This is a genomic window from Klebsiella sp. JN_Kp121 (genome assembly GCF_040062145.1).
Classification (GTDB): Bacteria; Pseudomonadota; Gammaproteobacteria; order Enterobacterales; family Enterobacteriaceae; genus Klebsiella; species Klebsiella aerogenes.
Window position 1 is genome coordinate 282,936 of sequence record NZ_JBEAHX010000002.1, and the last position, 57,671, is coordinate 340,606.

Annotated in this window: 53 protein-coding genes (2 of these 53 cut by a window edge); 36 read left to right on the forward strand and 17 right to left on the reverse strand. The window is 55.9% G+C overall.

Features of this window, described 5'->3' with window-relative positions; all coding sequences use genetic code 11:
- The 3 genes from sdaA to pabB all read right to left on the reverse strand — a co-directional run.
- Positions 1-953, reverse strand: partial view of an L-serine ammonia-lyase gene (gene sdaA / locus ABLU86_RS04015; protein WP_015705929.1) — the 5' portion only. 412 nt of this gene lie to the left of the window's left edge; 953 of the gene's 1,365 nt are visible here — the first part of the coding sequence; it begins with the start codon at positions 951-953; its stop codon lies off the left edge, out of view.
- A 163-nt stretch (positions 954-1,116) separates the two neighbouring features.
- The gene (locus ABLU86_RS04020; protein ID WP_045387499.1) at positions 1,117-1,695 is read right to left on the reverse strand and encodes a CoA pyrophosphatase; all 579 of its coding nucleotides are present in this window, start codon (positions 1,693-1,695) and stop codon (positions 1,117-1,119) included.
- A 3-nt stretch (positions 1,696-1,698) separates the two neighbouring features.
- Positions 1,699-3,054: an aminodeoxychorismate synthase component 1 gene (gene pabB / locus ABLU86_RS04025; RefSeq protein ID WP_086557469.1), complete on the reverse strand. Its 1,356-nt coding sequence runs from the start codon at positions 3,052-3,054 to the stop codon at positions 1,699-1,701.
- Between the two features lie 85 nt (positions 3,055-3,139).
- On the opposite strand from pabB, the gene ABLU86_RS04030 reads away from it, so the two are divergent.
- On the forward strand, positions 3,140-3,325 hold the full coding sequence (locus ABLU86_RS04030; RefSeq protein ID WP_015366046.1) for a YoaH family protein: 186 nt from the start codon (positions 3,140-3,142) through the stop codon (positions 3,323-3,325).
- Here ABLU86_RS04030 and ABLU86_RS04035 read toward each other — a convergent pair whose 3' ends face one another.
- Positions 3,326-3,670 (reverse strand): RidA family protein, encoded by a 345-nt coding sequence (locus tag ABLU86_RS04035; protein WP_015366047.1) that lies wholly within the window; start codon positions 3,668-3,670, stop codon positions 3,326-3,328.
- A 131-nt stretch (positions 3,671-3,801) separates the two neighbouring features.
- Here ABLU86_RS04035 and ABLU86_RS04040 point away from each other — a divergent pair, with 131 nt between their 5' ends.
- From ABLU86_RS04040 to rnd, 5 genes are all read left to right on the forward strand, one after another.
- Positions 3,802-5,712: an ATP-dependent DNA helicase gene (locus tag ABLU86_RS04040; protein WP_015705926.1), complete on the forward strand. Its 1,911-nt coding sequence runs from the start codon at positions 3,802-3,804 to the stop codon at positions 5,710-5,712.
- A 145-nt stretch (positions 5,713-5,857) separates the two neighbouring features.
- Positions 5,858-6,553, forward strand: a complete 696-nt coding sequence (tsaB, locus tag ABLU86_RS04045; protein ID WP_015705925.1) for a tRNA (adenosine(37)-N6)-threonylcarbamoyltransferase complex dimerization subunit type 1 TsaB — start codon at positions 5,858-5,860, stop codon at positions 6,551-6,553.
- Positions 6,554-6,591: 38 nt separating this feature from the next.
- Positions 6,592-7,173: a Slp family lipoprotein gene (locus tag ABLU86_RS04050; RefSeq protein WP_032714806.1), complete on the forward strand. Its 582-nt coding sequence runs from the start codon at positions 6,592-6,594 to the stop codon at positions 7,171-7,173.
- Between the two features lie 208 nt (positions 7,174-7,381).
- Positions 7,382-9,067, forward strand: a complete 1,686-nt coding sequence (gene fadD / locus ABLU86_RS04055; protein WP_015705923.1) for a long-chain-fatty-acid--CoA ligase FadD — start codon at positions 7,382-7,384, stop codon at positions 9,065-9,067.
- Between the two features lie 81 nt (positions 9,068-9,148).
- Positions 9,149-10,264: a ribonuclease D gene (gene rnd / locus ABLU86_RS04060; protein ID WP_162184108.1), complete on the forward strand. Its 1,116-nt coding sequence runs from the start codon at positions 9,149-9,151 to the stop codon at positions 10,262-10,264.
- Between the two features lie 96 nt (positions 10,265-10,360).
- Here rnd and minE read toward each other — a convergent pair whose 3' ends face one another.
- The 3 genes from minE to minC are packed head-to-tail and all read right to left on the reverse strand — an operon-like array spanning position 10,361 to position 12,171.
- Positions 10,361-10,630, reverse strand: a complete 270-nt coding sequence (minE, locus tag ABLU86_RS04065; protein WP_015366053.1) for a cell division topological specificity factor MinE — start codon at positions 10,628-10,630, stop codon at positions 10,361-10,363.
- 3 nt (positions 10,631-10,633) lie between these two features.
- Positions 10,634-11,446 (reverse strand): septum site-determining protein MinD, encoded by an 813-nt coding sequence (gene minD / locus ABLU86_RS04070; RefSeq protein ID WP_015366054.1) that lies wholly within the window; start codon positions 11,444-11,446, stop codon positions 10,634-10,636.
- A gap of 23 nt (positions 11,447-11,469) precedes the next feature.
- A complete protein-coding gene (gene minC, locus ABLU86_RS04075; protein WP_015366055.1) occupies positions 11,470-12,171 on the reverse strand; it encodes a septum site-determining protein MinC in 702 nt (233 codons plus the stop codon).
- A gap of 126 nt (positions 12,172-12,297) precedes the next feature.
- Here minC and ABLU86_RS04080 point away from each other — a divergent pair, with 126 nt between their 5' ends.
- The 3 genes from ABLU86_RS04080 to ABLU86_RS04090 all read left to right on the forward strand — a co-directional run bounded on the left by ABLU86_RS04080 (position 12,298) and on the right by ABLU86_RS04090 (position 13,796).
- The gene (locus ABLU86_RS04080) at positions 12,298-12,579 is read left to right on the forward strand and encodes a YcgL domain-containing protein (protein ID WP_026612271.1); all 282 of its coding nucleotides are present in this window, start codon (positions 12,298-12,300) and stop codon (positions 12,577-12,579) included.
- 17 nt (positions 12,580-12,596) lie between these two features.
- On the forward strand, positions 12,597-13,256 hold the full coding sequence (locus ABLU86_RS04085) for a fumarylacetoacetate hydrolase family protein (protein WP_047058132.1): 660 nt from the start codon (positions 12,597-12,599) through the stop codon (positions 13,254-13,256).
- A gap of 93 nt (positions 13,257-13,349) precedes the next feature.
- Positions 13,350-13,796 carry a YcgN family cysteine cluster protein gene (locus ABLU86_RS04090; RefSeq protein ID WP_047058133.1) on the forward strand — a complete coding sequence of 149 codons (447 nt, stop codon included), beginning with the start codon at positions 13,350-13,352 and terminating at the stop codon, positions 13,794-13,796.
- Between the two features lie 521 nt (positions 13,797-14,317).
- Here ABLU86_RS04090 and ABLU86_RS04095 read toward each other — a convergent pair.
- From ABLU86_RS04095 to nhaB, 3 genes are all read right to left on the reverse strand, one after another.
- Positions 14,318-14,662 carry a DUF1971 domain-containing protein gene (locus tag ABLU86_RS04095; protein ID WP_348795943.1) on the reverse strand — a complete coding sequence of 115 codons (345 nt, stop codon included), beginning with the start codon at positions 14,660-14,662 and terminating at the stop codon, positions 14,318-14,320.
- A gap of 118 nt (positions 14,663-14,780) precedes the next feature.
- On the reverse strand, positions 14,781-15,311 hold the full coding sequence (dsbB, locus tag ABLU86_RS04100) for a disulfide bond formation protein DsbB (protein WP_015705844.1): 531 nt from the start codon (positions 15,309-15,311) through the stop codon (positions 14,781-14,783).
- A 132-nt stretch (positions 15,312-15,443) separates the two neighbouring features.
- On the reverse strand, positions 15,444-16,994 hold the full coding sequence (gene nhaB, locus ABLU86_RS04105) for a sodium/proton antiporter NhaB (protein WP_015366063.1): 1,551 nt from the start codon (positions 16,992-16,994) through the stop codon (positions 15,444-15,446).
- A 235-nt stretch (positions 16,995-17,229) separates the two neighbouring features.
- Here nhaB and fadR point away from each other — a divergent pair, with 235 nt between their 5' ends.
- On the forward strand, positions 17,230-17,949 hold the full coding sequence (gene fadR / locus ABLU86_RS04110; protein ID WP_015366064.1) for a fatty acid metabolism transcriptional regulator FadR: 720 nt from the start codon (positions 17,230-17,232) through the stop codon (positions 17,947-17,949).
- A 52-nt stretch (positions 17,950-18,001) separates the two neighbouring features.
- Here fadR and ABLU86_RS04115 read toward each other — a convergent pair whose 3' ends face one another.
- Positions 18,002-19,534: a SpoVR family protein gene (locus tag ABLU86_RS04115; protein ID WP_015705842.1), complete on the reverse strand. Its 1,533-nt coding sequence runs from the start codon at positions 19,532-19,534 to the stop codon at positions 18,002-18,004.
- Positions 19,535-19,855: 321 nt separating this feature from the next.
- Here ABLU86_RS04115 and ABLU86_RS04120 point away from each other — a divergent pair, with 321 nt between their 5' ends.
- Positions 19,856-21,154, forward strand: coding sequence for a D-amino acid dehydrogenase (locus tag ABLU86_RS04120; RefSeq protein ID WP_015705841.1), 1,299 nt, complete (start codon positions 19,856-19,858; stop codon positions 21,152-21,154).
- Positions 21,155-21,163: 9 nt separating this feature from the next.
- Complete coding sequence (gene dadX / locus ABLU86_RS04125) at positions 21,164-22,234, forward strand: catabolic alanine racemase DadX (protein ID WP_032705940.1); 1,071 nt, start codon at positions 21,164-21,166, stop codon at positions 22,232-22,234.
- A 16-nt stretch (positions 22,235-22,250) separates the two neighbouring features.
- Here the strand turns inward: dadX and ABLU86_RS04130 are convergent, their stop codons facing one another.
- Together ABLU86_RS04130 and ldcA are read right to left on the reverse strand one after the other, a co-directional pair.
- Positions 22,251-23,984 (reverse strand): potassium/proton antiporter, encoded by a 1,734-nt coding sequence (locus ABLU86_RS04130; RefSeq protein WP_015366069.1) that lies wholly within the window; start codon positions 23,982-23,984, stop codon positions 22,251-22,253.
- A gap of 90 nt (positions 23,985-24,074) precedes the next feature.
- Positions 24,075-24,989 carry a muramoyltetrapeptide carboxypeptidase gene (gene ldcA / locus ABLU86_RS04135; protein ID WP_047058136.1) on the reverse strand — a complete coding sequence of 305 codons (915 nt, stop codon included), beginning with the start codon at positions 24,987-24,989 and terminating at the stop codon, positions 24,075-24,077.
- A gap of 95 nt (positions 24,990-25,084) precedes the next feature.
- Here ldcA and emtA point away from each other — a divergent pair, with 95 nt between their 5' ends.
- On the forward strand, positions 25,085-25,696 hold the full coding sequence (emtA, locus tag ABLU86_RS04140) for a membrane-bound lytic murein transglycosylase EmtA (protein WP_015366071.1): 612 nt from the start codon (positions 25,085-25,087) through the stop codon (positions 25,694-25,696).
- A gap of 46 nt (positions 25,697-25,742) precedes the next feature.
- Here emtA and ABLU86_RS04145 read toward each other — a convergent pair whose 3' ends face one another.
- From ABLU86_RS04145 to ABLU86_RS04155, 3 genes are all read right to left on the reverse strand, one after another.
- The gene (locus tag ABLU86_RS04145) at positions 25,743-27,863 is read right to left on the reverse strand and encodes a TonB-dependent siderophore receptor (protein ID WP_045360620.1); all 2,121 of its coding nucleotides are present in this window, start codon (positions 27,861-27,863) and stop codon (positions 25,743-25,745) included.
- Between the two features lie 222 nt (positions 27,864-28,085).
- Positions 28,086-29,819 carry an alpha,alpha-trehalase gene (locus ABLU86_RS04150; RefSeq protein WP_045360622.1) on the reverse strand — a complete coding sequence of 578 codons (1,734 nt, stop codon included), beginning with the start codon at positions 29,817-29,819 and terminating at the stop codon, positions 28,086-28,088.
- Positions 29,820-29,942: 123 nt separating this feature from the next.
- Positions 29,943-30,713 carry a helix-turn-helix transcriptional regulator gene (locus tag ABLU86_RS04155; RefSeq protein WP_045360624.1) on the reverse strand — a complete coding sequence of 257 codons (771 nt, stop codon included), beginning with the start codon at positions 30,711-30,713 and terminating at the stop codon, positions 29,943-29,945.
- Between the two features lie 91 nt (positions 30,714-30,804).
- On the opposite strand from ABLU86_RS04155, the gene ABLU86_RS04160 reads away from it, so the two are divergent.
- The 7 genes from ABLU86_RS04160 to tdcG all read left to right on the forward strand — a co-directional run bounded on the left by ABLU86_RS04160 (position 30,805) and on the right by tdcG (position 40,925).
- Positions 30,805-31,941 (forward strand): MFS transporter, encoded by a 1,137-nt coding sequence (locus tag ABLU86_RS04160; RefSeq protein ID WP_032714795.1) that lies wholly within the window; start codon positions 30,805-30,807, stop codon positions 31,939-31,941.
- A gap of 592 nt (positions 31,942-32,533) precedes the next feature.
- Entirely contained in the window at positions 32,534-33,472 is a 939-nt protein-coding gene (gene tdcA / locus ABLU86_RS04165; protein ID WP_045360627.1) for a transcriptional regulator TdcA, read from the forward strand.
- 94 nt (positions 33,473-33,566) lie between these two features.
- On the forward strand, positions 33,567-34,556 hold the full coding sequence (gene tdcB / locus ABLU86_RS04170; protein ID WP_015366079.1) for a bifunctional threonine ammonia-lyase/L-serine ammonia-lyase TdcB: 990 nt from the start codon (positions 33,567-33,569) through the stop codon (positions 34,554-34,556).
- Positions 34,557-34,577: 21 nt separating this feature from the next.
- The gene (gene tdcC, locus ABLU86_RS04175; RefSeq protein WP_020078491.1) at positions 34,578-35,909 is read left to right on the forward strand and encodes a threonine/serine transporter TdcC; all 1,332 of its coding nucleotides are present in this window, start codon (positions 34,578-34,580) and stop codon (positions 35,907-35,909) included.
- Positions 35,910-35,937: 28 nt separating this feature from the next.
- Positions 35,938-37,146, forward strand: a complete 1,209-nt coding sequence (gene tdcD / locus ABLU86_RS04180) for a propionate kinase (protein WP_042893449.1) — start codon at positions 35,938-35,940, stop codon at positions 37,144-37,146.
- A 33-nt stretch (positions 37,147-37,179) separates the two neighbouring features.
- The gene (pflB, locus tag ABLU86_RS04185) at positions 37,180-39,474 is read left to right on the forward strand and encodes a formate C-acetyltransferase (protein WP_015705832.1); all 2,295 of its coding nucleotides are present in this window, start codon (positions 37,180-37,182) and stop codon (positions 39,472-39,474) included.
- Between the two features lie 86 nt (positions 39,475-39,560).
- Positions 39,561-40,925, forward strand: coding sequence for an L-serine ammonia-lyase (gene tdcG, locus ABLU86_RS04190; RefSeq protein WP_045360631.1), 1,365 nt, complete (start codon positions 39,561-39,563; stop codon positions 40,923-40,925).
- 4 nt (positions 40,926-40,929) lie between these two features.
- On the opposite strand, the gene ABLU86_RS04195 is transcribed toward tdcG, so the two are convergent.
- Positions 40,930-41,616, reverse strand: coding sequence for an RluA family pseudouridine synthase (locus ABLU86_RS04195; protein WP_032714788.1), 687 nt, complete (start codon positions 41,614-41,616; stop codon positions 40,930-40,932).
- A gap of 191 nt (positions 41,617-41,807) precedes the next feature.
- Here ABLU86_RS04195 and ABLU86_RS04200 point away from each other — a divergent pair, with 191 nt between their 5' ends.
- The 16 genes from ABLU86_RS04200 to ABLU86_RS04275 form a co-directional block, all read left to right on the forward strand.
- Positions 41,808-42,596 carry an ABC transporter ATP-binding protein gene (locus tag ABLU86_RS04200; RefSeq protein ID WP_045360633.1) on the forward strand — a complete coding sequence of 263 codons (789 nt, stop codon included), beginning with the start codon at positions 41,808-41,810 and terminating at the stop codon, positions 42,594-42,596.
- Positions 42,597-42,611: 15 nt separating this feature from the next.
- Positions 42,612-43,568, forward strand: a complete 957-nt coding sequence (locus ABLU86_RS04205; RefSeq protein ID WP_042893456.1) for an ABC transporter substrate-binding protein — start codon at positions 42,612-42,614, stop codon at positions 43,566-43,568.
- Between the two features lie 8 nt (positions 43,569-43,576).
- Positions 43,577-44,572, forward strand: a complete 996-nt coding sequence (locus ABLU86_RS04210; RefSeq protein WP_074160572.1) for an iron ABC transporter permease — start codon at positions 43,577-43,579, stop codon at positions 44,570-44,572.
- A gap of 478 nt (positions 44,573-45,050) precedes the next feature.
- Positions 45,051-45,329 (forward strand): hypothetical protein, encoded by a 279-nt coding sequence (locus ABLU86_RS04215; protein ID WP_045360639.1) that lies wholly within the window; start codon positions 45,051-45,053, stop codon positions 45,327-45,329.
- Positions 45,330-45,344: 15 nt separating this feature from the next.
- A complete protein-coding gene (gene tssK / locus ABLU86_RS04220; RefSeq protein ID WP_348795944.1) occupies positions 45,345-46,688 on the forward strand; it encodes a type VI secretion system baseplate subunit TssK in 1,344 nt (447 codons plus the stop codon).
- Positions 46,685-47,350, forward strand: a complete 666-nt coding sequence (gene tssL / locus ABLU86_RS04225) for a type VI secretion system protein TssL, short form (protein WP_063402437.1) — start codon at positions 46,685-46,687, stop codon at positions 47,348-47,350. The genes tssK and tssL overlap by 4 nt, the downstream gene beginning before the upstream one ends.
- Positions 47,347-49,029, forward strand: a complete 1,683-nt coding sequence (locus ABLU86_RS04230) for an OmpA family protein (protein ID WP_348795945.1) — start codon at positions 47,347-47,349, stop codon at positions 49,027-49,029. Before tssL ends, ABLU86_RS04230 begins: the two co-directional genes overlap by 4 nt.
- Positions 49,030-49,229: 200 nt before the next feature.
- Entirely contained in the window at positions 49,230-51,608 is a 2,379-nt protein-coding gene (gene vgrG, locus ABLU86_RS04235; RefSeq protein ID WP_348795946.1) for a type VI secretion system tip protein VgrG, read from the forward strand.
- A gap of 39 nt (positions 51,609-51,647) precedes the next feature.
- The gene (locus tag ABLU86_RS04240; protein ID WP_348795947.1) at positions 51,648-51,905 is read left to right on the forward strand and encodes a PAAR domain-containing protein; all 258 of its coding nucleotides are present in this window, start codon (positions 51,648-51,650) and stop codon (positions 51,903-51,905) included.
- Positions 51,902-53,062 (forward strand): hypothetical protein, encoded by a 1,161-nt coding sequence (locus ABLU86_RS04245; protein ID WP_348795948.1) that lies wholly within the window; start codon positions 51,902-51,904, stop codon positions 53,060-53,062. Before ABLU86_RS04240 ends, ABLU86_RS04245 begins: the two co-directional genes overlap by 4 nt.
- 2 nt (positions 53,063-53,064) lie before the next feature.
- The gene (locus ABLU86_RS04250; protein ID WP_348795949.1) at positions 53,065-53,823 is read left to right on the forward strand and encodes a DUF4123 domain-containing protein; all 759 of its coding nucleotides are present in this window, start codon (positions 53,065-53,067) and stop codon (positions 53,821-53,823) included.
- Between the two features lie 56 nt (positions 53,824-53,879).
- Positions 53,880-54,449, forward strand: coding sequence for a DUF3304 domain-containing protein (locus ABLU86_RS04255; protein ID WP_348795950.1), 570 nt, complete (start codon positions 53,880-53,882; stop codon positions 54,447-54,449).
- 212 nt (positions 54,450-54,661) lie between these two features.
- A complete protein-coding gene (locus ABLU86_RS04260) occupies positions 54,662-55,231 on the forward strand; it encodes a DUF3304 domain-containing protein (RefSeq protein WP_032711892.1) in 570 nt (189 codons plus the stop codon).
- Positions 55,204-55,554 (forward strand): hypothetical protein, encoded by a 351-nt coding sequence (locus tag ABLU86_RS04265; protein ID WP_226933593.1) that lies wholly within the window; start codon positions 55,204-55,206, stop codon positions 55,552-55,554. Before ABLU86_RS04260 ends, ABLU86_RS04265 begins: the two co-directional genes overlap by 28 nt.
- A 178-nt stretch (positions 55,555-55,732) precedes the next feature.
- Positions 55,733-56,323 (forward strand): DUF3304 domain-containing protein, encoded by a 591-nt coding sequence (locus ABLU86_RS04270; protein ID WP_032711891.1) that lies wholly within the window; start codon positions 55,733-55,735, stop codon positions 56,321-56,323.
- A protein-coding gene (locus ABLU86_RS04275; RefSeq protein ID WP_348795951.1) for a DUF2235 domain-containing protein crosses the window boundary here: on the forward strand, positions 56,296-57,671 show its 5' portion. 295 nt of this gene lie beyond the right edge of the window; only the first 1,376 of its 1,671 coding nucleotides appear in the window; its start codon is at positions 56,296-56,298; its stop codon lies off the right edge, out of view. The genes ABLU86_RS04270 and ABLU86_RS04275 overlap by 28 nt, the downstream gene beginning before the upstream one ends.

Here is a 57,671-nt window from a genome sequence, read left to right on the forward strand (position 1 = left end):
GCCATAAAGTAGCGAATATAGATATCCGGGCTGACGGACTCGATAAAGTGATCGTAGTAGGCGAGCACTGCCGGAACGATACCACAGGCGCCGTTGGTCGGCGCGGTAACAACGCGGCCGCCGGCGGCGTTCTCTTCGTTGACCGCCAGCGCGAACATGTTCACCCAGTCGACAACATTCATCGGGTCGTTAGACAGCTTATCGCTGGCGACCAGCAGACGACGCAGCGCTGAAGCGCGACGCGGCACGCGCAGCGGCCCCGGCAGCACACCTTCGGTGTTCATGCCGCGATCGATACAGGCGCGCATGGTTTGCCAGACGTTTTCAAAATAGGCCTCGATCTCTTGCTTGCTGTGCAGCGCCAGTTCGTTTTGCATCACCATGCCGGAGAGCGACAGACCGGTTTCTTTGCAGTAGCCCAGCATTTCCTGTGCCGATTTAAACGGATACGGAACCTGCAGTTCGCTCGCGTCTTCTTTGCCGAAATGCTCTTCGTCGACGATAAAACCGCCGCCGATTGAATAGTAAGTCTTGCTGTAGATTTCTTTCTCGCCGGCCCACGCATGGATAGTCATGCCGTTTTCGTGCAGCGGCAGGTTGTCGCTACGAAAACGCATGCCGTCATCCGCCGGGAAGTCGACTTCGTGTTGCCCGTTTGCCAGCAGCAGACGGCCGCGGGTTTCTACGTCGCGGATAAATGCCGGGATCGCGTCAATATCGACCGTCGCAGGCAGATTGCCCGCCAGTCCCATGATAATGGCGATGTCCGTGTGGTGGCCTTTGCCGGTTAATGAAAGCGACCCATAGACGTCAACGGCGACGCGCGTCACTTCATTAAGCAATCCCTTTTCGACCAGGTCATCGACGAACTGTTTACCGGCCTTCATCGGCCCTACAGTATGGGAAGATGAGGGACCAATCCCCACCTTGAACATGTCGAATATACTAATCACGATAACACTCCTGACAGGGTTACCGCGGTTGCGGTAACGATGTAATAACTGCGCATAGTGTAAGAGGGAACCGGGTTGTCAGCTTAACTATTCACATGAATTAAACTAATGGATAACCTTGGTTTTACTAATAGTGAGAGCGGCTTCTCATTACTTATTATAGCTAAGGGCGAGTGCCGATTTGCAGCGCCAGCTCGCGAATAATGCCGGCGGTCATTCCCCAGACAAAATAATGTTGGTACCACGATAGCCAGACGCGATGTGAATTACCGCGCCGATGGATGTCCAGCGGGTGGTAACGACCCAGGCGCAGCGCCTCTTCCAGCGGCATTTCAAACACCGCAGACACCTCGTCCTGACTGGCATGATAGTGCAGGTCCGGGGGGATTATGCCAACAACCGGCGTTACCTGAAAGCCGGTGACGCTGTCGACAGGCGGCAGCACGCCGATCACTTCAACGGCTTCCGGCGGGATCGCCACTTCTTCCTGCGCCTCGCGCAGCGCGGCGGCAATCAATGTAGCGTCGGTGTTATCTACTGCGCCGCCGGGGAAGGCGACCTGGCCCGCGTGCTTGCGCAGCAGCGGCGAACGCTGGGTCAGCAACAGTCCCGGCTGCGGCCGACGGACGATCGGCACCAGTACCGCCGCCTGGCGCTGGTTCAGCGCCTGCGGCGAGGGCTGCGGGCGCAGCAGTTGAAAACGGGATAGAAAGTCGTCCAGATCGAGGGCGTTAGCCGCCATGTTCTAGCTCTCCAGTTGATGCAGGATACGGTTAACTTTATCAAAAGTTTCCTGATATTCCGCGGCTTCTTCGCTGTCCGCCACGATACCGCCGCCCGCTGAGCAGTACAGTTGGCCCTGCCAGGCGGTGATCGTACGAATAGTAATGCTGGTATCCATATTGCCGCACAGGCTGAGATAACCAATGCTGCCGCACCATGCGTTGCGTCGCTGCGGTTCCAGTTCATCGATAATCTCCATGGCGCGAACTTTCGGCGCTCCGGTAATGGAGCCGCCAGGGAAGGCCGCGCGCAGCAGATCGCTGGCATCAAGCGTAGCAGGCAATCGTGCGGTGATGGTGCTCACCAGGTGATGCACCGCCGGGAACGGTTCGACCACAAACAGTTCCGGTACGCGAACGCTGCCCGGCACGGCGACGCGGCCGATATCATTGCGCATCAGATCGACAATCATTAAATTTTCGGCGCGGTCTTTCGGCGAGTGGGCAAGCGTTGCCGCCTGGCGAGCGTCTTCCTGCGGGGAATCGAGTCGCGGCAGCGTGCCTTTAATGGGGCGCGTCTGGATGTCACCCTGATGCAGTTGAATAAAACGCTCCGGAGACAGGCTTAAAATCGCCCCTTCCGGCAGGCGAATGAAGGCGCTGAACGGCGCGCGGTTGGCGGCATTAAGCTTACGAAATGCCTGCCATTCATCGCCGCGGTAGCGGGCCTGAAAACGCTGCGCCAGGTTGACCTGATAACAGTCGCCGCTGCGCAGGTACGCCTGTACCTGGCGGAATTTTTCGCCGTACTGCTGGCGGCTCATATTCGATTGCCAGCAGGAGGTCAGGGAGAAAGCTTCAGCCGGCTGGCGCGTTTGCGATTCCAGCCACTGCAGGCGCCGTTGCGGATCGTCATAGCTCAGCAGCGACACCTGCTGGCGTTGATGATCGACGATCAGCGCCCAGTCATAAATGCCTACCGCCATCTCCGGCAGGGCAATATCAGCCTGCGCTTGCGTCGGAAGACGTTCAAAGCGGCGGCCAAGATCGTAGCCGAATAGCCCCAGCGCGCCGCCGAGAAACGGCAGGTTATCATCGGCCTGCGGCGTTAACTGACAGCGATCCAACTGCTGTTGCAGTAGCTGCAGCGGATCGTCCTGCGAGACAAATTTGCCTTCATCGTCGTTGACCCAGGTTTGCTCGCCGCGGGTAACCAACGTCGCGCGCGGTTCGGCGACGATAATATCGAAACGGCTATACGGATGGTCGGCGAAGCCGGAGTGCAGCAGCATCGCCCACGGCGTGGCGCTTAACGGCGCGAAATAGCGTTCGGCGGCATCCGGGCGCCAGGGCAGGGTGATAATAGCGGGGGACAACATTAACCTCGATCCTAATGTGCCGCCCACTGGCGAAATGGCGGACGGCGTGAAATAATTACGCCCCACAATGTAGCAGGAGTGAGTGATGTTTGCAGGTTTACCTTCGCTGAGCCATGAGCAACAGCAAAAAGCGGTCGAACGTATTCAGGAATTGATGGCGCAGGGAATGAGCAGCGGCCAGGCAATCGCCCTGGTGGCCGATGAACTGCGCGCCACGCACACCGGCGACCGGATCGTAGCGCGCTTCGAAGATGACGACGAAGACGAGTAATTACGCCGCGGCGATGATTTTAATCTCAACTTTATACTGCGGCTTCATCAGGGTCGCCTGTACGGTGCAGCGCACCGGCGCGTGACCGGCGACTACCCAGGCGTCCCAGGCTTTATTCATCGCCGCAAAATCATCTTTATTGGCGAGGAAAATGGTGGCATCAAGAATACGTGACTTATTGCTGCCCTGTTTTTCCAGCACCGCGTCAATTTGCGCCAGGGTGTTGGCAGTCTGCTCAAACGCGTCGGCGTCGAGATTTTCCGGCACCCCAGTGTAGTAGATGGTCTGGTTGTGAATTACCACATCAGACCAGCGGGCTTCGGCATCAATACGCGTAATTGTCATTTATCTTTCCTCTTTGTTCTATCCATTTGGCTGCGGCAAGACTGCCACAATGTTCCGCCCGCGTCACTACCCGGGCTGGCGAAACGCCGTCCTCCCTGACATAATCACTGTCCAAATAACCAGGGGGCAACGTGATCGACGATTTTGCAGCAGACGGCCAGCTGGCCATGGCGATACCGGGATTTAAGCCGCGCGAACCGCAGCGCCAGATGGCGATAGCGGTGAGTGAAGCCATTGACGCCTCCCGGCCGCTGGTGGTGGAAGCAGGGACTGGCACCGGTAAAACCTACGCCTATCTGGCGCCCGCGCTGCGCGCGAAGAAAAAGGTGATCATCTCCACGGGTTCGAAAGCGCTGCAGGATCAGCTCTACAGCCGCGACCTGCCGACCGTCGCTAAAGCACTTAAATTCACCGGCAAACTGGCGCTGTTAAAGGGGCGCTCAAACTACCTGTGCCTTGAACGCCTTGAACAGCAGGCGCTGGCGGGCGGCGATCTGCCGGTACAAACGTTAAGTGACGTAATTCTTCTGCGCTCCTGGTCTAATCAGACGCAGGATGGCGATATCAGCACCTGCGCCAGCGTCGCCGAAGATTCTCAGGCCTGGCCGCTGGTGACCAGCACTAACGATAACTGTCTCGGCAGCGACTGCCCGTTATATAAAGATTGCTTTGTAGTGAAAGCGCGTAAGAAGGCGATGGATGCTGACGTGGTGGTGGTCAACCATCACCTGTTCCTGGCCGATATGGTGGTGAAAGAGAGCGGCTTTGCCGAACTGATCCCCGAAGCGGAAGTGATGATCTTCGATGAAGCCCATCAGCTGCCGGATATCGCCAGCCAGTATTTTGGCCAGTCGCTCTCCAGCCGCCAGCTACTGGATTTGGCCAAAGACATCACCATTGCCTACCGTACCGAACTAAAAGATACCCAACAGCTGCAAAAATGCGCCGATCGTCTGGCGCAAAGCGCGCAGGATTTCCGTCTGCAGTTGGGCGATCCGGGCTATCGCGGCAATCTTCGCGAACTGCTGGCGGATAGCCACATTCAGCGCGCGCTGCTGCTGCTCGATGACGCGCTTGAACTGTGTTATGACGTCGCCAAACTCTCGCTTGGCCGCTCGGCGCTGCTCGACGCCGCCTTTGAGCGTGCGACGCTCTACCGTGGCCGCCTGAAGCGGCTTAAAGAGATTAATCAGCCGGGCTATAGCTACTGGTATGAATGCACCTCGCGGCATTTTACCCTCGCCCTGACGCCGTTGACCGTCGCGGAGAAGTTTAAAGAGGTGATGGCGCAAAAGTCAGGAAGCTGGATCTTTACCTCGGCGACGCTGTCGGTTAATGACGATCTCCACCACTTTACCGCCCGCCTCGGCATCGATGACGCGCAGACGCTGTTGCTGCCAAGCCCGTTTGATTATCAACATCAGGCGCTGCTCTGCGTACCGCGCAATTTACCGCTGCCGAACCAGCCCGGCGCGGCGCGCCATCTGGCGGCAATGCTGAAACCGCTGATCGAAGCTAACGACGGCCGCTGCTTTATGCTGTGTACCTCGCACGCCATGATGCGCGACCTGGCGGAGCAGTTCCGCGCTACCATGACGCTGCCGGTACTGCTGCAAGGGGAGACCAGTAAAGGTCAACTGCTGCAGCAGTTTGTTAGTGCCGGCAATGCGTTATTAGTGGCGACCAGCAGCTTCTGGGAAGGGGTCGACGTGCGCGGCGACGCGCTGTCGCTGGTTATTATCGATAAGCTGCCCTTTACCTCACCGGACGATCCGCTGCTCAAAGCGCGAATGGAAGACTGTCGACTGCGCGGCGGCGACCCGTTCGATGAAGTGCAGTTGCCGGATGCCGTCATTACCCTCAAACAGGGCGTCGGGCGCCTGATCCGCGATATTGACGATCGCGGCGTTCTGGTTATCTGTGACAACCGGCTGGTGATGCGCCCTTACGGCGCCGTGTTCCTGGCCAGCCTGCCACCCGCGCCGCGTACCCGCGATATCCGCCGGGCAGTGCGCTTTCTCGCTGTACCGCCGGCAAGGTAATCCGTCGCAAAATGTGGTAAGCTGCGCGCCATTTTGTAAATCAGCTATCCCCAATGGATTTCGGGCGGTGCGGCGGCGGTGAGTCCGTCAGTCGATGAATTTACCGCCCTAAAGCCTGGAATATGTAACGAGAGCGTGACCACCCATGCGAATTTTGGCTATCGATACCGCCACGGAGGCGTGCTCCGCGGCGCTGTGGAATGATGGCGCCCAGAGCGCCCATTTTGAAATTTGTCCTCGCGAACACACCCAACGTATCCTGCCTCTGGTGCAGGAGGTCCTCACTGAAAGCGGCACTACGCTGAATGAACTGGACGCGCTGGCCTTTGGCCGCGGTCCGGGCAGCTTTACCGGCGTACGTATTGGTATCGGTATTGCGCAAGGACTGGCGCTGGGCGCTGAGTTGCCAATGATCGGCGTCTCTACGCTGGCGACGATGGCCCAGGGCGCGTGGCGCAAAACCGGCGCTACTCGTGTGCTGGCGGCCATTGACGCGCGTATGGGCGAGGTCTACTGGGCCGAGTATCAGCGCGACGAAGATGGCGTCTGGCACGGTGAAGAAACAGAAGCGGTCCTCAAACCGGCTGCGGTTGCCGACCGCCTGGCGCGGCTTTCCGGCGAATGGGCTACCGTCGGCACCGGCTGGCAGGCGTGGCCGGATCTGGCGAAAGAGAGCGGGCTGACCTTGAGCAGCGGCGAGGTCGAACTGCCGGCGGCAGAAGATATGCTGCCGCTGGCCATTCAGCTGCTGGCGGCGGGAAAAACCGTGGCCGTTGAGCATGCGGAACCCGTTTATTTGCGAAACGAAGTGGCATGGAAGAAACTTCCTGGCCGCGAGTGAATCTCAGTAGAGAGAAGACTGAGAGAAGGAGTCGCATTATGGCGGGTCAAAAACAGGGCGTTCGTTGGCTGTTAGCCGCGGCGGTTGTCGTTGCGCTAAGCGGCTGCGTATCGGTGCCGGATGCTATTAAAGGCACCAGCCCTACGCCGCAGCAGGATTTAGTGCGGGTGATGAACGCGCCGCAGCTGTATATCGGCCAGGAAGCACGTTTTGGCGGTAAGGTTGTCAACGTGCAGAACCAGCAGGGGAAAACCCGCTTAGAGATTGCCACCGTACCGCTGGATAGCGGCGCACGACCGGAACTGGGCGAACCTTCGCGCGGCCGTATCCTCGCCGACGTGAGCGGCTTCCTCGACCCGGTCGATTTCCGTGGCCAGTTGGTCACAGTGGTTGGGCCGATTAGCGGCGTTGTCGACGGTAAAGTTGGCGCAACGCCGTATAAATTCATGTTGATGAACGCCACCGGCTATAAGCGCTGGAACGTAGTGCAGCAGGTGGTGATGCCGCCGCAGCCCATCGATCCGTGGATGCTCGGCCCTCGCCCCTGGGGCTACGGATACGGCGGTTGGGGTTGGTATAACCCGGGCCCTGCCGAGGTCAGAAATGTCGTAACGGAATGATTTTGTTGTTTTTATAATGGAATAGAAACAGCGGCTAGCCCGCTGTTTCGTGTTTTTTAGTCTCATAAGAAAAATAAATAGTGACGCGCTTCGCAACCTGAAAAACGCCTAATTAATAAACTGGTACGCTGAGTTAATATAATGTTAACAAAATGTTTGTTGATCAGGGGCTGTGATGACGACGAATAACTATTTCAGAGGTGAAGCAGTGAAAAAGGTTTGGCTAAACCGTTATCCCGCCGATGTTCCGGCGGAGATAAATCCTGACCGCTATCAATCCCTGGTTGAATTGTTTGAACACGCCACCACCCGTTATGCCGATCAGCCGGCATTTATCAACATGGGCGAGGTGATGACCTACCGCAAGCTGGAAGAGCGCAGCCGCGCTTTCGCCGCTTATCTCCAGCAAGGTTTAGGGCTACAGAAGGGCGATCGCGTCGCGCTGATGATGCCTAACCTGCTGCAATACCCGGTGGCGCTGTTTGGGATCCTGCGTGCCGGAATGATTGCCGTCAACGTTAACCCGCTGTATACCCCGCGCGAACTGGAGCACCAGCTCAATGACAGCGGCGCGGCGGCGATTGTGATCGTTTCCAACTTCGCACATACCCTGGAGAAAGTCGTTGATAAAACCCAGGTAAAACACGTCATCCTGACGCGGATGGGCGACCAGCTCTCCACCGCCAAAGGGACGTTAGTCAACTTTGTGGTGAAGTACATTAAGCGGCTGGTGCCGAAATATCATCTACCGGACGCCATTTCATTTCGTAGCGCCCTGCAGCATGGCTACCGTATGCAGTACGTGAAGCCGGAAATCGTCGCGGACGATCTGGCTTTCCTGCAGTACACCGGCGGTACCACCGGCGTGGCGAAAGGGGCGATGCTGACCCACCGCAATATGCTGGCTAACCTCGAACAGGTGAATGCGACCTACGGTCCGCTACTGCACCGCGGTAAAGAGCTGGTGGTGACCGCGCTGCCGCTCTATCACATCTTCGCTTTGACCATGAACTGCCTGCTGTTTATCGAACTTGGCGGGCAGAACCTGCTGATTACCAATCCGCGCGATATTCCGGGTCTGGTAAAAGAGCTGGCAAAATATCCCTTCACCGCGATGACCGGGGTGAATACCTTGTTTAACGCGCTATTGAACAATAAAGAATTCCAGCAGCTTGATTTCTCTTCGCTGCATCTTTCCGCCGGCGGCGGCATGCCGGTGCAGCAGGTGGTAGCGGAGCGCTGGGTGAAACTGACGGGTCAGTATCTGCTGGAGGGCTACGGCCTGACGGAGTGCTCGCCGCTGGTGAGCGTCAACCCGCATGATATCGACTACCACAGCGGCAGCATCGGCCTGCCGGTGCCATCGACCGAAGCCAAGCTGGTCGATGATGACGATAATGAAGTCGCGCCGGGTGAGCCGGGCGAGCTTTGCATCAAAGGGCCGCAGGTGATGCTGGGCTACTGGCAGCGTCCGGATGCCACCGATGAAATCATTAAAGATGGCTGGCTGCATACCGGCGATATCGCGGTGATGGATGATGAAGGCTTCCTGCGGATCGTCGATCGTAAAAAAGATATGATTCTGGTTTCCGGTTTTAACGTCTATCCGAATGAAATCGAAGATGTTGTGATGCAGCACTCCGGCGTACAGGAAGTGGCAGCCGTCGGCGTACCCTCCGGCAGCAGCGGTGAAGCGGTGAAGATCTTTGTGGTGAAGAAAGATGCCGCGTTAACCGAAGAAGCGCTGATTACTTTCTGTCGTCGCCATTTGACCGGCTACAAAGTGCCGAAGCTGGTGGAGTTTCGTGATGAACTGCCGAAATCCAACGTCGGCAAAATTTTACGACGAGAACTGCGTGACGAAGCCCGTGCTAAAGTAGACAATAAAGGCTAAGCAACGAGTGAGTCGCCCTGCGCCGGCTAAGCCGGCGTTTTTTATGGGCGCAAGTTAAGAGAGTATGATTTGAACTATCAGATGATCACCACCGACGATGGCCTGCGCGCTATCTGTGAAGCGGCAAGTTCGGCGCCCGCGGTTGCGCTGGATACCGAGTTTGTTCGCACCCGCACCTACTATCCGCAGCTTGGTTTGCTGCAGCTGTTCGACGGCAAACAGGTTTCTCTGATCGATCCGTTGACCATCAACGACTGGGCGCCGATGCGCGAGCTGCTGCTTAACCAAAATGTCACCAAATATCTGCATGCGGGCAGCGAAGATTTAGAAGTCTTCCTCAACGCGTTCAACCTGATGCCGCAGCCGCTGATCGACACCCAGATTCTGGCCGCTTTCTGCGGGCGCCCGATGTCGTGGGGCTTTGCTTCAATGGTTGAAGAGTATTCCGGCGTCGCGCTGGACAAAAGCGAATCACGTACCGATTGGCTGGCCCGACCGTTGACCGAGCGTCAGTGCGAATACGCGGCCGCCGATGTCTGGTATCTGTTGCCGATCGCCAGCAAATTAATGGCGGAAACCGACCATGCGGGCTGGCTGCCGGCAGCGTTGAACGAGTGCCACCTGATGCAGCAGCGCCGTCAGGAAGTCCTTGACCCGGCGGAGGCGTGGCGGGAAATCGGCAATGCCTGGCAACTGCGTACACGTCAGCTGGGCTGCCTGCAGTTGCTGGCGGAGTGGCGTCTGCGCAAAGCGCGCGAGCGTAACCTGGCGGTGAACTTTGTGGTACGCGAAGAGCATCTGTGGAGCGTGGCGCGCTATATGCCGACCAGCCTCGGTGAGCTTGATAGTCTGGGTTTATCCGGTAGCGAAATTCGCTTCCACGGCAAAACGTTGATTAGCCTGGTTGAGAAAGCGCAGGCCTTGCCGGAATCTGCGCTGCCTGAGCCATTGCAAAACCTGATCGATATGCCGGGATACCGCAAAGCCTTTAAAGATATTAAAGCGCTGGTACAGGAAGTGAGCGCCGAGAAGGGCGTGAGCGCCGAACTACTGGCGTCTCGCCGCCAGATCAACCAACTGCTGAACTGGCACTGGCAGCTGAAAACCAAAAACGGCGAGCCGGAGCTGGTTTCCGGCTGGCGCGGTGAATTGATGGCCGAGCGTCTGAACGCGCTGCTCAACGACTATCCTCGCTAGCGCCTGGTGTCATTCAGGCCATAAAAAACCGGCCGCGCGTTGCGTGGCCGGTTTTTTTTAATGCTACGGCGAGATGCCGTTAATGCGACAACAAGGTCAGGGTTTCGACTCTTCAGCTTCTGGCAGGGTCACGTTCAGCTCGAGAATCGAAATATCACCATCACGCTGTTCCAGCTGAACGCTGACCATCTCAGGGTCTATCTGCACGTATTTACAGATGACCTCCAGGATATCTTTGCGCAGCTGCGGCAGGTAATGCGGTTCCGCGTCGCCGCGGCGGCGCTCCGCGACGATGATTTGCAGGCGTTCTTTCGCAATGTTAGCCGTGTTCTTTTTTCGCGAGAGAAAAAAGTCGAGTAATGCCATAATTTATCCTCCGAACAGGCGTTTGAGGAAACCTTTCTTCTCTTCTTCGATGAAGCGGAAAGGACGTTCTTCTCCGAGCAGACGATCCACAGTATCCGCATAGGCTTTACCCGCATCTGAAACGGTATCCAGAATGACCGGCTCGCCCTGGTTCGATGCGCGCAGCACGGACTGATCTTCCGGAATCACGCCCACCAGATTGATGCGCAGAATTTCCAGCACGTCTTCCATGCTCAGCATGTCGCCTTTGTTCACGCGACCTGGGTTGTAGCGCGTCAGCAGCAGGTGCTCTTTGATCGGCTCGTCGCCATTTTCCGCGCGGCGGGATTTGGAGGCCAGAATGCCAAGGATACGGTCGGAGTCGCGCACGGAGGAGACTTCCGGGTTAGTGGTGATGATGGCTTCGTCAGCGAAGTACAGCGCCATCAGCGCGCCGGTTTCGATGCCTGCCGGGGAGTCGCAGACAATAAAATCGAAGTCCATCTTTTTCAGTTCTTCAAGAACCTTATCTACGCCTTCGCGGGTCAGCGCGTCTTTATCACGGGTCTGAGAAGCCGGAAGGATATAGAGATTTTCAGTACGCTTATCTTTGATTAGCGCCTGATTGAGAGTGGCATCGCCCTGGATAACGTTGACGAAGTCATAAACCACCCGACGCTCGCATCCCATAATCAGGTCGAGGTTACGCAGGCCGATATCGAAGTCGATAACGACAGTTTTCTTTCCCTTCTGGGCCAAACCAGTAGCGATGGCCGCGCTGGAGGTGGTCTTACCAACGCCCCCTTTACCCGAAGTCACAACAATAATGCGTGCCATAGAAATTCCTTGTTAAAAAGGGATTAATTGAACGGTTGAATTGTCAAAGCACCGTCGCCTAAACGCAGGCGCGCCGCTTTGCCATAAAATTCAGCTGGGATGTTATCGCTCAGCCAATATTCCCCTGCGATGGACACCAGTTCCGCCGAGAGGTTAGTACAAAATATTTGGGCATCTCTGTCGCCGCTTGCGCCAGCCAGCGCACGTCCCCGCATCATGCCATACACATGGATGTTACCATCAGCGATAAGTTCCGCTCCGGCACTCACATGGTTTGTAACAATTAGATCACAGTGTGGCGCATAAATGCGCTGACCGGAACGTACCGGCAGATCAATCAAACGCGTTTTTGTGATCGGCGTAGCAACTGGTGGCGGTTCAACGGGTTCCGGCGGCGGCGCCTGACGAACGATTTTCTCTTTTCCTTCCGTCAGTAGCGGGATCCCGGCGCGGTCGATTTCCGTTTTCAGGCGGGAAATTTTACAACCGCTCACCCCCATGATGCGTAAACCGGTGGCGACGATAGCTTCATGCATCGGGCGCCAGTCGACGCTCTCTTCAATACTGCTGATGTTGACCACGACCGGTGCATGACGTAAAAAAGCGGGAGCCTGGGCGATTTTGTCTTCTAACGCCTGACGAATAACCTCGGGATTTGCATCGTGCAAATGAACGACAGATAAGGTGAAGCTACTGCCCTTAAGTTCGATTGGCGTATTTGACATCCTGGCCTTACTCAATTTGCTGTTTATCATCCGCCGAAGTGCGGTGATATTCCGAAGACTAAAAGGCATGTTATAGTCACTCATATATTGAGGCAAGTGACCACGGGTCTAATTCCGAGTAAAACTATGTTTTGTGTGATCTATCGAAGTACTAAACGTGAACAAACCTATTTATATGTCGAAAAAAAGGACGATTTCTCGCGCGTCCCGCCGGAACTGATGGCAAGCTTCGGCACCCCGCAGATGACCATGCTGCTGCCGCTCGACGGGCGCAAGACGCTGGCTAACGCTGACCTCGAAAAAGTAAAACAAGCGCTCGTCGATCAGGGCTATTACCTTCAACTTCCTCCCCCTCCTGAGAATCTACTTAAGAAACACCTCGCGGAACAGGGGAATAAATCCGATTAACCCATTGAGGGAAAATAATGTACCAACATCATAACTGGCAGGGTGAGTTACTGGATTATCCAGTGAGCAAAGTGGTTTGCGTTGGCAGTAATTACGCAAAACATATTAAGGAGATGGGCAGCGCGATGCCGGAAGAACCGGTGCTGTTTATTAAACCTGAAACGGCGCTATGCGATATCCGCCAGCCGTTGGTACTGCCTGAAGGATTGGGCTCGGTGCATCATGAGGTTGAACTGGCGGTGCTAATTGGCAGCACCTTGCGCCAGGCCAGCGAAGACCACGTGCGTAAGGCGATTGCCGGTTATGGCGTGGCGCTGGATCTCACCCTGCGTGATATTCAGGGCAAGATGAAAAAGGCCGGGCAACCGTGGGAGAAAGCTAAGGGGTTCGATAACGCCTGTCCAATCTCCGGTTTTATTCCTGCCGCCGAGTTCAACGGCGATCCGCAAAATATGCCGCTAAGCCTGAAGATTAATGGTGAAGTTCGCCAGCAGGGGACGACTGCGGATATGATTCATAAGATCGTACCGCTCATTGCCTATATGTCGCGCTTCTTTACGCTGAAAGCGGGCGATATCATTCTGACCGGGACCCCGGAGGGGGTCGGGCCGCTCGCCAGCGGCGATGAGCTGGAAGTCGGCTTCAATGGTTTGACGTTATCCGCCCGCGTGCTGTAACGTCCGCTTGCCGCCTTTTGGGGCGGCAAAACTTGCATCGGCGTGCCAGACTGGTTATAAGGTGCACCCTGAATTGTAATGACGGACATCCCAATGAGCGAACAACCTTTCTGGCAACAAAAAACACTGGATGAAATGACCGACGCGGAGTGGGAATCACTGTGCGACGGCTGCGGACAGTGCTGCCTGCATAAGCTAATGGATGAAGATACCGACGAGATTTACTTTACCAACGTCGCCTGCCGTCAGCTCAACCTTAAAACCTGCCAGTGCCGTAACTACGAGCGTCGCTTCGAGTACGAACCGGACTGCATCAAACTCACGCGTGATAATCTGCCGACCTTCGAATGGCTGCCGCACACCTGCGCCTATCGCCTGCTGGCGGAAGGTAAAGCGCTGCCGCACTGGCACCCGCTGCTGACCGGCTCAAAAGTGGCGATGCACGGCGAACGTATTTCCGTGCGCCATATAGCGGTAAAAGAGTCTACCGTCGTCGACTGGCAGGACCATATTTTAAACAAACCAGACTGGGCGCAGTAAACTCATCAAAATATTAGAACCGGGCATTCCCTGCCTGCGCGGCCCGGTTCTTTGTTCGCATTAATATCCCATCATTCTCAATGCCAGCCAGATAATCCCCGCCCACAAGAAAGCGCATGGAAAAATAACAACACTAAGCGAACGCCAGCCGTTTCTACTCATCGGAAACCCCACATTTAAGTCATCATCACCAGGTGTGTTTGGCATTTCATCATCGGCGCGGGGGCGGGGAACTTTAGGAATATTTGTAAAGCAGATGTAGAAAAAAATAGACCCGGCGCGGTGGCCGGGCTGAGAGGGCGTTGACGAGCTGCCAGGTCACCCCGGCGCGGTGACTGCTTGCGGCGATCAGATGGGCAGGAAACTCATCATTAAATACGCTACGACAATGCAGATTAGCGTCATATACCAGACTATGCTCATGGTGACTTATCCCATTTCAGACTCAAACAAGACGAGCCTTTCGGGTAACGACTTTAAACATCCGGACGTCGATGATCAACCGCTTGCGCATCAGGGGATTAGCTTTTCTTTGCGTGGAACAGGCCGTCTTCGCCGTGGCTTTCATCCTTAACCCAGAAGTTAATATTGAACTGGGCATCATCGCTGAGCTCGATACGGTGCCAATACTGCGGTGGGCTGGTGGCGAACTGCCCGGCGTTAATGACGACTTTCATCTCCGGCTCGGTAGCCTGCTCGTCATGAAAACCGTAGTAAGTTACCGTTCCTTCCATGACGCACAGCTGACCGAAAACGTTAGCGGCAGTATTGTGATGGGTGAGCAGCGCCGCCGGAACATTTTCCTTAGTGAAGAACGGAGTGGAGCGTTTAACTTTCCAGTTAGCCGGGATACGCAGGTGAGACATGGTGAGCTCCTCAGTGATGTATATAAGATGCATTTAATATGCATCTTTAAAGGGGCGTCGTCAACTTACAGGCATAAAAAACGCCCCCGAAGGAGCGTGTACTATCTGGCAGGATAACTTAACGGCCGAACAGATCGCGTTTTTTAGCCTTAAATGGCTGAGCGATCAGCACCAGCAGACCGATGACCAGATAAGCGGCAAAGATGCCTACCAGCCACTGCGGCATCTCCAGCGTCAGGAATTCCCACTGGCGCACGGAACAGTCGCCGGTGGCGACGAATACCTGCGGCAGCCATTTATCCAGCGGCAGCCACGTCGGGAAACGCGCGGCGAAATCGCAGGTCTGGAACGGAGAAGGGTGCAGCTGAATCATGGTGTGCTCCCAGGCTAACTGCAGACCGCGCAGGGCGCTGTACAGCCAGATCAGCAGCGCGACGTAGCGCAACGGGGTTTTCGGCGCGATAGCGCCCACCAGTCCGGCGCCCATAATGCCAAACAGGGCGCAGCGTTCATAAATACACAACACGCAGGGCTGCAGCAGCATCACGTGCTGGAACCACAGCGCCACTAATTCAAGTATAAAAGCGGTTAACGCCATCAAGAGCCAGGCGCCGCGTCCCCGTGAGCACTGGTTTAAGTATTGCAACATAATCATTTCCCTGGAACATGCTAAATCATGGCAGTGTAAACGAAAACTACCGCGACGCCATCCGCTAGTCGGAAAATATTACGTAAATGAATATTCGTTACCCGAGGTGAACCCGGGTAACGGGCTGCGCAATTACGGCAGTATTGGGGTGGTCAACCAGCCGTGGCTGAGCATCCACTGGGTGGCCGGCATCAACAGGGTTTCGACGCACAGCAGGCCGACCAGCGTTAACACGATGGTATAAGGCAGCGCCATCCACACCATTCTGCCATAAGAGAGACGGATCAGCGGCGCCAGCGCCGAGGTCAACAGGAACAGAAACGCGGCCTGGCCATTGGGGGTGGCGACGGAGGGCAGGTTAGTGCCGGTATTAATGGCGACCGCCAGCATTTCAAACTGCTGCAGGCTGATAACGCCATGCTCCAGCGCCGCTTTTGCTTCGTTGATATAGACCGTACCGACAAAGACGTTATCGGAGATGGACGACAGCAGGCCGTTAAACAGATAGAACAGCGATAGCTGAGCGTGCGGCGAAGCCTGCAGGACGAACTCAATCACTGGGGCAAACAGATGCTGATCGATAATCACCGCTACGATGGCGAAAAACACCGTCAGCAGGGCGGTAAACGGCAGCGCTTCGGTAAAGGCTTTACCGATGGCGTGCTCGTCGGTCACGCCGGAAAAGGTGGTTGCCAGCACGATAACGGAGAGGCCAATCAGGCCAACTTCCGCCAGATGCAGGGCGAGGGCAGCAATCAGCCATACGCCGATGATACCCTGGGCGATAAGGCGCATCCGATCCTGGCGGCTGCGGCTCTGGCGGCTACGGTCGTCGAAATCCTGCAATACCTTGCGCACCGGTATTGGCAGCGGCTCGCCGTAGCCGAACAGACGAAATTTTTCCAGCAGCAGGCAGGTCATCAGACCGCACAGGATAACCGGCAGGGTTACTGGCGACATCCGGATAAAGAACTCACCGAAGTGCCAGCCGGCGGCTTTGGCGATAATCAGGTTCTGCGGTTCGCCGACCATGGTCATCACGCCGCCGAGGGCGGTACCGACGCCGGCGTGCATCATCAGGCTGCGTAAAAAGCTGCGGAACTGTTCGAGCACGTCGCGGTAATGCTGATCGATGTGGCTGTCATCAAGCATGTCGTTATCATCAGGCCGCGCGGAGGCGACGCGATGATAAATGCCGTAAAAGCCTACTGCCACGCTAATGACCACCGCCACAACGGTGAGCGCGTCGAGGAAGGCGGAGAGAAAAGCGGCCGCAAGGCAGAAGGCCAGCGACAGCAGCATCTTGCTGCGGATCCCCAGCAACAGACGGGTAAAAATAAACAGCAATAGCTGCTTCATGAAATAGATCCCGGCCACCATAAACATCAGCAACAGCAGGACTTCGAGATTATTGGCTATCTCTTCGCGGATATGTTCGGGGCTGGTCATACCGATCAGCACCGCTTCTATCGCCAGCAGGCCGCCAGGCAGTAGCGGGTAGCATTTGAGCGCCATCGCCAGGGTGAAGATAAACTCCACCACTAACAGCCAACCGGCAACAAATGGTTGCAGATAAAACGCCAGCGGGTTAACCACCAGGAAGATAATCAGGAGAAGCTTGTACCAGTCTGGCGACTGGCCAAGAAAATTGCGCCACAGGGCGCGGCCATAAGACATTTCCACGACAGAGGTCCTTCCGTCAAACAACATGATTTTATGCGTAACTATTGCAAGATTACCAGTTGAGTAAAAAGGGAAGCAACTTTCTTCGCGGCGCATGACAGGTAATGGAAGGCGTTAATCAAAAGCTGAAAATGAAACGGCGATCCCCTTTTAATTACTTTCAGATGCTATCTGGCGTATGACTGCTCTGGTATGATGAGTGCAATTTGCAACGCTGTGTAATGGAAATCTTACTATGGTCATTAAGGCGCAAAGCCCTGCGGGTTTCGCGGAAGAGTACATCATTGAAAGTATCTGGAATAACCGTTTCCCGCCTGGATCTATTCTCCCTGCTGAACGTGAACTTTCTGAACTGATTGGTGTGACCCGAACAACTCTGCGCGAAGTGTTGCAACGTCTGGCCCGTGATGGCTGGCTGACTATCCAGCACGGTAAACCGACGAAGGTGAACAACTTCTGGGAAACCTCCGGACTGAATATTCTTGAGACGCTGGCGCGCCTCGACCACGATAGCGTGCCGCAACTGATTGATAACTTGCTGTCGGTGCGAACCAATATCTCGACGATTTTTATTCGTACCGCCTTCCGCCAGCACCCGGACAAAGCGCTGGAGGTACTGTCTACCGCCCGTGAAGTTGAAGATCATGCCGACGCTTTCGCCGAGCTGGATTACAACATCTTCCGCGGTCTGGCGTTTGCCTCCGGCAACCCGATCTACGGTCTGATCCTCAACGGCATGAAGGGGCTGTATACCCGCATCGGCCGTCACTATTTTGCTAATCCGGAAGCGCGTAGCCTGGCGCTGGGTTTCTATCACCAGTTGGCGAAAGTGTGCGAAGAAAGTCAGCACGATAAAGTGTACGAAATCGTCCGCGCCTATGGCCACAACAGCGGCGAGATCTGGCATCGGATGCAAAAAACGCTGCCCGGCGATTTAGCCATTAATATGCGCTAAGTACGGCTCACTCTATAAAAAGGCCCGGAAAATCCGGGCATTTTTTTCAGCCTTACAGCGCGTTCTGCCGCGGCGGCGTGCGATCCAACAGCTCAACGCTGCCGTCGGCATTCTGCTGCTCAAGGATCACGTCAAAGCCCCACAGGCGGTGAACGTGTTTGAGTACCTCGCGGCGGCTCTTATCCAGCGGCACGCGGTTGTGCGGCACATAGCGCAGCGTCAGCGAACGGTCGCCGCGCAGGTCAACGTTCCAGACCTGAATATTCGGTTCGAGGTTGCTGAGGTTATACTGCGCCGACAGCTTAGAACGAATTTCCCGATAGCCTTCCTCATTATGAATGGCGGAAATCTCCAGGTAATTATTGTGGTCGTCGTCGAGTACGGTGAACAAGCGGAAATCGCGCATCACCTTCGGCGACAGGAACTGGCTGATAAAGCTCTCATCTTTAAAATCGCGCATGGCGAAATGCAGCGTCTCCAGCCAATCGGAACCGGCGATATCCGGGAACCAGTAGCGATCTTCTTCCGTTGGCGACTGGCAGATACGTTTAATATCCTGGAACATGGCGAAACCCAGCGCGTAGGGGTTGATCCCGCTGTACCACGGGCTGTTGTAGGGCGGCTGGAACACTACGTTGGTGTGGCTGTGCAGAAACTCCAGCATAAAGCGCTCTGTCACTTTTCCTTCGTCATACAGATGATTGAGGATGGTGTAGTGCCAGAATGTCGCCCAACCCTCGTTCATCACCTGAGTCTGTTTCTGCGGATAAAAATACTGGCTGACCTTACGCACGATACGCAGGATCTCGCGCTGCCAGGACTCAAGCAGCGGCGCGTTCTTCTCCATGAAGTACAGCAGGTTCTCTTGCGGTTCGGAAGGATAACGGCGGCTCGCCTCGATGGCTTTTTCCTCTTCCCGTTTTGGCAGAGTACGCCACAGCATGTTCACCTGGCTTTGCAGATACTCTTCGCGGCTTTTCTGTCGCGCCTTCTCCTCCTGCAGCGATATTTTCTGCGGGCGTTTGTAGCGGTCGACACCGTAGTTCATTAGCGCATGGCAGGAGTCGAGCAATTTTTCGACTTCATCGACGCCGTAGCGCTCTTCACATTCGGTAATGTATTTACGCGCGAATATAAGGTAGTCGATGATTGAGCTGGCATCGGTCCAGCTGCGGAACAGATAGTTGTTTTTAAAGAAGGAGTTGTGCCCATAACAGGCGTGCGCCATCACCAGCGCCTGCATGGTAATGGTGTTCTCCTCCATCAAATAAGCGATACAAGGGTTGGAGTTGATGACTATCTCATAGGCCAGACCTTGCTGACCGTGTTTATATGCCTGCTCGGTTTCGATAAATTTTTTGCCGAACGACCAGTGGGGATAGTTGATCGGCATCCCGACGCTGGAGTAGGCGTCCATCATCTGTTCGGAGGTGATCACCTCGATTTGATGCGGATAGGTGTCAAGACGATACAGCTTCGCCACCCGATCGACCTCGGCGAGATAGGTTTCCAGCAGTTCAAAAGTCCAGTCGGGTCCATCGCTTAACCGGGTGGTGTCCCTGTTCATGGAATCAATCGTAGCCATTAGCGCGCCCTCGTTGTTGGTGGTTCTCTCTTTGTGGAGAACCTCTTATCAAGCATAGAACACGCCATAACAAACTGCGTCTGCGGGTAATTTCTTTTCTTCGCGATTTCACAATCCTAAAGGCCTTAATTTAACATTTGTGCAGCATTTTATACTGAGGAAAAATAAAGCGCAGCAGGAGATCGTAAATCTCTGGTGTCAGTGCTGGTGCGGTTTGGTGTGAGATAAGTCACCATAAATAAAGCGTATGTTGAATAATATTTTCATCTGGGTTATCAATTTGTAATTAGATGATTGTTCTTTAACTATTACGGAGTGGCTATGCGAGTCGTCATACTGGGAAGTGGGGTGGTTGGGGTAGCGAGCGCCTGGTATTTAAGCCAGGCGGGACATGAGGTGACGGTTATCGACCGTCAGCCAGGGCCCGCTGAAGAAACCAGCGCCGCCAACGCCGGGCAGATCTCTCCCGGCTACGCGGCGCCGTGGGCGGCGCCGGGCGTGCCGCTGAAGGCGATTAAATGGATGTTCCAGCGCCATGCGCCATTGGCGATTGGCCTTGACGGCACGCAGTTCCAGCTCAAGTGGATGTGGCAGATGCTGCGTAACTGCGATACCCGCCACTATATGGAAAACAAAGGGCGTATGGTGCGCCTGGCGGAATATAGCCGTGATTGCCTGAAAGCGCTGCGTGAAACCACCGGTATCCAGTATGAAGGCCGCCAGGGGGGCACCCTGCAGCTTTTCCGCACCGAAAAACAGTATGAAAACGCCACTCGCGATATCGCCGTGCTGGAAGAGGCCGGCGTGCCGTATCAACTGCTGGAAGCCAACCGCCTGCGCGAAGTCGAACCGGCGCTGGCGGAAGTCAGCCATAAACTGACCGGCGGCCTGCGCCTGCCAAACGATGAAACCGGCGATTGCCAGCTCTTCACCACCCGTCTGGCGGCGATGGCCGAGGCGGCAGGGGTGACTTTCCGCTTTAATACCGCCGTCGATGCGCTGCTTTACGAAGGCGATCAAATCGCCGGTGTGAAATGTGGCGAAGAAATTATTAAGGGCGACGCCTACGTGATGGCGTTTGGTTCTTACTCCACCGCGATGCTCAAAGGGCTGGTGGATATCCCGGTCTATCCGCTGAAAGGCTACTCGTTGACTATTCCGATTGCCGAAGAGAGCGGCGCGCCGGTATCGACTATCCTTGATGAGACTTACAAAATCGCGATTACCCGTTTCGATAAGCGTATTCGCGTTGGCGGGATGGCGGAAATTGTCGGCTTCAATAAAGAGTTGCTGAAGCCGCGCCGCGAGACGCTGGAGATGGTGGTTCGCGATCTGTTCCCGCGCGGCGGCTACGTTGAGCAGGCTACCTTCTGGACCGGCCTGCGGCCGATGACGCCGGATGGTACGCCGGTGGTTGGCCGTACGCCGTACAAAAACCTGTGGCTGAACACCGGGCACGGTACGCTGGGCTGGACCATGGCCTGCGGGTCCGGGCAGCTTCTGAGCGACCTGATCTCCGGGCGTACGCCGGCGATCCCTTATGATGATCTGGCCGTGGCGCGTTACAGCCCGGGCTTTACGCCGGCTCGCGCTCAGCATCTGCACGGCGTGCATAACTAAGGAGCCTCCATGTCTCGTCCGGTAAAAGCCAGCATTGATCTGTCGGCTTTACGTCAGAATTTACAGATTGTTCGCCGCGCCGCCCCTGGGGCGCGCGTTTGGGCGGTGGTGAAGGCGAATGCCTATGGCCACGGCCTGGCGCGGATGTGGCAGGCGCTGAACGCCGCAGATGGATACGCATTGCTCAATCTCGAAGAGGCAATCCTGCTGCGGGAAAAGGGCTGGAAAGGACCGATTCTACTGCTGGAAGGGTTCTTTCACGCCGATGAACTGGCGCTGCTTGATAAGTATCGTCTGACCACCAGCGTACACAGCAACTGGCAAATTAAAGCCCTGCAGCAGGCTAAACTGCATGCGCCGCTGGATATCTATCTTAAAGTGAATAGCGGTATGAATAGGCTGGGCTTTATGCCCGAGCGAGTGCATACCGTCTGGCAACAGCTGCGATCGCTCGCCAACGTCGGTGAAATGACGCTGATGTCGCATTTCGCTGATGCGGAAAACCCGGAGGGCATCGCGGAGCCCATGCGCCGTATCGAACAGGCGGCGGAGGGGCTGGACTGCCCGCGTTCGTTGTCGAACTCAGCGGCCACGCTGTGGCATCCGGAAGCGCACTTTGATTGGGTGCGTCCGGGAATTGTGCTGTATGGCGCATCGCCGTCGGGCCAGTGGCGGGATATTGCCAATAGCGGCCTGAAACCGGCGATGACCCTCAGCAGTGAAGTGATTGCCGTACAGACGCTGAAAAGCGGCGAACGGGTGGGTTACGGTGGGTTGTATCAGGCCGCAGGTGAACAGCGCATCGGCATTGTCGCCTGCGGTTATGCCGACGGCTATCCGCGCGTCGCCCCAAGCGGCACGCCGGTGCTGGTCGATGGCGTACGCACCACCACCGTCGGGCGTGTTTCGATGGATATGTTGGCGGTAGATCTGACGCCTTGCCCGCACGCGGGTATTGGCGCGCCGGTCGAGTTATGGGGACAGGAGATTAAGATTGACGATGTCGCTGCGGCCAGCGGCACCGTCGGTTATGAATTAATGTGCGCCCTGGCGCCACGCGTGCCGGTAGTGACAGTGTAACTTTGTGTGAGGCGGATCACTCCGCCTCATCTTCCGCGACCCGCACACCCACCTTCAGTACGTGATCGTCCTCTTTTTCCGCGACCGTCCACACCATACCGGCAAACTCCACCTGATCGCCAACGACCGGCGCGGCGCCTAATAGCTGCTGTATCACATCGCCCAGCGACTGCTGATGCTCGCGAAACTCCTCGCCGCCGTCGAGGCCGTAGATCTGCGCCACGTCGGCGAATTTAGCTTCCGCATCGAGGATGAAGTCGCCAAAGAATCGCTGATCGAGAGAAACCGGCGGCGACTGGCTAAACATTTTACCTAACGCCGGCAGGTCGCGCTCGCGGCCGATAACACAAAGAATATCGCCATCCATCAGCCGCGTGCTGCCGGTAGGATGCAGCAGTACGTTGTCGCGGAAGAGTGCCGCGATGCGCGTCTCCGGCGGCATGTGGAGGTCGCGCAACGCTGCGCCAACGCACCATTTATCATCACCCAACTGGTAGACAAACTGTTCCCAAGGATTTTCCGGATGGATATCCAGCCCGACGCGTGAGATAGGCCAGCCGACCGGTGGTACCACGACTTTCGCTTTTTTCGCCGCCCAGGAGAGTGAGGTGCCCTGAAGTAGCAGTGAAATCAACACCACGAAAAAGGCGACGTTAAAGAACAGTCGCGCGTTCTCAAGCCCGGCCATCATCGGGAAAACAGCGAGGATAATCGGCACCGCGCCGCGCAATCCGACCCAGCTGATAAACACTCGCTCGCGCAGATTAAAACCGCGGAACGGCAGCAGGCCGGCGAATACCGACAGCGGACGCGCGATGAAGATCATCCACATTGACAGCAGTAGCGCCGGAATCGCGATCGGCCACAGGTCGGACGGCGTCACCAGCAGACCCAGGACGAGGAACATGGCGATTTGCGCTAGCCACGCCAGGCCGTCAAAGTTTTGCAGAATGCCGTGGCGGTTGCGAATGGGTTTATTACCGAGCAGGAAACCGCAGAGATAGACCGCGAGGATACCGCTACCGTTAAGAGACGTGGTGACGGCGAAAATCATGATCCCGCCACTTAGCGCCAGTAGCGGGTAGAGCCCGGTGGGCAGGACAATACGGTTAATCATCTGCAGCAGCAAATAGCCGCCGCCAAGACCAATAGCGATGCCCAGACCAAACTGTTGAATGATATGCACCACAAACATCCAGCTCAGACCGGCTTCATGCTGCTGGATCATTTCAATCAGGGTAATGGTGAGGAATACCGCCATCGGGTCGTTACTACCGGATTCAATTTCAAGGGTCGAGCCAACGCGCTCGTTAAGCCCTTTACCGCCGAGCAGCGAGAACACCGCCGCCGCGTCGGTGGAGCCGACAATGGCGCCGATCAGCAGCCCTTCGATTAAATCGAGCTTGAACAGCCATGCCGCCATCATCCCGGTGAGGGCGGAGGTTATCAGCACGCCGACCGTCGCCAGCGATAGCGCTGGCCAGAGTGCCACGCGAAACGAACTGGCCTGGGTGCGCATACCGCCGTCCAGCAGGATCACCGCCAGCGCGAGGTTACTCACCATATAGGCGAAGGGATAGTTATCGAAAGGAATGCCGCCGATACCGTCAACGCCTGCCAGCATACCGATAGCGAGGAAGATAACCAGAATCGGGATGCCGAGGCGCGAGGAGAAAGAACTCAATAAAATACTGCAGGTTACTAAAACAGAACCCAGGATAAACAGACTAATGACCGCAGCGGCGTCCAATGTTCACGTACTCCTTGTCAGCGTGAAGGGGTGAAAATTACACCATTTTAACAATCCGCGCGTTTTCAGGATACTCGCGGAGAGGAATTTTTATTCCGCCAGCACCGGATGGCCGCTTATCGTTAACGTTGCGACAGAGGCGTTGTTGACCAGCCGTGCCCGTGCGCCGAGAGGCAAAGTCACGGTGCGCTGTTCATGACCGAATTCGAGTCCGGTCAGCAGCGGGATGGCGAGTTGCTGACGTAGCCAGGCGTAGACGGTGGGTAGATCGTAACCGTCGTCGTAGTCGTTGGGTTGCGCCCCGGTAAAGCTGCCGAGCACAATGGCCCGTTGGCGGGCAAGGATCCCGCTGTTGAGCAACTGCAGCAGCATACGCTCTACGCGGAACGGGTGTTCGTTGATATCCTCAAGCACCAGAATACCGCCGTCAATCTGCGGTAGCCACGGCGTGCCGATGAGCGACGTGACCATCGCCAGATTGCCGCCCCACAGGGTGCCTTCGGCGCGGCAGGTTGGGCCATCGCTTTGCCATTCGAGGGTAAACACCGGTTCGCGCAGCGCCTGCCAGAAGTGATGTTCAGTAAACGCATTCAGGGTTTCTGCGCCGAAATTGCCCGCTAACATCGGCCCACTGAAGCTGATAGCGTTGGCTTTAGCCAGCAGTCCCATCTGGATGGCGGTGAAATCACTGTGGCCGCAGATAAGCAGCGGATCCCGCTGCTGGCGCGCGGACAAGGCCTGCCAGTCGATTTGCGGTAGTAACCGGGTGGCGCCATAGCCGCCGCGTACCGCCAGCACGATGCGGTTTTTTCCCTCAAGGGCCGCAAGTTGGTTAATATCGGCCAGGCGTTCGCTGTCGCTGCCGGCGAAACGCTGCTGTCGACGGGGGATCGCCTGTTGGTTCAGTACCTGATGACCGACCTCTTCAAGACGGGCCACGCCAAGGGCCGCAGCCTGTTGATTGATACAGTAACCGGAAGGGGCGACCAGATAAAACTGAGACATGGCAATTCCTTGCAAAGAATGAAAGGGTTATCATGCCGCCTGGAACGTGTATTGTCATCTCCGTGCGGCAAACTTCAGCCAATAAGGATAGATGTGTGAAATTGAGATGGTTTGTTTTTTTATTTGTATTGTTGGCCGGTTGTAGCTCGAAGCACGATTACACCAATCCGCCGTGGAACCCGGAAGTCCCGGTGAAGCGGTCGATGCAGTGGATGCCGATTAGCGAAAAAGCCGGCGCCGCGTGGGGGGTAGACCCGCAGCTGATAACGGCGATCATCGCGATTGAATCCGGCGGTAATCCCTCGGTGGTCAGTAAATCCGGCGCGGTCGGGCTGATGCAGTTGAAGCCGTCGACCTCCGGGCGCGATGTCTATCAACGGATGGGGTGGCGTGGCCAGCCTTCGGTAAGCGAGCTGAAGAATCCGGAACGCAATATCTCGATGGGGGCCGCTTACCTGAGCATTCTGGAAAACGGCCCGCTGGCGGGGATTAAAGACCCGCAGGTGATGCGCTATGCGGTGGTGGTCTCTTATGCCAACGGCGCGGGGGCGCTGCTGCGTACTTTCTCGTCGAATCGCCAGGACGCTATTGACGAGATTAACGATCTCGATGCCGATGAGTTCTTTGAACACGTGGCGAAAAAGCATCCTGCTCCACAGGCGCCGCGCTATATCTGGAAACTGCAGAAAGCGCTGGACGCGATGTAATTCCTATCCTTGTGTTGCCTCCGGGAGGTTCCCGGAGGCAACGTTGTCAGAAATCGTAGCCCACGGTTGCCGTGACGCTGCGTTCAGCCCCCCAGTAACAGTTGCCGGTGCCGTAGCAGCCGGAAAGATATTCACGATCGCCGATATTATTCGCGTTAACCTGGATATAGGCGCCTTTCATCGCTGTCGACCACGCTCCGAGGTCGGCGCGCGCCATCGCATCTATCAGGGTGACTGACGGTAAACGTTCGGTATTGGCGTCATCAGCCCACTGTTTACCGATATAGCGCACGCCCGCGCCAACAGTAATGCCCGCCGGCAATTGATAGCGCGCCCAGAACGAGGCCATCTGATCCGGCGACAGCTGTGGCGTATTACTATCGGTGCCGTCTTTCGTGTCCTGAAAGCGCAGACGATTCCAGGTATAAGAGGCAATAGTGCTCAATTGCGGCGTAATCTGGTTATGTGCTTCCAGCTCTACGCCCTGCGAATGCACTTTCCCGGCGGGAATATAGGTGGCGGTGGCAATGTTCGGGTCGCGGGTGGCGACATCCTTTTGCATCAAGTCGTATATCGCGATGCTATACAAATCGCTGCTGCCCGGCGGCTGGAATTTCAGGCCTGCTTCCACCTGTTCGGCGGTGGTAGGTTTTAATAACGTACCATCGGCGCCCGGCAGCATCGCCGGGGTAATCGCCTGGCTGTAGCTTAAGTAGGGCGAAAGGCCGTTATCGAGCGCATACAGCAGCGAGGCGCGGCCGCTGATGTGATCGTCGGAGCGGCGGTTCGACGTGCCTGAGGTGTCGCTAACCTGCTGTGAAACGATGCGGTCGTAGCGCCCGGAAACATCAAGATGCCAGCGGTTCCATACCATCTCATCCTGCAGATAAAGCCCGGTCTGGTAATAACGGCGATTATTATTATCGCTGTAGGTGATGGTATGCCCGGTTTGCGGCGTATAGCCGGTGAACGGGTTGAGCGGCGCCGCGTTGCCGGCGCCGGTCCACAAATCGTTGCGGAAGCGATGATACTCAGCGCCGAGGATTAGCGTATGCGCCAGTTCACCGGTCGTAAAATCGGCGCGCAGGCGGTTATCGGTTGACCAGGCGTCCAGCGAACCGCGGGAACCGCTGTAGCCGCGGGAAAGCATGTCGCTGTCACCTACCCAGCCAACCTGATAAACCTGATCCAGCGAGACGTTCGTATGGGTATAGCTGCCCGCGGAGTAGGCCGACCAGACATCGTTAAACTGGTGGTTGAACTCGTAGCTGTAGATCTGTTCGCGGCGCTGGTAGCCATCACCCGGATCGCCTTCATTGGTGCTGGGTGAAAGTTTACGGCCGTTGTGCGCGTAACGGGTGCCATCCAGCGGCAGAGAGCCGTGGTAGCCGCCTGAGGGATCTTTTTGCAGGTAGGCGCGCAACAGCAACGAAGTATCGCTATCCGGTTGCCACAGCAAGGAAGGCGAAATCGCGTAGCGCTCTTCGCGGGTATGGTCATACTGCGTATCGCTGCTGCGGGTCATGCCGATGAGCCGCCAGGCCCACTGGTCGTTGATGGCGTCGGTATAGTCAAAGGCCGCGCCCTTGGTATTTTGCGTGCCGCCGGTCAGGCGAAAGTGACCCTGCTGGCTGAACTGCGGCCGTTTGGAGGTCAAATTGACCACCCCGCCCGGTACGCTCTGACCATAAAGGGCGGAAGAGGGGCCGCGGATGACGTCGACGCGCTCAATAAACCATGGGTCGATCTGCAGCACGTTATGGCTGCCGCCGTCGCTCATCAGGCGCATGCCGTCAAGGAACAGGTTATCGACGTCGCCGCCGTGGTAGCCGCGCAGCGAGATGGTATCAAAGCGCGTCGCGCCGCCGCCAAAACTGGAATAAACCCCCGGCGTATACTGGAGCGCCTGGCTTACGGTATTGGCGCCCTGATCGGCGATCTGCTGGCGGGTGATCACCGATACCGACTGGGCGGTAGTGATCAACGGCTGATCGGTTTTCGTGGCGCCGGTTGACGTTTTGGCGCTATAGCCTTGTGTCTGCGCGCTGGCGGAGTCGTCAGGCTTTGCGGTAACGATTAGAGTATCTTCCGCCTGTGCGGCGAGAGGGAAGGCGGCCGCGAGGGCGCACACCAGCGCGGAGCGTTTGAAGTAAACAGAGGAGATCATGCCATAATCCTGAATAGCGCGGTCTGGCACTCCTGTGCGCCGCCGCGGAAATAAACGAAATGCTTTTTCGTTAAAAATAATGCGAATTATTATCGTTTGCCTTTGCATGATCAAGCAAAATAGTCCTCCTCAGAGCAAGAAGACATTTTGCTGGCTGTCGAGCGGATGATGGGGTGACGTCGATGGAAAAGCGCGGCGAAGATATAGCCGCGCGCAGGGGGATTACTGGGCTTTTTTCTCCGGAGCCGCCACGGCATCGTTCGCGGCTGGCTGTTGGCCGGTGGCGCTTTCTGTCTGCGTCGGCCGGGTCGCCGGCAGGGCATCGCACGGTTTTTCCTGCGGGCAAACCAGGTCGAGCATCTTTAACGTCACGCCATTGGTCCAGCCAAAGCCGTCCTGCAGCGGGTATTCACCGCCGCCGCCGCCGGTACCCGTTGAACTCACGTCATATTTCTCTACCAGCTTCTGCTTGCTGTCATAGGTGTGCTGGACGTTGCTGAGGAAGCGCCAGGTGACCTCCATGGCCACCTTTTTCTGACCGTAGTTCTGCAGGCCTTCCACCGCCACCCACTGCAACGGCGCCCAGCCGTTTGGCGCGTCCCATTGCTGGCCGCTATTGACCGTGGTCGTGGTGAGGCCGCCGGGCTTCAGCAGGCGGCTTTCGGCGGCGGCGGCGACTTTCGCGGCGCGTTCGCTGGAGGCCGCTTTGACGTACAGCGGGAACAGCGCCGCGGCGGTCAGCTGATTACGGACTTTATGGCTCTTCAGATCGTAATCGGCATACCAGCCTTCTTTATCGTTCCACAGATATTTTTCCAGCGCTTTCTGACGGGCGTTCGCTAGCGCATCGTACTGTCCGGCTTTGGCGCTGTCGCCAGCGGCCTTACTGGCGCGGGCGATGGTTTTTTCCATGTGGAACATCAGCGCATTGAGATCGACAGGAAGGATGCTGGTGGTGCGGATAGTCCCCAGTTGCTGCGGATTATCCATCCAGCGAGAGCTGAAGTCCCATCCGGAAGCCGCGGCGGAACGTAGGTCGCGATAGATTTCGGTGGCCGGGCGGTTAGGATTGTTTTTGGCGGTGGTGACATCGTCCAGCCAGGACTCCGGGCGCGGCGTATCGTTATCATCCCAGTAGCGGTTAAGCAGCGCGCCATCTTCCATACGCACCACGCGTTTATTGGCCTTGCCGGGCGTTAGCGCATCGGCGCCTTCCATCCAATAGCGATACTCTTTTTCCATCTGTGGCAGCCAGGTCTTCAGCGCCCGATCGCCATCGTGGCTGGCCAGCAGCTCAACCATAAAGGAGAAGAACGGCGGCTGCGAACGGCTCAGATAGTAGCTGCGGTTGCCGTTTGGAATATGGCCCCAGCGGTCTATTTCGGCGGCGAAGTTGGCCACCATGTCTTCCACTTTATCCCAGTGCCCGCTTTCGGCGAGGCCCAGCATGGTGAAATAACTATCCCAGTAATAAACCTCGCGGAAGCGTCCACCGGGTACCACATAAGGTTTCGGCAGCGGCAGCAGCGAATCCCATTTCTCGACCTCGACGGTGCTACGGGTTAATACCGGCCATAGCCCATCGATGTGTTGACGCAGAGTTTGCCCTTTCGGCGGCACGTACTGATCGTTATCACGCGGCAGGGTGAAGTTGATCTCGACGAAATGGCGCAGATCGAAGCTGGCCTGGCTTTTTTGCATCCGATAGTCGGCAAGGATCATCAGCGGATCGCTGTTCGGTACCGCATCAGCGAAGGTTTTTTGGTCAGGGAAGAGTTTCGCGCTCTGCACGTCGTTAAACAGCGGGCCTAATAGTTCATCAGGCGATTGCGGTACCGGGGAGGTGTTGTCATCTGCCTGCGCGGCGAATGTCGCCAGGCTTAATATTGCGCCTCCCAGTGCCAGTTGAATAAGGTAGGTCAGGGTTTCCGGGCGACGTAGAACCGATCTCGTCATCGATAATTCTCCATTTTTGCGTTTTGCTGACTTCGCGCCACTGCGAACGGCCATCAGAAAACCTTAGCCGAATATCGGCCGCTTCGCGTGTTGGAGTTAACATTTTGACCGAAAACAGACTATTTACCTGGCGATGTATTGTCCGGGGGTCTTGCCGGTCTGGCTGCGGAAAAAGTAGATAAAGGCGCTATCGCTGGCAAACTCCAGCGCCTGGGCGACATCCGTAATGCGTTGACCGCTGGCCAATAGCTCAACGGCTTTCATCAGCCGCCACTGTTGGCGCCACTGCTGATATGACATGCCGGTTTCACGTTGAAACAGGCGGCTGATGGTCTTTTCTCCGGCGCCGCATTGCGCCGCCAGTTGCTGAAGCTGCGGCGGTTGCCCATGGCCGTTGAGATGGCGCAGACGTTTATCCTGCGGCAGCGTTAGCATCATCGGCTCATGTTTTGCCGCGCCGATTTCCGCCACGCAGAGCGCCGCCAGGTGCCGGGCCGGGCCCTGTTGCCAGTCAGTATCCCACGGGCTGGCGCTAATGCGTTCGAGCAACTCGCGCAGCAGCGGGGTAACGTTGAGGATGGCCGGGGCGGCGGGTAACTCGGGATAATGCGTATTGGCGAACCACACCGAACGGTAATCAACGATGTGCTGCATTTGGGCGCGGTGCGTCACGCCTGCGGGGATCCACGCCGCGCGGGTCGGCGGTAACATACACAATAGCGCGCCATCATTTAGCGTCAGCCGGATACAACCCTGACGGGTAAATAACATCTGCCCCATTTGATGACGATGCAGACCGTCGTCATGATCGCCGTTAAGCGTGGATTGTACGCCAATCAGCGGCGCACTGAGCGTATCAGGGTCAAAGGATGCATCCGCGCTGAGCCATGCCATAATGTCTGATTCTCGATGTTAAATGTCATTATATTTATAATCGCCGTTTTTGCCGCTCCCTACAATGGCGCCTTTGACGAGGGAGGTGGATATGTTAAGTCGTTCGGCGATGGCGCTGGTTACCGCATTACTCATGTTTCCGCAAATCGCGGAGACGATCTATAGCCCGGCGCTGACTGATATCAGCGCACATTTTTCCGTTAGCGCCGCCGATGCGGCGCAGACGCTGGCGGTCTATTTTATCGGCTTTGCCGTTGGCGTGCTGTTCTGGGGCTGGTTCAGCGACCGGCGCGGGCGGCGGCCGGCGTTATTGCTCGGTCTGGCGGTGTATACCGCAGGTTGTATGCTGGCGCTGGCGGCGCCAGATTTTAGCGTACTGCTGGCGGCTCGTATCGTGGCGGCTTTCGGCGCGGCAATCGGGTCGGTGGTTGGGCAAACGGTGCTGCGGGATGCGTTTGATGGCCGGAGGTTGGCGGCGATCTTTTCTTTTGTCGGCATGGCGCTGGCTATCAGCCCGGCAATTGGCGTTTATCTTGGCGGCGTGCTGACGGCCTGGCGCGGAATGAACGGCGTCTTCGGCGCACTGGCGTTGCTGGCGGCGGCGCTGTTGCTGCTGTGCGCGGTGATCATGCCGGAAACCCGGCCGCCGCGAACGGGGAATCAGGCGCTCTGGCCGTTAATGCTGCGCATGCTGGCGGATGCGAAAATCCGTTTTGCGGTGGCGCTGGTGGCGGCATTGAATATCGGTTTGTTCAGCTATTACAGCCAGGGACCTTTCCTTTTTGCCCGCCTGGGACTGGATGCGCGGACCTTTGGCTATAGCGGCATGGCGCTGGCGGCAGGGGCGTTGGTTGGCGCGCAGGGCAATCGTTTGTTGCTGCGACGTGGAGCAGGGCAGCGGCCTATTTTTATCTGTGCCGGTCTGCTGTTATTGCTCGCCAGCGCAGGCGTATGCCTGTTAGCGGATTCATGGTTCTTTTTGCTGCCGATGATCGCAGTGGCGACAGCCTATGCCATGGCGATCCCCGTAGTGCTGGGAACGGCGCTTAGCGACTACGCTGATTGTCGTGGTAGCGCCGGAGCGATGTTCGGCCTGACCTATTATTTGGTTATCGGCTTGGGGCTGGCATTCGTGGGGTGGGGGCAATCGCTCGGCGTTGCGTTGGCAATCTGTGCGGTGATTTGCGCGTTAACCGGTTGGCGTTATCTGCGATACATTGATGATTAGTTTCTGGATTTGTGATGATTAGCGCAAATCACTATTTAGCAGGTTTGTGAGTGGATGAAAAATCGATATTGATTTTAATCAAGGAATTACCTGCTATAAAATAGCTAAAAAATGAGGTTAAAATAATGTTGTAAATGATAATTCATTGTTTGTTTTTGTTTTCGTCTAGATTAATGAAATATATCTTTACATACAAATAAAGCGAAAAATTGTGACCTCATCCCGTAATAAATCGAAATAAATACAGTTTTCTCATTTTATTTGATTGTTTACACCTGTGTTTTAATCAGGAATTAATGTGAAATATCTCCTTTTATTGCTTGAAAATTACCCTTTCCCTGCTCGCGTTTAGCTTAAAAATTAACCTTTTTTATCCCCATAAATTTTTTTTATCCCCTCATATTTCTTTGACTAAAATCATGCTTAATTTCATGTTTTTGTTTTTATCTTATTGATTTTAGTTGCTTTATTTTGTTTCATGGATGAGGTTGATTGTAGGTGAAAGTGCTTTGTGAGTGGTCTCACACAACCATCGGATCATCATTTGATACACTTTCCGCCGTCAACAAAGTCATTAACGTGGATAACCAATATGAATACTATTCCGCTCCCTAAAACTCAGCACCTGGTTGTATTCCAGGAGGTGATCAGAAGTGGTTCGATTGGTTCGGCAGCGAAAGAGTTAGGATTAACTCAACCTGCAGTCAGTAAAACGATTAATGATATTGAAGACTATTTCGGCACTGAGCTTATTGTCCGTAAAAATACCGGTGTTAAGTTGACGGAGGCCGGACAGGTGCTGTTGAGCTGGTCGGAGTCGATTACCCGCGAAATGAAAAATATGGTTAACGAAATGAACAGCATGACCTGCAGTACCGTCGTTGACGTCTCTTTCGGTTTCCCGTCGCTGATCGGCTTCACTTTTATGTCGGATATGATCCATAAATTCAAAAAGTTATTTCCCAAAGCACAGGTCTCGATGTACGAAGCGCAGCTTTCATCGTTCCTGCCGGCGATTCGCGATGGCCGTCTCGATTTCGCCATCGGCACGTTGAGCGATGAGATGAAGCTGCACGATCTGCATGTCGAACCGCTATTTGAATCGGAGTTCGTGCTGGTGGCCAGCAAATCGCGAACGCGCAGCGGCAGTGCCACGCTGGCATCGTTACAGCACGAACAGTGGGTATTGCCGCAAACTAATATGGGTTACTACAGTGAACTCCTCGCCACGCTTCAACGCAGCGGCATCAACAATGAAAACATCGTTAAAACAGACTCTGTCGTTACTATTTATAATCTTGTTCTCAATGCTGATTTCCTGACGGTTATTCCTTGTGATATGACCGCACCTTTTGGCTCTAATCAATTTATTACCATTCCTGTCGAGGATGCGTTACCGGTGGCGCATTATGCTGCGGTGTGGTCGAAAAATTATCGCATTAAAAGCGCGGCCTCGGCGTTAGTTGAATTAGCGAAAGAATATTCAGCCCATAGCGGCTGCCGACGACGACAATTAATTACCGTGGACTAATTGTCTTTTTATATTAATTGAAACTTAAGCTGCGATCTGTTTATCAATCGCTGCCCATTAACGCTATTTTTTAATTCCAGGTTAAGAGGTTCTCATGCATATTACATACGATCTTCCGGTTGCTATTGAAGATATCCTCGAAGCGAAAAAAAGATTGGCAGGTAAAATATATAAAACGGGGATGCCGCGCTCAAATTATTTCAGTGAACGATGCAAAGGCGAAATCTTCCTTAAGTTTGAAAATATGCAGCGCACCGGTTCTTTTAAAATTCGCGGCGCGTTTAATAAACTCAGCTCGCTGACCGATGCCGAAAAGCGCAAAGGCGTGGTGGCGTGTTCCGCCGGTAACCATGCGCAGGGCGTTTCGCTCTCCTGCGCTATGCTCGGTATTGACGGCAAAGTGGTGATGCCGAAAGGCGCGCCAAAATCGAAAGTTGCCGCCACCTGCGACTATTCGGCGGAAGTGGTGCTACATGGCGATAACTTTAACGACACCATCGCCAAAGTCAGCGAAATTGTCGAAATGGAAGGGCGGATATTTATTCCTCCCTACGATGACCCGAAAGTGATAGCCGGCCAGGGGACTATTGGTCTCGAGATCATGGAGGATTTATATGATGTCGATAACGTTATTGTGCCGATTGGCGGCGGCGGTTTAATTGCCGGCATCGCGGTGGCAATTAAATCGATTAACCCGACCATTCGTATTATTGGCGTACAGTCGGAAAACGTTCACGGCATGGCCGCCTCGTATTACGCCGGAGAAATTACCAATCATCGCACTAATGCCACCCTTGCTGACGGTTGCGACGTTTCTCGTCCGGGAAATATTACCTATCAGATCGTGCGTGAATTAGTCGACGATATTGTGCTGGTCAGCGAAGACGAAATTCGCAACAGTATGGTCGCACTTATTCAACGCAATAAAGTCATTACCGAAGGGGCCGGGGCGTTAGCCTGTGCCGCATTATTAAGCGGTAAGCTGGATAGCTATATTCAGAACCGAAAAACCGTCAGCATTATTTCCGGCGGTAATATCGACCTGTCTCGCGTATCGCAAATTACTGGTTTAGTTGACGCTTAATCTTTTTGATGAGGATAGGATATGAGTACTACAGATAGCATTGTATCCAGCCAGACAAAAGAGTCGTCCTGGCGCAAATCGGACACCACCTGGACCCTGGGCTTATTCGGCACCGCCATTGGCGCCGGGGTATTATTCTTCCCGATCCGCGCCGGCTTCGGCGGCCTGATCCCCATCTTACTGATGTTAGTGCTGGCCTACCCGATCGCCTTCTATTGCCACCGGGCGCTGGCGCGGCTGTGCCTTTCCGGCTCAAATCCTTCCGGCAACATCACCGAAACGGTAGAGGAGCACTTTGGTAAAACCGGCGGGGTGGTGATTACCTTCCTTTATTTCTTTGCGATTTGCCCGCTGCTGTGGATTTACGGCGTGACAATCACTAATACCTTTATGACCTTCTGGGAAAACCAGCTGCAGTTGCCGGCGCTGAACCGCGGTTTTGTCGCGCTGTTCCTGCTGCTGCTAATGGCGTTCGTCATCTGGTTCGGTAAAGACCTGATGGTGAAAGTGATGAGCTATCTGGTATGGCCATTTATCGCCAGCCTGGTGCTGATTTCGCTGTCGCTGATCCCTTACTGGAACTCCGCGGTTATCGATCAGGTCAATTTAAGCGAGATTTCGCTAACCGGTCACGATGGCATTCTGGTTACCGTCTGGTTGGGTATTTCGATTATGGTGTTCTCGTTTAACTTCTCGCCTATTGTCTCTTCATTCGTGGTTTCCAAGCGCGAAGAGTATGAAAAAGAGTTTGGTCGCGAGTTCACCGAGCGCAAATGTTCTCAGATTATCTCTCGCGCCAGCATGCTGATGGTGGCCGTGGTAATGTTCTTTGCCTTCAGCTGCCTGTTTACTCTGTCGCCGCAGAATATGGCCGATGCCAAGGCGCAGAATATCCCGGTGCTCTCATACCTGGCGAACCACTTCGCCTCGCTGTCCGGCACCAAATCCACCTTTGCCACGGTGCTTGAATATGGCGCGTCAATCATTGCGCTGGTGGCGATTTTCAAATCCTTCTTCGGCCACTATCTCGGCACGCTGGAAGGCCTGAACGGTCTGGTGCTGAAGTTTGGCTACAAAGGCGATAAAACCCGCGTTTCCAGCGGCAAGCTCAACACCATCAGCATGATCTTTATCATGGGCTCAACGTGGATTGTCGCCTACGCCAACCCGAACATTCTCGATCTGATTGAAGCGATGGGCGCGCCGATTATTGCCTCACTGCTGTGCCTGCTGCCGATGTACGCCATTCGTAAAGCGCCATCGTTGGCTAAATATCGCGGCCGCCTGGACAACGTCTTCGTCACGGTAATCGGTCTGCTGACCATTCTGAACATCGTTTACAAACTGTTTTAATTAAGCTCAGGACGAGCGGAGTGATGACATGAATGAATATCCGGTAGTACTGGTCATTAACTGCGGCTCGTCTTCAATTAAATTTTCAGTACTTGATGCCGCCAGCTGTGAAGTATTAATGGCTGGTATTGCAGATGGCATTAATTCTGAAAATGCGTTCCTGTCAATAAATGGTGGAGAGCCGGCTAAGCTGGCTCACCGCAGCTATGAGGGCGCATTGAAGGCGATCGCATTTGAATTAGAAAAACGAGATTTAATGGATAGCGTGGCGTTAATTGGCCACCGTATCGCGCACGGCGGCAGCATATTTACCGAATCGGCGATCATTACCGATGAGGTTATCGATAATATTCGCCAGGTGTCGCCGCTGGCGCCGCTACATAATTACGCCAATCTCAGCGGTATTGAATCAGCGCAGCAGTTATTCCCCGGCGTACTGCAGGTGGCGGTGTTTGATACCAGCTTTCATCAGACGCTGGCGCCAGAGGCATTTCTTTACGGCCTGCCTTGGGACTATTACCAGCGATTGGGCGTGCGTCGCTATGGTTTCCACGGCACCTCGCACCGTTATGTGGCTCAGCGCGCGCTGGCGCTGCTTGATTTACCCGAGCAGGATAGCGGGCTGGTCATTGCTCATCTTGGCAACGGCGCGTCGATTTGCGCGGTACGCAACGGCCACAGCGTGGACACCTCGATGGGCATGACGCCGTTGGAAGGTTTGATGATGGGCACCCGCAGCGGGGATGTCGATTTTGGCGCGATGGCGTGGATTGCCGGCGAAACTAACCAGACGCTCAGCGATCTGGAACGCGTGGTGAATAAGGAGTCCGGATTGTTGGGGATATCCGGATTGTCATCCGACCTGCGGGTGCTGGAAAAAGCCTGGCATGAGGGGCATGAACGCGCGCGGTTGGCGATTAAAACCTTTGTGCATCGTATTGCCCGCCACATTGCCGGCCATGCCGCCTCGCTACGCCGCCTTGACGCGATTATTTTTACCGGCGGCATCGGCGAAAATTCGGTATTAATTCGCCAACTGGTGATTGAGCATTTAGCGGTATTTGGCGTCAGCCTGAACGATGCGTTAAATAAACAACCCAACTCCGCCGGTGAACGTATTATTTCTTCCCGCGAGGCTCGAGTGATATCTGCAGTCATACCCACCAATGAAGAGAAGATGATTGCGCTCGATGCCATTCATTTAGGCAAAATTAATGCATCCCTGGAATTTGCTTAATTACGTTGTTGTCCTGTAGAGAGATTATTTTTCATGAAGGTAAATATCGATACCAGCGATATGCTGTACGCCGAAGCATGGCACGGATTTAACGGTACGGACTGGAAAGAAGAAATTAATGTCCGTGACTTTATTCAGCACAACTATACGCCATATACCGGGGATGAATCGTTCCTCGCACAGGCGACGCCGGCGACGACCGCGCTGTGGGAAAAAGTGATGGCCGGCATTCGCGTAGAGAACGCCACCCACGCGCCGGTTGATTTTGATACCAATATCGCCACCACCATTACCGCTCACGATGCCGGCTATATCGACCAGGCGCTGGAGAAAATTGTCGGTCTGCAAACGGATAAACCGCTCAAGCGCGCGCTACATCCGTTTGGCGGCATTAACATGATTAAAAGCTCGTTTGATGCCTATGGCCGGGAAATGGATAGCCAGTTTGAATATCTGTTTAGCGAGCTGCGTAAAACCCACAATCAGGGGGTATTTGACGCCTATTCGCCGGATATGCTGCGCTGCCGTAAATCCGGCGTGTTGACTGGCCTGCCGGACGGCTATGGCCGCGGGCGTATTATTGGCGACTACCGCCGCGTGGCGCTATACGGCATTCGCTACCTGGTGCGGGAACGTGAGCTACAGTTTGCCGATCTGCAGGCAACGCTCGAGCGCGGGCAGGATCTGGAAGCCACTATTCGTCTGCGTGAAGAGCTGGCGGAGCACCGCCGCGCGCTGCTGCAAATGCAGGAGATGGCGGCGAAATATGGCTGTGATATCTCCCGCCCGGCGCGCAACGCCCAGGAAGCGGTACAGTGGTTGTACTTCGCCTATCTGGCGGCGGTGAAATCGCAAAACGGCGGCGCGATGTCGCTTGGGCGCACCGCCTCCTTCCTCGATATCTATATCGAGCGCGACTTCCACGCCGGGATCCTCAATGAACAACAGGCCCAGGAGCTGATCGACCACTTCATTATGAAGATCCGCATGGTGCGTTTCCTGCGTACGCCGGAATTCGACACGCTGTTCTCCGGCGATCCCATCTGGGCAACCGAAGTGATTGGCGGGATGGGGCTGGATGGCCGCACGCTGGTGACTAAAAACTCTTTCCGCTATCTGCATACGCTGCACACCATGGGCCCGGCGCCGGAACCTAACCTTACCGTATTGTGGTCTGAAGCGCTGCCGATTGCCTTTAAGAAATACGCCGCCCAGGTCTCGATCGTCACTTCCTCGCTACAGTATGAAAACGATGACCTGATGCGCGCCGATTTCAACAGTGATGATTACGCCATTGCCTGCTGCGTCAGCCCGATGGTTATCGGCAAACAGATGCAGTTCTTCGGCGCGCGCGCCAACCTCGCCAAAACGCTGCTGTACGCAATCAATGGCGGGGTGGATGAGAAACTCAAAATCCAGGTTGGGCCGAAAACGGCGCCGCTGATGGACGACGTGCTGGATTACGACAAAGTGATGGCCAGCCTCGATCATTTTATGGATTGGCTGGCGGTGCAGTACATCAGCGCGCTGAACATCATTCATTACATGCATGATAAATACAGTTATGAAGCCTCACTGATGGCGCTGCACGACCGCGATGTATACCGCACTATGGCCTGCGGGATTGCCGGGCTGTCGGTGGCGGCGGATTCGCTTTCGGCTATTAAGCACGCGAAGGTGAAACCCATCCGCGACGACAGCGGCCTGGCGATCGATTTTGAGATTGAAGGCGATTATCCGCAGTACGGCAATAACGATCGGCGCGTCGATAGTATCGCCTGCGATCTGGTTGAACGTTTTATGAAGAAAATTAAGGTGTTGCCGACCTACCGTAACGCGGTGCCGACGCAGTCGATTCTGACGATTACCTCAAACGTGGTGTACGGTCAGAAAACTGGTAATACCCCGGATGGCCGCCGCGCCGGTACGCCGTTTGCGCCGGGGGCAAATCCGATGCATGGCCGCGATCGCAAAGGGGCGGTCGCTTCGTTGACTTCCGTGGCTAAGTTGCCGTTCGCCTACGCGAAGGACGGGATCTCTTATACCTTCTCGATTGTCCCGGCGGCGTTAGGCAAAGAGGCGAGCGTCCGGCAAACCAACCTCGTCGGTCTGCTTGATGGCTACTTCCACCACGAAGAACGAATCGAGGGCGGCCAGCATCTGAACGTCAACGTGATGAACCGCGAGATGCTACTGGACGCCATAGCTCATCCGGAAAATTATCCGAACCTGACCATCCGCGTCTCTGGCTATGCGGTGCGCTTTAATGCGCTGACCCATGAACAGCAGCAGGATGTCATTTCGCGAACCTTCACCCAGGCGCTTTAACGCAACGGGGCGACGATCATGGTCGCCCCATTTTTTTCGTGGCTATGAAACCTGGTCTTCACTACACGGTAAACCGAGGTGTGAATATGATTAGCGCTTTCGATATTTTCAAAATTGGTATTGGCCCTTCGAGCTCCCATACGGTGGGGCCGATGAATGCAGGAAAAAGTTTTATCACCGAGCTGGCGACCCGCGGCAACCTGACGCAGACTACGCGCATTGTCGTCGATCTGTACGGTTCGCTATCGCTGACCGGCAAAGGACACGCGACCGATGTCGCCATCATCATGGGGCTGGCGGGAAATAGTCCGCAGGATGTCGATATTGACGCCATCCCGGGATTTATTCAGCGGGTGACAGAGAGCGGCCGTCTGCCGGTGGCGAAGGGGAGCCGACAGGTCGATTTCCCGCTGCCGGAGAGCATCGTATTTCATGATAGCGCGCTGGCACGCCATGAGAACGGTATGCGCATCAGCGCCTGGGATCATCAGCAGCCGCTACTCAGTAAAACCTATTACTCAATTGGCGGCGGGTTTATCGTTGAGGAGGCATGTTTTGGCCAGACTCACGATGTTGCAACGCCGGTCCCCTTTGATTTCCGCTCCGCCCATCAACTGCTTCAGCTGTGCGAGCACAATGGCCTTTCCATCTCTGGCCTGATGATGCAAAACGAGCTGGCGCTGCGCGATAAGGGACAAATCGAGGCCGGTTTCGCCGCCATTTACGCGGTGATGCATAACGGTATTGAGCGGGGAATGAATACCGAGGGCGTGCTGCCGGGGCCGCTCAACGTACCGCGCAGAGCGGCTGCGCTGCGCCGACAGCTGGTGGCCAGCGACAGCCTTTCCCGCGACCCGATGAACGTTATCGACTGGATCAATATGTTCGCGCTGGCGGTGAGCGAAGAGAACGCCGCCGGTGGCCGGGTCGTCACTGCGCCGACCAATGGCGCATGCGGGATTATTCCGGCGGTTCTGGCCTATTACGACAAGTTTCGCCGCCCGGTCAATGCCAACTCGATAGCCCGCTATCTGCTGGCTGCGGCGGCTATCGGTTCACTGTATAAGATGAATGCCTCTATATCTGGCGCAGAAGTTGGCTGTCAGGGCGAAATTGGCGTGGCCTGCTCTATGGCGGCGGCAGGGCTGACAGAACTGCTTGGCGGCAGCCCGGCGCAGGTATGCAACGCCGCGGAAATTGCGATGGAACATAACCTCGGTCTGACCTGCGATCCGGTGGCCGGACAGGTGCAAATTCCCTGCATCGAACGCAATGCCATCAATGCGGTGAAGGCGGTAAACGCCGCGCGGATGGCGCTCCGTCGTACCAGCGAGCCGCGGGTCTGTCTCGACAAGGTTATTGAGACGATGTATGAAACCGGCAAAGATATGAACGATAAATATCGCGAAACCTCGCGCGGCGGGCTGGCGATAAAAGTGATTTGCGCCTGACGAATCAGAAAGGACTGGGCTGGCGCGCCGCTATCGCTTTACCGCTGACCGGATGATGAAAATGCAGTTCACTGGCGTGGAGCATCAGGCGTGAGGCCTGATGCTCCGCCAGCCCTCCGTAGAGATCGCAGCCGAGAATCGGATAGCCGAGATGCTGGCAGTGGATGCGTAGCTGATGGGTGCGTCCGGTTTCCGGCAGCAGCCGTACGCGCGCTACCGCCAGCGAACCACTGGCTATCGGCAACCATTCCCGTGATAGCACCTGATAGCGCGAGCGCGCCGGTTTACCATTACGCACGCTAATCGCCATGCGCGGAAACAGCTCCGGATCTTTAGCAATCGGCGCGTCTATCACCCCTTCATCTTCCGCAGGATGCCCGCACAACAGGGCGTGATAGACCTTGCTTACCGCCCGCTGGCTGAACTGCTGACACAGCGCGGCGTTGATCGTTTTGTTACGCGCGACCACCATCAGCCCGGACGTCCCGAAATCGAGCCGATGTACCAGCGTGCACCCAGGAAAATCCTGCACCAGGCGATGATGAACTGAATCCAGGTTCTGCGGGTTCTTGCCCGACAGGCTGAGCAGACCGCTGGGTTTGTCGATCAACAACAAATGCGCGTCCTCGTAGAGGATCTTAATCTGCGCGGAACAAGGTGGGGCGATAAAGGTATCAATGACGGTGGACATGGGCAGGCGCTGCATAAGGGTGAGGGGGGATGATAGCGAATCTCTGTCCGGAAGGCGACCTGGGAGTGTACGCTCCGGAACTGAAGACCTTTTTTAAAGTATTGCGATAACAAATTATGCAACCCCCTTTGCAGAGACGAGCTGGCTGTGGTACATAGTTGTTATGTTATAACGTAATAAAATCGATAAGTATGCTTAAGAGTGATACTGAAATACTTAGCATCAAGGGGCTGAGTCTGACTGTCAAAAAGGGGACGGTAATACTTGACGGTATTCATTTCTCACTCCGAGCCGGGGAAAAGTTGGCGGTTATTGGACCTAACGGCAGCGGTAAGTCGAGCCTATTAAGAGCCATTATTGGTGAAGTCAATCCGGATAAAGGAACGCTGTACTGGCAGGGGTGTCCACTACGGCATCTGTCGCCACAAGCGCGCGCGCGGAATATTGCCTTCCTGTCGCAAAACGATATCCCCGATTTACGCCTGACGGTGGAAGAGTATGTTCAATTGGGCCGTTTACCGTATCGCGAATCACCGTCCTCGGCGCAGGGACAGCGCATCGTGGATAGCGTTATTAGTGATACGGGTCTGCAGCCTTTACGCCATCGCCCGCTGGGCAACCTCTCCGGTGGTCAGCGTCAGCGCGCCGCGCTTGCCCGCGCGCTGGCGCAATCCCCCGAATTGCTATTGCTGGATGAGCCGACCAATCACCTCGATCCGCTGGCGAGAAGCGAGTTGCTTACCCTGGTAAAGCGCACAGAGGTGGCGGTGATTGCGGTGTTACACGATCTTGCCGCGGCTGAAGCCTTTGCCGACCGAATGCTGGTTATCCACCACGGCAAGCAGGTGATTTGCGACGTACCCGAGGCTGCGCTGCACCCCAGCGTAAGCTATCCGGTTTTTGGCATGACCAGTTTTCGCGTGGCGCATCCCGTGAGCGGTAAAGCGCTGCGCATTTTTGAAGTTCCTCATCACGCTTAATGACCTCGAGTAAATATGAACAGACTTTTAACTATTTTATGGCTGCTGTTAAGTAGCCCGTTCGCGTTAGCGAATCCATTTCCCGTTACCGTGGACAGCTGCGGTAAACCCATTACCTTTAATCAACCCCCACAGCGTGCGGTAATTAACGATCTTAATATGGCGGAAATGGCCTTTGCGCTCGATCTCCAGGATCGGATTGTGGGGCTAACCGGCATCACCGGCTGGTATAAACTAACACCACAGTTCAAAGCAGCGATGGGGGCCATCCCCGAGCTGGCGCCTAAATACCCGTCGCTGGAAACGCTGCTGGCGGTCCGGCCGGACTTTTTCTTCGCCGGCTGGAACTACGGCATGAAAATTGGCGGAGATGTGACGCCGCAGACGCTGGCGCCATATGGAATTAACACGCTGGTATTGAGTGAAAGTTGCGTACAGGCCGGCGGGCAGGCAAAGAAAGCCGACATGAGTTTGCTTTACAACGATGAACTCAAGTTGGGTAAGATTTTTGGCAAGCAACAACAGGCCGAGGCGTTGGTGGAAGGGTGGAAACGTCGGCTGGCGAACCTGCCTGTCAGGGCAGCGAATACGCCGCCGCAGCGGGTCTTTGTCTATGACTCCGGCGAGGATAAACCCTTCACCAGCGGCAAGTACGGGATGCCGACGGCCATTATCGAGGCGGCCGGGGGACGCAACGTGATGGATACTCTGGACGCGAACTGGACCACGACAAGCTGGGAGGCGGTGGCGGCCAGCGAACCACAGGTGATTATTCTGCTCGATTACCAAACCGGCACGGGAACCGCGGCGCTGCAGCGTGTACTCGAATCTCATCCCCTGATGAAACAGACGCCCGCCGTCCGGCAGCAGCGTTATCTTAAGCTACAGTATGCTGAATTGACTCCGGGTCCGGCGAATATTGCGGCGGTTGAGAAGCTGGCGCACCTCTTATATGCCACGGACGTGAAATGAGGCCGTCAATGCAACGTTTTGTTCTATGGACGGCGCTGGCATCCGTCGTTTTATGCGGCATGATGATAGCGAGTCTGCAGTGGGGAAGTGTGGAACTCTCGTGGCGACAGGTGCTATCCGCGTTGGGCCTGGCATCCGCTCCCGTTGCCGAAATAGTGAAAACTATCGTCATTGACTTACGCCTACCGCGAGTCCTGCTGGCGGCGCTAACCGGCGCGGGGCTGGCGATCGTCGGCTTGCTCTTACAGACCACGACACGCAACGAACTGGCCGATCCGTTTTTGTTTGGCCTGTCTTCAGGCGCTTCCGCTGGCGCGGTGCTGGTGATCACCCGCTTCGGCGATGTACTGGGGCCACTCACGCTGCCGGGCTCGGCTTTCGTCGGCGGGATATTATCCGCGCTGGCGGTGATGATATTGTTTCGCGTCAACCAGCTAAGGCGAGCGGAACAGTTAATCATCTGTGGCCTGGCGGTGTCGTTTCTTTTCAGCGCGTTGACCAGCTATCTGGTCTTTTCCGGCGACCAGCGGGCGGCTGGTTCGTTGCTATTCTGGTCATTGGGCGGTCTGGGACTGGCGCGATGGGACAACTTGTTCATTCCGTTATTGAGCCTGGCGTTGTTAAGCGGATTTACCCTGCGCCGCTGGCGGGCGCTGGATGCGCTGTTGGCGGGGGAGCAGACGGCCTGCTCGCTGGGCGTCGAGGTTGAGCGGTTGAGAAGCGAAACCTTCCTCTGCTGCGCGTTGGCTACCGCTTTGCTGGTTTCTATAACCGGGATTATTGGTTTCGTCGGCCTGATGGTGCCTTATCTGGCGCGTCGGGCCGTTGGCGTCAGGCATCGAATGGCCGTGCCGATGTGCGGTTTGCTTGGCGCGATATTGCTCACTGGCGGCGATATACTCAGCCGAAGCCTGATAGCGAATCAAGAATTACCGATTGGTATTATCACTGCCGGGCTTGGCGGCGCGTTTATTGTCGGGTTGCTGATGCGGGCAACAGGATAAGCCGAGTCAAGGAAAAAAAAGAGATTGACCCATTATTGCGCGTAAATAATGGGTTCTATTATTTAAATGAATATTACTTGCCGGTAATAAAATCATTCTCCACTGTAGAAGGGAGATTTCTCCTGCTAGTTCGCTTTCAGACGAGGTAGAGTGTTTGTAAATAATTCGCCAAAAATATAATTGTGGCAAAAAGCCTTTTAGGCCAATATTGCTGCGGCCTGGCGATAAGTGATGATTTATATCAATGGAATAGGCATCATTGGCGCATGCCCCGTCCGTAAGTAAGTTTCTGGTTTAATTTACTGCGAAAAGAACCCATTGCAACGCAATATATTGTCATATTGCAATTGTCAGTTGCTTTGTTTTTTATTCTCGCGGTGAATATTCTTGATATCAATCTAAATATAGTTCATTAATCTGGGTGGTTAACTAAAACCAGCGATTCATTCTGAAACGGTTCGGATATATAAGGAATGTAATGAACGACGCCTTTCCGGGTGAGCGACTCAGTGCCCGTATTCATTCACAATTGGCACTGCATAACGAAATTGAACAGAGGGTTGTCGAGCTGTTGCTTAAATCCCTGAGCGTGAGTCGTTTCAGTAATATTAAAACCCATCCGCTAATCATTCAAGAAAAAATAAATATCAATAATAATAATTCAACTTTTCTCTTTCGAAATACCGTTCGCCAATCAGTTAGCGTGGTGAAATTAAATATCGGATTGATGAACACCTTATTGAAGAAGCAAGAGTAACGCACAGGAGGTGCGATGAAGACATTACGACCACTGTGGGGCAGGGGCCAGATGATCTCCCCACAACATTTTCAACAACAGGTGAATCAGGCGACCTGGCAAAGCGAATGTATCGCCCGTCTGGGCGTGATGAATCCCTGGGGGATCATCCGCGTCGAATTTGACGCCGCATTGCTAAAACAGGGGAAGCTGAAGGCCAGCCACCTCTATATACGCTTTCCTGATGGAACGCTTATCGACAGCGATAATGCTGATGCGCTGCCTGAGGTCATGGTGTTGCCGCAAGCGGAAAGCCGCGAATTAACGGTGGTGCTGGCGCTGCCTCATGAGCATGAAAACGGCGGCAACTGCCTGCAGATGGAACAACGCGCAGAGCGGCCGGTACGTTGGCGTTTGGCCTGGCGAGAAGTACGCAACAGATACGGCGAAGACAGTCGACAAATTGCGGTGATGCTTGCGCAACTGACGCTGCGCACAGCGGATGACAATAACGGCGATTATCAAACCGTCGCCGTCGCCAGATTACGTCGCGATAGTCAGGATTGCTGGTCGTTGGATGAGGACTTTATCCCGCCGCTGCTGAAAGTGTTGGCCAGCCGCTGGCTGCACGAACAAACGGAACAGCTGACGAATCAACTGGGTGTGCGCCTGCAACGCCTGATGGCCATGCGTAGGGAAAGCAACGCCAGGATGGCGGATTTTGCGGTAGCGGATGTATCGCTGTTTTGGCTGCTGAACGCGCTTAACAGCGCGGAGCCGGTGTTGAACCATTTCCTGCGCCATCCGCAGGTACATCCGGAACGGCTGTATGAAGCGCTGGCCAGCCTGGCGGGCAGCCTGTTGACCTTCTCCCTTGACCATACCACGGCGGATATTCCGCCCTATCGCCATCAGGCGTTGACGGAAGTCTTTCCACCGCTGTTCAAATTACTCGGCGTACTGCTCGAAGCCAGCCTGCCATCCCGGGTTGTGGCGATTGAAATGACGCACGATGACCGGCGTAAGCGCTGGCATGCCCGTCTGCACGATCCAAGGTTGCGCGAAGAGGCCGATTTTTATCTCTCGGTGCGTTCCGCGCTACCTGCGGCGCAACTGCTGGAGCAGTTACCGCAACAGTGTAAAGCCGGTAGCCCCGATGAGGTTGACCGGGTGGTCAACGGTTCGCAGCCCGGCATTCCGCTGAAAGCCATGAGTCATGTTCCCGCCGCCATCCCGCTGCGCCTGGAGAATCAGTATTTCACCCTTGATATGACTCATCCGGCGGCGCAGGCGATGCTGGCGGAAGGGAGTTGCGTCTTTTACGTGCCCGGCCTGCTGGGCGACCCTGAACTCGAACTCTATGCGGTGCTGCGCTCATGACCCAGGATATCAATATTGATGCTCTGCTGGCGGATAGCTGGCTAACGGTGACGGAACTGCGCCTTGGCGCCAAACTGGCCGAGGGGGAGGGGAAACATCTCTGGCAGCGTTGTGTAGACAACATTGAACAGGTGATGGCGCAGCTGGTGACCGCTGATATCAGCGAGGCGAACCGTCAGCATATCCTCTATGCGTGGTGTGCGCTGCTGGATGAAACCGCGAAAGGGCGCAATGAGGAAGATGACGCCTGTATCGCCTGGTACGATCGGCCGCTTGAGGTTAAATATTTTGGCGGCATGGAAGCCGGAGATGCGCTCTATGAGCGCATCCGCCAGGTGCTGCGCGAGCCGGCGCCGGATAACGCCGTTCTGACTTGTTTCCATCGGGTGCTGGCGCTGGGGTTTAAGGGGCGGTATGGCCTCAATGATCCGGCGCGCGCAGCGCTCGTCAGCGCGCTTGGCGAGCGTGTACCGCCGTTTGCGGGCGATCCTCAGCAGCCGATACTGGCGAATCTATCCGGCCGCCGCGGTCTGGCAGACTGGTTGCGCCGTTGGCCGATTAGTATTGGCGTGTCGCTGGTGCTGGCGGCCGCGTTGTGGTTGGGGTTGAACTACTGGCTGGATGGCCTGGTCGCGGCGTTGCGACTGGGAGGCGGACAATGAGCGCGGGCTATCCGCGCCTGCTCTGGCTGTGGGGCGGTCTGCTGGCGGTGTTGATGATCCTGCTGTTTCTGCCGTTATCCACCGGCGGCCGGGTGCTGGCTGTTGGGTTGACGGCGGCGGGCGTAGCGGTCGGGCTGGTCTACGTCGGGCGCCAACAACGTGAGCGACCTGCGGATGCCGACTGGCTGGTTGAGCTACCGTCGGCGCCGTATCGACTGCCGATTGTGCTGGTCTGCGGCGACACGGCGGACTGGCCGGGAGAAGGAGCGGTTTACCGTACGGCTCAGGGGTGCTGGCTGAGAGTCGCCACCGCCGCGCTGCAGCAGACGGTGCGTTATGTGCGCAATGAGCGCCCGGCGCTCATTGCGCAACTGGCGGTGATGTTCTGCATGCAGCCGCAACAACATGATGATGACGCGGCGCTGGCGGCGCGGCTACGCGAGTTGCGCTGGCAGCTTGCCCAGGTGCGGGGCGATACCCGTCGGGCGATACCGTTACTGCTGAACAGCTCTCTGTCCGGTGCATCGCTGGAACCGTTATGGCAGACAGCGCGTGCCGGAGAGACGTTGCAGGTGTGGCTGCCTGACGGCGTGCCGTGCAGCAGCGCAAGCTGGTTGATGCAGGCTGATGGCGCTCATCGCCTGGCGGCGCAGCTTAGGATAAATGCGCTTGCCCGCTTTACGCAGCAGATGGCGTTAAACGTACTGGCGGCGGCAAGCGACGATGTTCCCCCGATCGCTCCGGCGGTCGTACTGTATCATTTCACGCCAGCCGGGGCGCCTGCCATGGCGGATAATCTATGGCAGCGTTGGCTGTCTGAGCATACTTCCCTCAACTCACTACCGGGCTGGTTACCGGAAATTGCTGCAGAAGCGCGGAAACTGCCGGATTTCATTTTACCGATACTGCCGCAGGGCGGCGGCACCACGCCGAAAAGCCGTGCTCTGCGGCGAGCATTCTGTCTGTTCACCCTCGCGGCCCTGATTGCGCTGTGCTGCAGCGCATGGAACAACCAGCAACTCCTCCAGCGGGTTGGTTTTGATGTTCAGCGCTATGAACGGACGGCGATGGACGACCATGCCGCAAAAGCCCGCGCCGTACAGATTTTGCGTCAGGATGCGGCGCAACTGGACGCCTTCGCGCGTGATGGCGCGCCGCTGGCGCTGGGCCTTGGGCTCTATCGCGGCGAGCGTCTGCGTCAGCCGGTACTGGCAGCAATTCGTTCCTACGTCCCTCCGCCTCCGCCGCCGAAAGCGGTAGAAAAAATCGTACCGAAAATTGTCCGTCTCGACAGCATGTCGCTATTCGACACCGGCAAGTGGACGCTTAAACCGGGGTCCACCAAGCTGCTGGTGAACTCGCTGGTGGGGATCAAAGCCAGGCCCGGTTGGCTAATCGTCATCGCCGGACATACCGACAGCGTAGGCGATGATAAATCCAACCAGACACTCTCCCTGAAGCGTGCCGAATCGGTGCGTAACTGGATGCGCGATACCGGCGACGTGCCGGAAAGCTGTTTTGCGGTGCAGGGTTATGGCGAAAGCCGTCCGGTTGCCAGCAACGATGCGCAGCAAGGCCGGGCGCTGAACCGCCGGGTCGAAATTAGCCTGGTGCCGCAGGCCGACGCCTGTCAGGTTTCGACGAACTCCGCTTCAACTCCGGCGGATGGCGCTTTCTAAACCGACCATCTCATGACTCTTCGTACGGACAGGTTTTCCTGTCCGTCGTTTTTGTTGCCGGGTACCGGGGTCAACACGATCTGCCCAACCTTGTGCGCTTTTGGGCTCCTTATCAACAGGAAACAGCGACGGGCGGTAGCGTGGCCGAAGGCGACGGAAGGGAGATAAAGAGCATGGCGTTTGATACAGGAAAATAAATCATGAGTGACATAAAGCCTCTGTTGTTCAACCACAGCCATCATCTGTTACAGGTGCATGGTTGTAACTCGTTGCTGGATGTTCTGTGCTTTGAAGGCGAGGAAAACTTAAGTGAGCCTTTCCGCTATACCATTGAATTTACCAGCAGCGATAAAGCCATCACCCCGCAGCAGATGTTGCTGCAAAACGCCTCGCTGACCTTGCAGGCGCCGGTTGACCAGGGATTTGGCATTAAGATCCAGCAGCCGGTGCGCGTTCTTCAGGGAGTGATCACTGCTTTTGAACGGCTTTCCACCGCAAAAGAGGAAACGCGCTACGCCTTGACGTTACAGCCGCGTCTGGCGCTACTGTCGAAGAGCCATCAGAACCGGATTTATCAGGATATGTCGGCGCCGCAGATTGTGGAGCACATTCTCAGAACCCGTCACCAGATGCGCGGGGAAGATTTTGTCTTTCAACTGGCGCATGAATACCCGCAGCGTGAACAGGTGATGCAGTACGGCGAGGACGATCTGACCTTTATCTCCCGCCTGTTGGGTGAAGTGGGGATCTGGTTTCGCTTTACCGCCGATACCCGGCTGAATATAGATGTGGCGGAGTTCTACGATGACCAGCAACACTACGAGACGGGACTGTTGTTGCCTTCGGTCGCTCCCTCCGGGCAGCATGACGGCGGGAACGAATCGGTGTGGGATTTACAGAGCCGACACCACGTAGTTGAGCGTTCGGTCTTTACTCGTGACTATAACTACCGTAACGCGCCAGAGGATATGAATCTCAACGTCAATGTCAGCCGTGGCGATAGTACCACCTACGGTGAAGCCTATCACTGGGCGGACAACTATCTGACGCCGGGTAATCGCTTCCAGCATACTCCGGACCCGGAGAGCGGGGCCTTTTATGCCCGTATTCGTCATGAGCGTTATCTCAACCAGCAGACGCGGCTGAATGGGGAAACCAACTGCGCGGCGCTGGCTCCCGGCCAGCAGCTAAAAGTGAGCGGCGGCGAAGAGGTGACGGACGTCTGGCGCCAGGGGGTGGCGATCGCTGCTATTCACTGTCGCGCCCGTCGCGATCGCAGCTTCGTCATGACGTTTCAGGCTATTCCCTGCGTAGAGACTTACTGCTTTCGCCCGGCGGTCATCAGCAAACCCAGAATGGCCGGGACGCTGCCGGCGCGCGTCACCAGCACCAAAATCAACGATCTCTATGGCCATATCGATCGCGACGGACGTTATCGGGTGAACTTATTGTTCGATCGCGATCGCTGGCAGCCGGGTGAGGAAAGCCTGTGGGTGCGCCAGGCGCGCCCTTACGCCGGTGAAACCTTTGGTCTGCATCTGCCGTTGTTAGCGGGCACCGAAGTGGCGATCGCTTTTGAGCAGGGGGATCCCGATAGGCCCTATATTGCCGGCGCGCTGCACGACTCCACGCACCAGGACCACGTGACGCTCTACAACTACAAGCGTAACGTGCTGCGCACGCCGGCGAACAACAAGATTCGCCTCGATGATACACGGGGTAAAGAGCACGTTAAGGTCAGCACCGAATATGGCGGCAAGAGCCAGCTCAACCTCGGCCACCTGGTGGATCATCAGAACACGCCACGCGGTGAGGGATTTGAGTTACGCACCGATAGCTATGGCGCGATCCGCGGCGGGAAGGGAATATTTATTACCGCCGATGAACAGCTGAAAGCGATGGGCGCGACCGTGGAAATGGATCCCGCGAGTCAATTGCTCGGCAGTGCCGTTGTTCAGCTCAACGACTGGCAGGAGATAGCCCGCACCCACTACAACACCCCGCCGGATGTCAGCACGTTAAAGCAGTTCGTCGGCAAAGCCGTCAACCTGGCGAGCCCCGTCCTGCTGATGAGCGCGCCGAAAGGCATCGGCATCGTGACGGCGGAAACGACGCTGCTACAGAGTGGTAAAGGGTTGTACCTGCAAAGCGCCAGCGATATTGCGCTGGCCAGCGGCAACCGGCTGTCGGTGAATACCAAAAACGCAATCTCGCTGCTTTCCCACCGCGAAGGGATGCGTATGGTATCGGTGAAAGGACCGCTGGAGATAGAGTCGCACGGCGACACGCTGGCGCTCACTTCACTGAAGGATATTACCGTGCAGTCAACGCAGGGACATCTGCAGCTTACCGCCAAAAATGGCATCACCCTGGGCTGCGGCGGCGGCTACATTCGCCTGACGCCGCAGGGAGAAATCCATCTTCACAGCCCGAGTCTGCTCAGTTTTAAAGGCACGCATAAGATGCAGGGGCCGGCCGGCGAGACGTTTCCGCTCCCCGATCTTCCCACATCGATATGTAAAGACTGCCTGATTCGTGCGCAAGAACTGGCTCAGGCTTTTGTGCCACGTGCCGCCTGACAATCGCTCATTGATATAACTTACCCGGAGGAACAGACCTTGAAACCCATTATTCGGCAGGGTGATACCTTGCGTGAGCATGGCGGTACGGTGATCGGCGGCCATTATCTCTGTTTTGGTAAAGGCATCGCCTGCAAAGGCGACCAGGTGAGCTGCAATGAACATGGCCTGACGGTCATAGCCGAAGGAAGCTCGCTGTATGAAGTGGATGGTTATCCGGTGGCTCTTGACGGGCATCATTGCGCCTGCGGCTGTACGCTGGTGAGTTCACGCTCTGATTGCGAAGTCGCGCTATGAGACAGCTAACCGACTATCTGCCTTACAAAACCGCCACGTCGCCCCACAACGGACGGTGGTTGTCCGTCGGCGCGGGGATGACGCTTATCAGCGGAGGAGGCGCGGCGTTAATGCCTGCCGAAGCGCGTGGCGGGGCGTTAATAACCGTCGCAATCGTTAGCGCCATGCTTTTGGTCCTCATCATCTGGATGCTGCGTCTGCTTTATTACCGCCTGTCGGTTCACTACACCCAGTACTACCAGCGGTTGATCGATTTCGATCATCAAACGTGGTGGGCCCGGCATCAATATAGCGTTGGGCTGGTGGAAACGGTGCTGCTGGGGCCGGTGGGATGTGAACCCGAGCGCTGGCAGACGCTGCTGAAGCGAGAACATCAGCCGCCAAAAGAGAAACTGGAGTCCGGTGCGCGGGCGCTGCGACTGATCCACTCGGACATCGTGGATATCGACCTGCGTGAACAGCAGCTAGCCCGAATGCTGGCGCAACAATGGCTGGCGCAACGTGGCGAACATCAACTTCCCGGCCTGAGCGGCTGTTACTGGCAGGGCAGCGAACCGGCGTGGCGAGAATTTTGCGCCGAGCTGCGCAAGCGCTGTCCCACCGCTCAGTTGCCGCATATGGCGGAACCCTGGCAGGGCGAGGCCAGCTTATCGGAGATTACCGCGCGAATTAATGAGTCCGGCGACGAATGTTTCATTCTGGTGGCGGGGTGCCAGTCGGTGGCGGCGACGGGGGATTCGGCGAGACCGGCGGGGGAATCCGCCGCGCTCTGGTTACTGGCCCGGGAGGGGGAGGCGCGGCTGACCCGCGGCGAGGTTTATGAAGGCGCCGCGGTGGAAAATATCCAGCAGGTCTGTCAGCGGGCAATGCAGCAAAGCGGGGCTGAACGTCCGCCCGATCCCTGTATCGCATTCACACAACCGCAAATCCCGGAACTGGCGCACAGCGGCTGGAACAGCAACCAACTGCTGCAGGATGAAAACTGGGGTGAGACGGGGCAGATGGAGCAGCTCATCATCATCGCACTGGCGGCGATATTTGCCCGCCACTTTCATCAGTCTTGCGGCTGGATCGCCCGCGATCCGCGTCACCCTCTCTCACTAGGCATCGTCACCGCAGCAGTCCCGTCACCGCAACCTCAAGACAAGAAGGAATGAACATGGCGTTAATGGATCAGGAATGGATGAGCAAGCTGGAACAATTTGCGCGAAAACTCGCGCTGCGCGACGTCTATCTCATTGCCGATCAAGGCGTTTTAGACAACCCGTTATTGGATGGCTTAAATAGACTTTCTCCTCCGGTGCAGTGGTTCTCACTCTATCAGGGGCAACCGGAAGAGCCGCTGCTGGAGATGGCGCCTTTATTGATGCGGCTGGAGCCAGCCTGCTGGCAGCATCGTCAGTGGATCGCCGATCTGATCGCCGCATTTTCCTGCAAGCCGGGTCTGCTGATCTTCCTCTCACCGCTGAGTTTTTCAACGCTCGCCGCCCACCTGCGCAACCTGGCCGACGGCGCATGGGAAGACCGTTCTGGCCTGGTGCGTTATTACGATACCCGTATGTTCCCGTTGCTGATGCAGCATGTGCTCACTGAAGAGCAAAAAGCATGGTTTTTAGAACCGGTTTATCTCTGGAGCTATCGCGATAGAGACAACAAGATCTGCTGGCTGGAAGGCGAGTGCTCGCCTGTTCAGGCAGCGATCCCGGAGGCGATCAAGATTAATTTCAGCGATGAGCAAATGATGAAACTGGATGTCGCTATAGATGCCCAGCAATTTACGGTTTCTGAAAAATTCAGCACCTTTTTTACTACCCAGGAGGAGAAATTTAACACTCTTTGGCAACTCGGCTGGCAGGCGCATCAGCAGAATTTTATCGGCGATTTAGCTTCCTGGTTTGAAAGCCACTTTGAGGAATGAAACATCCTCCTTTTTGATAATTAATGGGTGATTATTAGTTCTGTAAGGACACATCAATGATAAAGCATATCCGTATTTTGCCCGGCGGACTGGCGGCGCTGGCCGCCGCTTTTCTCTGCCTGCTGACGGCCTGTCGCGACCACAGTCGCGACGGCATGAGCGGCGCTGATATAAATGTCTATAACCATGGCCCGGACGCCATTGTTTCGATGCAGGTGAACGGTTACGGCGGGCCAAGAGCTAATCCCTACGGCGGCGGCGGCGGCTTTCGCTGCGTCATGGTGCCTGATGTCTGGCGCCCGGGGCTGACGGCAAAAATTACCTGGACCTCCGATCCTAACGCCTGGATGAAATCCAGTAATATGCCTGACAACTATTCGCAATACTATCAGCGCCATGGGCCAATTACCGTGCCCATTGAGCGCTGGGAGAAGGGGCAGGGCTGCGGTTTTGAAGTGCATGTCTTTCCCTGCGATAAGGTAAGAATTATACGCTCCTGTCACGATCGCTCATCTCCGGAATATCCGATACATCGTGCGCCCGATGAGGATCAAAAGGCAGATAACGTCATTTTTAAACATATCAAGGAGGAAGTTGTATGTCCGACACCGCAGAGTCCACGCTGAATGCCCTGAAGGCGCTTATTGCCGCCTTCCAGAGCGGTGTCACCCTGGTCACTGTCAAAACGTCCACCGCGGAAGCGGCCAATTTTATTTGACCGCTACAAATATCATTATCACAAATATTCGGGAGGTATATATATCAGCAAAAATATAATTCTGTCATTACGCCATCTCTTAATAACAACGCATTTAATTTCTTTTGTAAGGACACATCAATGATAAAGCATATCCGTATTTTGCCCGGCGGGCTGGCGGCGCTGGCCGCCGTTTTGCTCTGCCTGCTGACGGCCTGTCGCGATCACAGTCGCGACGGCATGAGCGCTGCTGATATAGCCGTTTTAAACCACGGCCCGGACGCCATCGTTTCGGTGCAGGTGAATGGCTACGGCGGGCCAGGCGCTAACTCCTACGGCGGCGGCGGCGGCTTCTGCTGTGTGATGGTGCCGGATGTCTGGCGGCCGGGACTGACGGCAAAAATCACCTGGACCTCCGATCCTAACGCATGGATAGACCCGAAACATATCCCTGGCGATCATGCGAGTCACTACCAGCACCATGGACCGATCACCGTGCCGATTGAACGCTGGGAGAAAGGGCAGGCTTGTGGTTTTGATATCCATATTTTCCCTTGCGATAAGGTGCGGATAGTGCGTTCCTGCTACGGTCGAGCGGCCCCTGAATATCCGATACAGCCTGAGGCTGACGGACTAAAAAAAGCGCAAAATGTGCTTATAAATCATATTAAGGAGGAGATCGTATGTCCGACACCGCAGACTCCACGCTGAATGCCCTGAAGGCGCTTATTGCCGCCTTCCAGACCGGCGCCACTCCGGTTACGGTTAAAACCTCCACCGCAGAAGCGGCCAGCTTACCACCGAAGTTTCCCGGGCCGGATGATGAAAAGGAGAAAACGCCCGCGGATAACTCCACGCAGCAGAAAACCGAATACAACAAGCGCGGCCGTCTGCCGGCGAGCAGAACGCAGACCGAAGGTAACTACGCCAGGCAGTACCTGGAGGGGTATGTTAAAGAGTCAGAACATCCCTCGGACAAAAAAACGGAACCGGGCTGCCCGGCCAGCCTGCATACACAATTCGCCGCTGACTAATATTGCCCGGCTCTAACCTCTGGAAAACCGGTATTAATGTCTGTAGCGACCAATTTTATTTGACCGCTACAAATATCATTACCAGTTATATATGGGGTTCATCTATTAGCATAAATACAAGCAGTTAATTACGTCATTTATTAATAAGTCATCACTTTAAATTTGTAAGGACACATCAATGGTAAAGCATATCCGTATTTTACCTGGCGGGCTGGCGGTGCTGGCCGCCGTTTTGCTCTGCCTGCTGACGGCCTGTCGCGATCACAGTCGCGACGGCATGAGCGCCGCCGACATAACGTTGTTAAACCACGGCCCGGATGCCATCGTTTCGGTGCAGGTGAACGGCTACGGCGGGCCAAGGGCGAACTCCTACGGCGGCGGCGGCGGCTTCTGCTGCGTCATGGTGCCAGATGTCTGGCGCCCGGGGCTGACGGCAAAAATCACCTGGACCTCCGACCCTAACTCCTGGATGAGGCTAAGCGATATGCCTGACAACTATTCACAATACTATCAGCACCATGGGCCGATTACCGTGCCGATTGAACGCTGGGAGAAGGGTCAGGCCTGCGGTTTTCATGTGCATATTTTCCCCTGCGATAAGGTGCGGATAGTGCGTTCCTGCGTGCTCCCGGGGGGGCCGGTTCAGCCAGGTCAACCTGAATATCCAGTCCCTCAGTCTCCACCGGACTGGAAGGAAAGAGCTCAGAAAATACTTATCAAACATATCAGGGAGGAAGTTGTATGTCCGACACCGCAGACTCCACGCTGAATGCCCTGAAGGCGCTTATTGCGGCCTTCCAGACCGGCGCCACTCCGGTCACGGTTAAAGCCTCCACCGCAGAAGTGGCCAGCTTACCGCCAAAGTTTCCCGGGCTGGATGATAAAAAGGGAGAAAAGCCTGCCGATAAATCTACACAGCAGAAAGCCGAATACAACGAGCGCGGCCGCCTGCCGGCGAGCAGAACGCAGACCGAAGGCAACTACGCCAGGCAATACCTGGAGGGATATATCGGGGAGTCCGATCATCAATCGGATAAAAAAACGGAGCCGGGCTGCCCGGCCAGCCTGCATATCAGCCTGTTCTTCGACGGTACCTGCTGTAATGAAAAGGGGGCCGATGAAGTTTATGGCTCTCGTAATCCGCCGCTGACCAATATTGGTCGGCTCTACCATGCGGCAAACTGGACCGATCAGAATTTCTCAGCAGAAAAAGATGGCTATTTTTGTTACTACTTCCCCGGTTGTGGCGCAAGCTTGCCGGAGATTGGTGAGAAGCACTACTCGCTGGACGGCGAGCTGTTTGCCAACGGCGGTGAGGATCGTATCAATCAGGCGCTGCTTAAAACCTACAGCAGCATCTGCTATGCGGTGAAAAAGGAAAGGATAGAAGACAGCGAACTGACCAGATACCGGAACAGTATGGCCACCGTCTGGCCCTTCTCGCGGCTGACCCAGAAGTTCAACCGTAAAAGCGCACTCGACAAATTCTGCGACGACCATCTGGGTGCCGTGGTTAACCAGTGGCCGCGGCAGCCAACGCGGCTGCATATCCAGCGCTCGCAGCGGCGCATCGCCAAAATCAAGCTCTTTGTCTACGGCTACTGCCGGGGGGCCGCCACCGCCCGCGCCTTCGCCCGCGGGCTGGAGTCGCTGCTTGATGACGCTAAAATGCCGCTCGATGCGACAAATATGCTGCCGGCGGGGGCGGTGGTACCCGGCGGCCCGACCCTGATGGGCATCCCCATCAGTATCGAGTTTATGGGGCTACTGGATTCGGTCTCCGCGGTTGGCGTACCGCATATCCTGCCGTCGGCCACCGGGCATCTGGGCTGGGCGGCCAACAGCCTGCGGCTGCCGACCACCAAAGGCTTCTTAAAAAGCTGCTACCACTTTGTCGCCGGCCACGAGCAGCATGGCGACCTGCCGCTGGACTCCATCCGCGGTCCGGACGGTAAATACCCGGCGGGAGCGGTAGAGGTGGTCTATCCCGGGATGCATGTCGATGTCGGCGGCGACTGTAAACCGTCAGAACTCGGCAAAGTGCAGACCGACGCCCGCAGCCTGCTGTCAAAGATTGTGCTGCACGATATGTATGCCGCCGCCTTTGATGCCGGGGC

What these genes read in the sequence shown, in the direction of transcription:
- ABLU86_RS04050 (WP_032714806.1), top strand. Translation starts at nt 6,592, where the DNA reads ATGGCGGGTCAAAAACAGGGCGTTCGTTGGCTGTTAGCCGCGGCGGTT.
- ABLU86_RS04095 (WP_348795943.1), bottom strand. Translation starts at nt 14,662, where the DNA reads ATGTCTCACCTGCGTATCCCGGCTAACTGGAAAGTTAAACGCTCCACT.
- vgrG (WP_348795946.1), top strand. Translation starts at nt 49,230, where the DNA reads ATGAGTGACATAAAGCCTCTGTTGTTCAACCACAGCCATCATCTGTTA.
- ABLU86_RS04120 (WP_015705841.1), top strand. Translation starts at nt 19,856, where the DNA reads ATGCGAGTCGTCATACTGGGAAGTGGGGTGGTTGGGGTAGCGAGCGCC.
- ABLU86_RS04115 (WP_015705842.1), bottom strand. Translation starts at nt 19,534, where the DNA reads ATGGCTACGATTGATTCCATGAACAGGGACACCACCCGGTTAAGCGAT.
- ABLU86_RS04265 (WP_226933593.1), top strand. Translation starts at nt 55,204, where the DNA reads ATGTCCGACACCGCAGACTCCACGCTGAATGCCCTGAAGGCGCTTATT.
- fadR (WP_015366064.1), top strand. Translation starts at nt 17,230, where the DNA reads ATGGTCATTAAGGCGCAAAGCCCTGCGGGTTTCGCGGAAGAGTACATC.
- ABLU86_RS04150 (WP_045360622.1), bottom strand. Translation starts at nt 29,819, where the DNA reads ATGACGAGATCGGTTCTACGTCGCCCGGAAACCCTGACCTACCTTATT.
- rnd (WP_162184108.1), top strand. Translation starts at nt 9,149, where the DNA reads ATGATCACCACCGACGATGGCCTGCGCGCTATCTGTGAAGCGGCAAGT.
- minD (WP_015366054.1), bottom strand. Translation starts at nt 11,446, where the DNA reads ATGGCACGCATTATTGTTGTGACTTCGGGTAAAGGGGGCGTTGGTAAG.
- tssL (WP_063402437.1), top strand. Translation starts at nt 46,685, where the DNA reads ATGACCCAGGATATCAATATTGATGCTCTGCTGGCGGATAGCTGGCTA.
- ABLU86_RS04260 (WP_032711892.1), top strand. Translation starts at nt 54,662, where the DNA reads ATGATAAAGCATATCCGTATTTTGCCCGGCGGGCTGGCGGCGCTGGCC.
- minE (WP_015366053.1), bottom strand. Translation starts at nt 10,630, where the DNA reads ATGGCATTACTCGACTTTTTTCTCTCGCGAAAAAAGAACACGGCTAAC.
- tdcG (WP_045360631.1), top strand. Translation starts at nt 39,561, where the DNA reads ATGATTAGCGCTTTCGATATTTTCAAAATTGGTATTGGCCCTTCGAGC.
- tdcD (WP_042893449.1), top strand. Translation starts at nt 35,938, where the DNA reads ATGAATGAATATCCGGTAGTACTGGTCATTAACTGCGGCTCGTCTTCA.
- ABLU86_RS04145 (WP_045360620.1), bottom strand. Translation starts at nt 27,863, where the DNA reads ATGATCTCCTCTGTTTACTTCAAACGCTCCGCGCTGGTGTGCGCCCTC.
- ABLU86_RS04020 (WP_045387499.1), bottom strand. Translation starts at nt 1,695, where the DNA reads ATGGCGGCTAACGCCCTCGATCTGGACGACTTTCTATCCCGTTTTCAA.
- ldcA (WP_047058136.1), bottom strand. Translation starts at nt 24,989, where the DNA reads ATGTCTCAGTTTTATCTGGTCGCCCCTTCCGGTTACTGTATCAATCAA.
- ABLU86_RS04210 (WP_074160572.1), top strand. Translation starts at nt 43,577, where the DNA reads ATGCAACGTTTTGTTCTATGGACGGCGCTGGCATCCGTCGTTTTATGC.
- ABLU86_RS04270 (WP_032711891.1), top strand. Translation starts at nt 55,733, where the DNA reads ATGGTAAAGCATATCCGTATTTTACCTGGCGGGCTGGCGGTGCTGGCC.
- ABLU86_RS04230 (WP_348795945.1), top strand. Translation starts at nt 47,347, where the DNA reads ATGAGCGCGGGCTATCCGCGCCTGCTCTGGCTGTGGGGCGGTCTGCTG.
- ABLU86_RS04215 (WP_045360639.1), top strand. Translation starts at nt 45,051, where the DNA reads ATGAACGACGCCTTTCCGGGTGAGCGACTCAGTGCCCGTATTCATTCA.
- ABLU86_RS04155 (WP_045360624.1), bottom strand. Translation starts at nt 30,713, where the DNA reads ATGGCATGGCTCAGCGCGGATGCATCCTTTGACCCTGATACGCTCAGT.
- dsbB (WP_015705844.1), bottom strand. Translation starts at nt 15,311, where the DNA reads ATGTTGCAATACTTAAACCAGTGCTCACGGGGACGCGGCGCCTGGCTC.
- tdcC (WP_020078491.1), top strand. Translation starts at nt 34,578, where the DNA reads ATGAGTACTACAGATAGCATTGTATCCAGCCAGACAAAAGAGTCGTCC.
- tssK (WP_348795944.1), top strand. Translation starts at nt 45,345, where the DNA reads ATGAAGACATTACGACCACTGTGGGGCAGGGGCCAGATGATCTCCCCA.
- ABLU86_RS04200 (WP_045360633.1), top strand. Translation starts at nt 41,808, where the DNA reads ATGCTTAAGAGTGATACTGAAATACTTAGCATCAAGGGGCTGAGTCTG.
- minC (WP_015366055.1), bottom strand. Translation starts at nt 12,171, where the DNA reads ATGTCAAATACGCCAATCGAACTTAAGGGCAGTAGCTTCACCTTATCT.
- ABLU86_RS04250 (WP_348795949.1), top strand. Translation starts at nt 53,065, where the DNA reads ATGGCGTTAATGGATCAGGAATGGATGAGCAAGCTGGAACAATTTGCG.
- ABLU86_RS04195 (WP_032714788.1), bottom strand. Translation starts at nt 41,616, where the DNA reads ATGTCCACCGTCATTGATACCTTTATCGCCCCACCTTGTTCCGCGCAG.
- ABLU86_RS04160 (WP_032714795.1), top strand. Translation starts at nt 30,805, where the DNA reads ATGTTAAGTCGTTCGGCGATGGCGCTGGTTACCGCATTACTCATGTTT.
- pabB (WP_086557469.1), bottom strand. Translation starts at nt 3,054, where the DNA reads ATGTTGTCCCCCGCTATTATCACCCTGCCCTGGCGCCCGGATGCCGCC.
- ABLU86_RS04035 (WP_015366047.1), bottom strand. Translation starts at nt 3,670, where the DNA reads ATGACAATTACGCGTATTGATGCCGAAGCCCGCTGGTCTGATGTGGTA.
- tdcA (WP_045360627.1), top strand. Translation starts at nt 32,534, where the DNA reads ATGAATACTATTCCGCTCCCTAAAACTCAGCACCTGGTTGTATTCCAG.
- ABLU86_RS04255 (WP_348795950.1), top strand. Translation starts at nt 53,880, where the DNA reads ATGATAAAGCATATCCGTATTTTGCCCGGCGGACTGGCGGCGCTGGCC.
- ABLU86_RS04085 (WP_047058132.1), top strand. Translation starts at nt 12,597, where the DNA reads ATGTACCAACATCATAACTGGCAGGGTGAGTTACTGGATTATCCAGTG.
- pflB (WP_015705832.1), top strand. Translation starts at nt 37,180, where the DNA reads ATGAAGGTAAATATCGATACCAGCGATATGCTGTACGCCGAAGCATGG.
- tsaB (WP_015705925.1), top strand. Translation starts at nt 5,858, where the DNA reads ATGCGAATTTTGGCTATCGATACCGCCACGGAGGCGTGCTCCGCGGCG.
- ABLU86_RS04080 (WP_026612271.1), top strand. Translation starts at nt 12,298, where the DNA reads ATGTTTTGTGTGATCTATCGAAGTACTAAACGTGAACAAACCTATTTA.
- ABLU86_RS04030 (WP_015366046.1), top strand. Translation starts at nt 3,140, where the DNA reads ATGTTTGCAGGTTTACCTTCGCTGAGCCATGAGCAACAGCAAAAAGCG.
- tdcB (WP_015366079.1), top strand. Translation starts at nt 33,567, where the DNA reads ATGCATATTACATACGATCTTCCGGTTGCTATTGAAGATATCCTCGAA.
- ABLU86_RS04245 (WP_348795948.1), top strand. Translation starts at nt 51,902, where the DNA reads ATGAGACAGCTAACCGACTATCTGCCTTACAAAACCGCCACGTCGCCC.
- ABLU86_RS04205 (WP_042893456.1), top strand. Translation starts at nt 42,612, where the DNA reads ATGAACAGACTTTTAACTATTTTATGGCTGCTGTTAAGTAGCCCGTTC.
- dadX (WP_032705940.1), top strand. Translation starts at nt 21,164, where the DNA reads ATGTCTCGTCCGGTAAAAGCCAGCATTGATCTGTCGGCTTTACGTCAG.
- ABLU86_RS04090 (WP_047058133.1), top strand. Translation starts at nt 13,350, where the DNA reads ATGAGCGAACAACCTTTCTGGCAACAAAAAACACTGGATGAAATGACC.